This window comes from Tenacibaculum gallaicum (assembly GCF_003387615.1).
GTDB lineage: Bacteria > Bacteroidota > Bacteroidia > Flavobacteriales > Flavobacteriaceae > Polaribacter > Polaribacter gallaicus.
Genome location: NZ_QUNS01000003.1, coordinates 115173 through 172843, shown reverse-complemented (window position 1 = coordinate 172843; position 57671 = coordinate 115173). Strand labels below are relative to the sequence as shown.

The window sequence follows — 57671 nt, the reverse complement described above, 5'->3', positions numbered from 1 at the left end:
ATACTTTTATGGAGTTACATGGTGATCGTAGTGTAAAAGATGACAAAGCAATGATTGGTGGATTAGGTAAAATTGGAGATCAATCATTTATGTTTATAGGTCAACAAAAAGGATATAACACCAAAACACGTCAGTACCGTAATTTTGGTATGGCTAATCCAGAAGGATATCGTAAAGCATTACGTTTAATGCGCATGGCTGAAAAGTTTGGAATTCCAGTAGTAACTTTTGTAGATACTCCAGGAGCTTACCCAGGATTAGAAGCTGAAGAGCGTGGACAAGGAGAAGCGATTGCTCGTAATATTTTTGAAATGACTCGTTTAAAGACTCCAATTATCACAATAATTATTGGTGAAGGAGCATCAGGAGGAGCTTTAGGAATAGGTGTAGGAGATAGAGTATACATGTTAGAAAACTCTTGGTACTCAGTTATCTCACCAGAAAACTGTTCTTCAATTTTATGGCGTAGTTGGTCAGAAAAAGAAAGAGCAGCAGAAGCATTAAAATTAACTGCTGAAGATGGTATGAAACTAAAAATAGTAGACGATATCATTCAAGAACCATTAGGAGGAGCACACTCTGATCGTGATGGGGCTTTTAAAGCTGTACAAGAACAAATTATAAAGGCTTACAAAGAGCTCAAAGATATACAAGATAATGACTTAATAGCTCAACGTATGGATAAGTACGCTAACATGGGAGTATATAAAGAATAAAATTTTTTACAAGAAAAAAACTACTCGCTTCATTAACTAATGAAGCGAGTTTTTTTATAAATATGAAAAAGATATTAATATTTATTGGATGTATAATCTTTACCAGTAATATAATTAGTCAAACTCAAAAGGCAAGTTTAATATTTTTAGATGGAGATGTATTAGAAGGTTATGGAGTTATTACTAAAGATAATAAAATTAAGTTTAGAATATCTTTAGATGAAAAACCAGATGTTTGGGATAACTTAATAGTTAGGGGTATTATATTTTATGGTTTTGAAAAAGAAGAAGAATATGAGTACATATATACCAAAATAAAGAAGGAACCAGAACTATTAAGAGTTGTTTTAAAAGGAAAGATTACTTTATATGAAAGAAAAAGGTTTTTTAAAGTTTATAGATTAAATAATTTGAACGATGAAGACTTTGGAAATAGTTTTCTAGGTGTTAGAGAAAATATAGATTTATTTATAAAAAGAGATAATGAAGAAATAGCAACTCTATACAACAGAACTATGAAAAGAAGTATTCAAAATTACTTTAAAGATTGTGATGTTATTTTTGATTTGATAGAGTCAAATGAATATAGAAAATATTCTAGAGAGAAACTAGTTAAAAACTACAATATATTTTGTGGAGATTAATGATAAAGTTATAGTATTAAAAACTCGCCATTTGGCGAGTTTTTTTGTTTTATAAATATTTTGTAGCACTATTTGTTTGTCAAATGAATATATATATATAATTTTGCCGGTCGAAATGAGTAATACATTTAATAAATATCTTTTTTTATTAATCCTTTTGTTAAAAGGCTGGTCTACATCGTATGCAGACCAAAAGACTTTTGATACAACAATTTCAGTAGCTACTTTTAAATCTGTAAAAGTAAAAACAGAGACACAGTCTATTACTCAACATACCAGTAATTATATTTTTGGCGAACATCATCAAGATTCTGAAAGAGAGAATTATTTTGAAATCAGCGAAGTTGAGGACAAAACTCAAGATGAAAATGAAGTAGATGAAAGTTTGTCAAAATTCGGAAGTTACTTATCAGCCATTTTACATGCGCAGTTTTTTGAGAGTCAGTTTTGTGTAGTAAAAGAAAAAACACAACGCTTTAAAGAGTACACTTTTAGCTCAATTTTAAAACTACATGTAAAATTTCAAATTTTTATAATTTGATACCTTTCCTTTTAAAGTAAGTCTAAATTCATCATTTAGTTTACTTTATATACTTACACATAAGAATTTAATTAAATTTTTAGAATAACCATTGGTTTTCAATGGTTACACACTCACTCTAACTTTACAAATACATACAAAAATGAAAAAAAGCTTCATTTTCATGAGCCTATTTGCGCTATTAATTCATATTAGCTGCGAATCAAAAAGGGAATCTAAACACCCAGAAACCAAATTCCTTGTAACCAATCCCATTAAAAAAGATACATCAATAACCAAAGATTATGTAAGTCAAATACATGCTATTCAGCACATAGAAGTAAGGGCATTAGAAAAAGGATATCTAAAGAAAGTATTTGTTGATGAAGGACAGCATGTGAAAAAAGGGCAACGTATGTTTCAAATTTCACCAAATGTTTACAAAGCAGACTTACAAAAAGCAAAAGCAGAAGCAAAAGCAGCTGAAATAGAATATAAAAATACACAGTTATTAGCAGATGGAAACGTAGTTTCTAAAAACGAATTAGCCTTAGCAAAAGCAAACTACGAAAAAGCAAAAGCTGAAGTAATGCTAGCACAAACACACCTAGGTTTTACAAGTATTAAGGCACCTTTTAACGGTATAATGGATCACTTACATGTTAGAAAAGGAAGTTTGTTAGATGAAGGAGAACTCCTAACAACATTATCAGACAATAGTAAAATGTGGGTATATTTTAATGTACCAGAAACAGAATATCTAGACTACATAATGAGTCAAGATAAAGACAAGAAAAAAGAAGTAACACTTTTAATGGCAAATAACAAACCATTCAATCAAAAAGGAATAGTAGAGACGATTGAAGGAGAGTTTAACAATGAAACAGGAAATATTGCCTTTAGAGCAACTTTCCCAAATCCAGATGGAATTTTAAGACACGGAGAAACAGGAAGTATTTTAATGAAAGTTCCATACGAAGGAGCCTTAATAATTCCACAAAAAGCCACTTTTGAAGTATTAGATAAAAAATATGTTTTTGTAGTAGATAAAATCAATACAGTAAAACAACGAGAAATTACTGTAGAAGCAGAATTACCACACTTATTTATAGTAGAAAAAGGACTTACAGAAAACGATAAAATATTGTTAGAAGGAATCCGTATGGTAAAAGACCAACAAAAGATACATGTTGAGTTTAAAGAGCCAAATGCTGTAATGTCTAGTTTAGACTTATATGCAGAGTAATCAAAAACTAAAATTCAACAAAACATGTTTAGTCAATTTATAAAAAGACCAGTACTAGCAATTGTTATTTCGATAATAGTTGTTTTTACAGGGTTGTTATCAATAAAACAACTCCCAATATCACAGTTTCCACAAATTGCACCAACCACAGTAAACATATTTATAGCGTACCCGGGTTCAAGTGCAGATGTATTGGTAAACTCAACATTAATTCCTCTAGAAACAGCTATCAATGGAGTACAAGGAATGCGTTATATCGCTTCCGATGCTACAAGTGCAGGAGAAGGAACCTTACGTGTAATTTTTGAACCAGGTACAGATCCCAACCAAGCGGTAGTAAGGGTAAAAACAAGGGTAGATCAAGTAATGCCTTTATTACCTGAGTTAGTACAGCGAGAAGGTGTAATTATAACTCCAGTACAACCAAGTATGTTAATGTATGTGAACCTTTTTAGTAAAGAGAAACATAACGATGAAAAGTTTCTATACAATTATGCATACACCAAAATGATACCAGAAATTCAACGTATCAACGGTATTGCTAGTGCTAAAATATTAGGAAGTAGAAAATATGCAATGAGAGTTTGGTTAAAACCAGACCGAATGAGAGCTTATAATATTTCTGCGGAAGAAATTTTAGAAGCAATGGAAGATCAAAGTATTTTGGCAAGACCAGGAAGATTAGGAAGAAGTTCGGGAATCACATCACAATCGTTAGAATATGTACTGACCTATCAAAACAGGTATAACGAACCAGATCAGTATAAAGACATTATTATTCGAGCAAATAAAGAAGGAGAAATTTTAAAATTAAAAGATGTTGCCGAAGTAAAATTAGGGAGTGAATTCTTCGATATTTACTCAAACTTAGATGGACATCCATCAGCATCAATCGTTTTAAAACAAACCTTTGGAAGTAACGGTAGTGATGTAATAGCATTGGTAAAAGAAAAACTAAAAGAATTAAAAGAAGATTTACCACCTGGTATTGATTTTAAAATTAGTTATGATGTTTCTAACTTTTTAGATGCCTCAATAGAACAAGTAATACACACACTTAGAGATGCTTTTATTTTAGTAGCAATAGTAGTATTTCTATTTTTAGGAGACTTACGATCAACGTTAATTCCAATTATAACAGTACCAGTATCCTTAATCGGAGCTTTCTTTATTATGCAGCTTTTTGGGCTTTCAATAAACTTAATCACCTTATTTGCATTAGTATTAGCGATAGGTATTGTAGTAGATGATGCTATTGTGGTTGTAGAAGCTGTCCATTTAAAAATGGAGAAAGAACACCTTACACCTTACCAAGCATCTAAGGCAGCATTAGGAGAAATAGGAGGAGCTATTTTAGCAATTACGCTGGTTATGGTTTCTGTATTTGTACCAATTTCTTTTATGACAGGACCCGTAGGAGTTTTCTACAGACAGTTCTCTATAACAATGGCGGGTTCTATCATTATTTCAGCAGTGGTAGCATTAACATTAACACCAGTATTGTGTGCAATGATGTTAAAGAACAACCACGGAAAAGAAAGAAAAAAATCAATTGTAGATAAATTTATTGATTGGTTTAACAAAGGATTTGAAAAGCTTACTGGAAGATATGTAAAAGTGTTAAACAAAATTGTAGCACGAAGAATGTTAACCTTTGGAGTATTACTAGCTTTTTGTGCAGGAATATTTATTACCAATAAAACATTACCAGCAGGTTTTATTCCTAGTGAAGACCAAGGAATGATTTATGCAATTATTCAAACACCACCTGGTGCTACCTTAGAACGTACAAATGAAGTAGCGAGAAAACTACAACAGATTTGTGAAGAAACTGAGGGAGTAGAGTCGGTTTCATCTTTAGCAGGATATGAAATTATGACTGAAGGTAGAGGTTCTAACGCAGGAACTTGTTTAATTAACTTGAAACCATGGTCAGAACGTCATCATTCAGTTCACGAAATCATGGAAGAACTAGAAGAAGAAACTAAAGACTTAGGAGCGGTTATAGAATATTTTGAACCACCAGCAGTACCAGGTTTTGGATCTTCAGGAGGGTTCTCAATGCGTTTATTAGATAAAACAAATTCAACAGACTACCACGAGTTTGAACGTATTAATAATAAGTTTATGGAATCGTTATCAAAACGAAAAGAGCTTACTGGATTATTTACTTTTTACTCTGCAAACTATCCGCAGTACGAATTAAAAATCGACAATAAAAAAGCGATGCAAAAAGGAGTGACCATTGGTAAAGCCATGGAAAACCTAAACATTTTAATAGGTAGTACCTATGAACAAGGTTTTATCCGTTTTGGTAGATTCTTTAAAGTATATACACAAGCAGCACCAGAATACAGAAGAATTCCTTCAGACTTAGAAAAACTATATGTTAAAAATGAAGAGGGAGAAATGGTGCCTTATTCAGCTTTTATGAGTTTAGAGAAAAAACTAGGACCTAATGAGATAACACGGTACAATTTATATAATTCAGCGGCTATTAGAGGGTTACCAGCACGAGGATATACAAGTGGAGATGCTATTAATGCGATTAAAGAAGTAGCAGCGAAAGAACTCCCTAGAGGGTATGATATTGCTTGGGAAGGACTTACCTATGATGAAGCAAGAAGAGGAAATGAATCAGTGTATATTTTCATCATTGTATTAGCCTTTGTATACTTTGTACTAGCAGCGCAGTACGAAAGTTTTATACTACCATTAGCTGTAATTTTATCGCTTCCAGTAGGAGTGTATGGTTCATTTACCCTTTTAAAATTAATGGGCTTAGCAAATGATGTATATGCACAAATAGGGATTATTATGTTGGTTGGTCTCTTAGGAAAAAATGCGGTATTAATTGTAGAATTTGCCGTATTAAAACGAAGTCAAGGAGCTACAATTTTTGAAGCAGCTATTGAAGGTGCTAAAGAACGGTTCAGACCAATTTTAATGACTTCATTTGCATTTATAGCAGGACTAATACCTCTAGTTATAGCTCACGGAGCAGGAGCTATTGGTAATAGAACTATTGGAGGATCAGCTTTAGGAGGAATGTTAATAGGAACAATCTTCGGAGTTTTAATTATACCAGGACTCTACTATATATTTGCTAAAATGAGTGATGGAAGAAGTTTAATAAAAGACGAGGCTAACGAACCAGTTTCTGAAGAGTTTATAAGAGTAAATGAAGTTGAAGGAAGTAAAACAAAAGCTAAAATAGCAGAGCTTAAAAAACTTCTAAAGAAAATAATTAAAAGAGAAAACAATGAAAACTAAACAAAGAAGTTTATTTGTAATAAAAAAAGCACACTTTTTAAGTGTGCTTGCCCTCTTAGTTTTGTGCTCTTGTGTATCAAATCAAGTAGTAAGAGAAGAAAATAAGGCGGTACCAGAGAATTTTAAGAACCAACCTGCAGATTCATTAAATACAGCTACTATTAAATGGCGTGACTTTTTTTCAGACTCACCTTTAATTTCTTTGATAGATACAGCTTTATCAAACAATCAAGAGTTGAACATAATGTTACAACAGGTAGCTATTTCAAAAAATAACATCAAAGCAAAGAAAGGAGAGTATTTACCGTTTGTAAATATGTATGCTGGTGCTGAAGTAGAGAAAGTTGGAAAGTATACAAGAAATGGAGCAGTAGAAGAGAACTTACATATTAGAGAAGGTGAAAAATTCCCAGAACCATTAACTGATTTTTCCATAGGACTTTCTGCTTCATGGGAGTTAGATGTTTGGAAGAAATTACGTAATGAAAAGAAAGCTGCAGTACTTGAATACTTTGCTTCAGTTGAAGGAAAAAACTTTATGGTAACTAATTTAGTTTCAGAAATTGCAAATTCATATTATGAGTTGTTAGCGTTAGATAATGAGTTGTCAATGGTTTCACAGAACTTAGAAATTCAAAAAAATGCATTACAAATGGTAAAGCTTCAAAAGCAAGCAGCAAGAACTACCGAATTAGCAGTACGTAGGTTTGAAGCAAGTGTGCTTAAAAATCAGAGTCATTTGTATGAACTTCAACAAGAGATAGTAGAGACTGAAAATAAAATTAATTTTTTAGTAGGAAGGTATCCGCAGCCTATAGAAAGAAATTCAGATAATTTTATTGATAAGTCCATAGAAGGAATTAAAGCAGGAATCCCTTCACAACTGTTACAAAACAGACCCGACTTAAGGAGAGCTGAATATGAATTAGCAGCAGCCAAACTAAATACTAAAATAGCACGAGCTAATTTTTATCCATCAATCGGTATAAAAGCAGGAGTAGGGTTACAAGCATTTAAACCTAAGTTTTTAACATCAACACCAGAATCGTTAGTCTATTCTTTAGCAGGAGATATCGTAGGACCTTTAATCAATAGAAATGCTATAAAAGCAACCTATAAAACAGCCAATAATAAACAATTACAAGCTGTTTATGAATACGAAAGAGCTATTTTAAATGCGTATTTAGAAGTAGCGAATGAGCTTTCGAAAATAGATAACTTAAAAAGTAGTTACGATTTAAAAAAGCAACAAGTTGAAGCATTAAACGAATCTATAGATCTTTCTATTCGTTTGTTTAAATCGGCAAGGGCAGAATATACAGAAGTGTTGTTAACGCAAAGAGAAGCATTAGAATCTAAAATTGAAATTATAGAAACTAAAAGAGATCAATTATTAGCAAACGTAAAAGTATATAAAGCCTTAGGAGGAGGCTGGAATTAATTTTTTCATTCGTTATTAAATATTAATTGTTGTTAAAGAGGTAGTTTTTATTAACTATCCAAAAGACTCGCTAACTGGCGAGTCTTTTTTATTCCAGATTATACCATAGAACTTCGTTATGAGAGAAGAAAACGTAATAAAAGCAATTATTTTCTCAATTTCAGTATAGTTTTGCTATGGTTAAATTGAAAAATAAAATGAAGTGTTTGGTTTTGCAGTATTTTCTTTTGGTAATAGATTTTCTATTGTATAACCTGGGATTTTTCAATACTTTTCAAGTACCTTCGTATTACCTCATAAAAAGAAATTGTAATATTATAATTCAATGAGTAAAGAAGAGTTAGCTATAAAAACAACCTATTTTAGTATTCTTAGTAATACAGGTTTAGCAGTTATTAAAGGGGTAGCAGGTGTTTTTGGGAACTCATACGCATTAATAGCAGATGCAATTGAATCTACTACCGATATTTTTTCTTCTCTTTTAGTGTTATTAGGGTTAAAGTATGCGAAAAGACCTGCTGATAAGAACCACCCATACGGACATGGAAAAATAGAACCTTTAATCACCTTTGTAGTAGTAGCCTTTTTGGTAACTTCAGCTACAGTTATAGCCTATGAAAGTATACAGAATATTCAAACACCACACAAAACTCCTAAACCATGGACGTTACTCGTTTTAGGAGCAATTATTATTTGGAAAGAAATATCTTTTCAAGTGGTTATAAGAAAGAGTAAAGAAACTAATAGTTCTTCCTTAAAAGCAGATGCGTGGCACCATAGAAGTGATGCGATTACTTCTGTAATGGCATTTATAGGAATTTCGATAGCACTTATTTTTAAAGAAGGCTATGAAACAGCTGATGATTGGGCAGCTTTATTAGCTTCGTTCTTTATTCTATATAATAGTTATCTGATTTTTAGACCAGCGCTGGGAGAGATAATGGATGAACATGTATATGATGATTTGATAGAAGAAATAAGAGGAAAATCGATGGAAGTAGCAGGTGTTTTAGGAACAGAAAAATGTTTTGTGCGTAAAGCAGGAATGAAATATCATGTAGATTTACATGCCATTGTTGATAGTACCATTACAGTAAAAGAAGGACACGATATTGCTCATAAATTAAAAGACCATTTAAGAGAAAAACTCCCAGATTTAGGGCATGTTTTAATTCATATAGAGCCTAATGAATATTAAAAAAGCAACCTTTAGGTTACTGAGCGTAGTCGAAGTAAGGTTACTTTTTGTTTATGGTATATTTAAATACTTGTGTGTTTGTAAGGATATTTTCCATTGTGGATGTTCCATCACATAATCAACAATTTGTGGAGTCATTTTTTCCTTTTTACTCCATTCTGGTTGTAAAAATAACGTACATTTTTTACCAACTTTAGCAGCTTGTTCTTCTGCAAACTGAAAATCATTTTTATTATGAATAATCATTTTCAATTCGTCTGCTTCTTGGTAAGCACGTTCTAAAGGTAATTTGTTTTTTTTAGGAGACAAACAAAACCAGTCCCAAACCCCTGAAAAATCATACGCTCCAGAAGTTTCAATATGTGTTTTAATACCTTTTTCTTGAAGTTGTTGTGTAATATAATCCAAACTCCACATTAAAGGTTCTCCACCTGTAATTACCACAGTTTCGGCATATTTCTTCGCATTTTCAACAATAATATCCGTTTTTGTAGGTGGATGCAGATTAGCATCCCAGCTTTCTTTTACATCACACCAATGGCAACCTACATCGCAACCACCAATACGAATAAAATAAGCAGCAGTACCAGTGTGTGCTCCTTCTCCCTGAATCGTGTAAAATTCTTCCATTAACGGAAGCATTTCTCCTGTATTAATTAATTCTTGTACTTCTTTTTTCAACATAAGGGTGCAAAGATAGGCAACATTAAAAATTAATGAATGATTTTTGTTACTTTTACGTGTTTTTATCACAAAAAAGGTCAAGAATAATGAGTAAAACCGAAGCGTTTTTCAATTACATCAAAGAAGGCTATACACCAAAAGGAGAGTTTATTACACTAGGAGCAGGAATGTTAGGAGAAGAAACAGTAACTAATGCCCATGTAAATATTCCTTTAAAAACATTAAACCGTCACGGATTAATAGCTGGAGCAACAGGAACAGGTAAAACAAAAACCTTACAAGTACTGGCGGAAAACATGTCAGAAAAAGGAATTCCTGTGTTGTTGATGGATGTAAAAGGAGACTTAAGTGGGTTGGCGAAACCAAGTCCTGGACATGCAAAGATTGATGAGCGTCACGAAAAAATAGGAATACCATTTACGCCTACAAAATTTCCAATAGAAATCTTATCAATTTCAGAACAAAATGGAGTGCGTTTGCGTGCTACCGTTTCTGAATTTGGACCAGTATTATTATCGCGTATATTAGATTTAACTGAAACACAATCAGGAATTGTAGCGATTATTTTTAAATATTGTGATGATAACCAATTACCTTTATTAGACTTAAAAGACTTCAAGAAAATCCTTCAATATATAACCAATGAAGGGAAAGAAGAGATTAAAAAAGAATACGGACGAATTTCTACCGCAAGTACTGGAGCAATCCTTAGAAAAATTATTGAAATTGAGCAACAAGGAGGTGATTTATTCTTCGGAGAAAAATCGTTTGATGTTGACGATTTAACTCGAATAGATGAAAACGGACGTGGAGTTATTTCTGTACTACGTTTAACAGATATTCAAGATAGGCCAAAGTTGTTTTCAACCTTTATGTTACAGTTACTAGCTGAGGTATATGAAACTTTTCCAGAGCAAGGAGATAGCGGTAGACCAGAATTAATCATTTTTATAGATGAAGCTCATTTAGTATTTGATGAAGCTTCAAAAGCCTTGTTAAGTCAAATAGAGAGCATTGTAAAGTTAATCCGTTCAAAAGGAATAGGATTGTATTTCGTTACACAAAATCCAAAAGATGTTCCAGAAGATGTATTGGCTCAGTTAGGAATGAAAGTTCAACATGCTTTACGTGCATTTACGGCAAAAGATAGAAAAGCAATTAAATTAGCAGCCGAAAATTATCCAGATTCTGAATATTATGATACTAAAGAAGTATTAACACAGTTAGGGATAGGAGAGGCGTTGATTTCTGTTTTAAATGAAAAAGGAATTCCAACTCCGTTAGCGCGAACAATGTTACGTGCACCAATGAGTAGAATGGACGTATTAACAGAGAAGGAAATTAAGCAAGTTTTAGACAATTCGAGATTAATTCCGAAATACAACGATGCCTTAGACAGAGAGAGTGCATACGAAATGCTAAACGAGAAGATTGAAAAAATCAACGAAGAGAAAACCGAAGAAGCTCGTAAAGAGGAAGAAGAAAAGAGGAGAAGAAAATCTTCAACAGGTAGTAGAAGTACTCGTATGAACCCAGTAGTAAAAGTATTAACGAGTGCTACTTTTATTAGAGCAGCTTTTGGGATTTTGAAAAAAGTACTAAAATAACAAATAGAAGAAATAGACGTTTTAAATATAAAAGAAGACCAATGAGAACATTAATGAAACCTTTAGTTATCGCAGTAATATCAGTATTATTTATCCAATGTGGTAATAGTAAATTTGAAATTGCTAAAGGAAAAGTAGGAAAGTTAACTACTAAAACAACTGTTAACGAAATTGAAAACGTATTTAAGCAAGACTCAGTAGTTAAAGTATTAAGTGAAGGAGCTAAAGGAAATAATCTTTTTCAAGAAGATGATAAGTACTTGGTATATGAAAAAGGAGGTAAACATTTGTTAACCATTACTCCAAAAGAACAATTAGATTCTATATCAACTATTAAAAGTATTGAGGTTTTTGACGATCGTTTTAAAACAAAGTCAGGAATCAATATAAAATCTACTTTTCAAGAAATTAACGCAAATACTAAAGTAAATAAAGTTGAATCATCGTTTTCATCAGCAACGTTATTTATTGACGACTTAAACGCAACAATAACGATTGATAATGAAGATTTGGGTTTAAAAGAATTTAGTACTCAAAAAGTAACCGTTGAACAAATTCCTGATTTAGCAAAGATTAAATCATTTACCATTTGGTTTAACTAAAAATATTCAAAGCCGAAACAAATGTTTCGGCTTTTTAATTAATAATAGCGATGTAATTTTAAAAGATGGAAGTAATAAAAATAGTGTTTTTTGTATTGGGAGTTTTTTTTGGAGAAAACAGCAGAATAGGAGCGGAGAAAACAACCGTTACAGTAAACCCAAAAGAGCAAAAAATAGCCATTGTTCAAGAAAATATATTTGCACTAATAGTAAAAGAAGGAGATAGTTTACAGATTAGCTCAGAATTAAAAAAAATAATAGCAAGAAACTGGAGGAAAGAAATAGAAACCTATCCATCAAAATCATGTACTTTTTATGTTACAGATAACGGTAATTTGAACGCAAAAATTATATTGAATTATCCTTCGGAAAAAGAACTAAAAGATTTTGCACTAGATTTTAACCAAGAAACAAAAGAGTTCTCTTTAATAAACATTCCTGATTGGAATGTTGAAACAGAAGATGGAGCATTGAAAGGAAATTATTGGAGATTTAGTGCAGATGATAGCTTTACTTTTGTTGTTACTCCTTTTAAAAACATGCCAGATAAGTTTAAAAGTGCTAAAAGGAGCCTTACACCAATTTGGAAAGCTGAAACGGATAATTAAAAGAGATATCATAAAAAAAAGGTTTTTATTAGCCTAATGCCTTGATGTTAAAGTTTCGTGCCGTAGTATCAGCGACCCTTGCTGTATAGGTGTAAAAAATAGTTAAGTTCGTAAAAAGGAATTATGTCTTAAAAAGCAAAAAGACATTTAAGATGAATTTGAGAAGCAGGAAACACTAGTAAATAAAACAATATGAGTAAAAAATATACCATTCAAAAAAGTCCGTTTGTAGTGCCAACTACCGATGGAAAATTAATTGAAGAACATTTTGGAAATGCTACCGATAGAAATTCAAAAGTAAGTATAGCACACATGATGGCTCCTGCAGGTTGGAGTGAACCTTTTCAAAAACCAGAATTTGAAGAATATACCTACATAATCAAAGGAAAAAAGCAATTCAATATTGATGGAGAAATTATAGTGCTAGAAGCAGGACAATCTATCAAAATTGAAAAAAATGTACGTATTCAATATTCAAATCCATTTACCGAACCTTGTGAATATGTAGCGGTGTGTTTACCTGCTTTCTCAGTGGGGTTGGTGCATAGAGAAGATAGTTAATAAGACTCCTAAAATAATAGCTGCAAACTTTTTGTAGTTAAATTTATGGTTTTCGGTGCTTTCAAAAAGAATAATGGTTGAAATGTGTAAAAACACACCAACTATTAAGGCTGTAATTTCTGTATGATATTGTTCTATTAAAGGAATTTTGTTAGATACTAAAATTCCTAAAGGACTCATTAATGAAAATACTGTTAAAAAGAAAAATACTGCTTTTTTCGAATACTTTGCATGTAATAAAAAGGTAGTTAAAACAATAGCAATCGGAATTTTATGTACAATAATTGCCCATAACAAATTATTATCTGCGTGATGAATTGGTAATCCTTCTGAAAAAGCATGGATACATAAACTAATAAATAGTAACCAAGGGAACTCTGAAGAGTCAGAATGTAAATGGATATGTCCGTGTTCAGCACCTTTAGAAAAAGATTCTAATACTGATTGAATGATGATTCCCACCAAAATTAAGATACCAACTAATTTTGTGTTATCGCTATGGTGATATACTTCAGGTAATAAATGTAAGATGGTTACCGAAAGTAAATAAGCGCCACTAAAGGCTAATAATAAGCGAACGAAGGTGTTACTAGGTTTTAGTGTAAACACAAATAAAACACCTACTAAAACAGAAACAATTAGCAATAAGTAACTCATTTTGCAACAATAATTAAACGGTCAGAAGATTGTGAATTAAAATCATTAAGGTTGTAATCACCAAAAACATGTGTTACCTGTAAGCCAACACTATCAAAATATGGTTGTAGCTTTTCTAACGTTAAAAACTTAACGCGCTCTGTGTATGAGTGTGCTTTCCCATCAGCAGTAAAAGAAATATGCTTTAAGATAAACCCATCTTTAATTTCTTTTTTAATATTGAATTCAATGCCGTCAATCGTTTTTACTTCTTCTTTTACTAGCGTATTTTTCACTTTCTCAACATTTAAAAAGTCTAATACAAATACTCCGTTTTCTTTTAATCCATTTTTAATACTTCTTAAAACAGCAATGTCCTCGTTATCATCTTCAAAATAACCAAAACTAGTAAAGAGATTAAACACCGCATCGTATTTACTTTCAATAGGTTTTCGCATGTCCCAAACCTCAAAATGAAGTGTGTCATTTTCAAATTGTTTGGCATGTTCAATGCTGTTTTCGCTTAAATCACCTCCAACAACATCATAACCTAACGAGTTTAAGTACACTGCATGACGTCCTTTACCGCAGGGCAAATCAGCAATACGACTCAATTTAGGTAGTTGTAAAAAAGCAGTAATATTTCGCATAAAAAATTGCGCATCGGCATCGTTTCTATGCTTGTATAAAATATGATAGTATGGTGTGTTAAACCAAGAAGTAAACCAATCTGTTGTTGTATTCATAACTATAAAGGTCTGCAAAAATACGCAAAACTTACGTTTTTTATATTCAAAGTAGAAAAGATTCACAACAACCCAAAATTAGCTGTACTTTTGCAGTGAAATTTTACAGTTACATGGAAAAAGATTTTAAAATGACTGCCGTAACGATGGCAGGTTTAGAAGGAGTTTTAGCTGACGAGTTACGTCAACTAGGAGCAATGGAAGTGAAAGAAGGAATACGAAGTGTTACTTTTAAGGGGGATAATGGATTTATGTACAAAGCAAACATTGCATTGCGTACTGCTATTCGTATTTTAAAACCCATAAAACGTAGTAAAATTTTTGATGAAGAAGATTTATACGAAGCGATTCAGCGTGTAAAATGGGAACGTTTTTTAGAGGTTGATGGAACGTTTGCGATTGGTTCTGTAGTAAACTCAAATAATTTCACTACCAACTCGCATTACATCAGTTTAAAATCAAAGGATGCCATTGCTGATTATTTTATGCACAAATATAAAAAGCGTCCGAATGTAGATTTAAAATATCCAGATGTAAAAGTTCATATTCATATTCATAAAGAATGGTTAACCATTTCATTAGATTCATCTGGTGATTCGTTACACAAACGTGGATATCGTAGTGCAACAAATATTGCGCCTATTAATGAGGTATTAGCAGCAGGATTAGTATTGCTTTCTGGATATAAAGGTGAGGAGAACTTTATTGATCCGATGTGTGGTTCAGGAACTATTTTAATTGAAGCAGCAATGATTGCAAATCAAATTCCTGCAAATATTAACCGCAAGCATTTTGCTTTTGAAAACTGGAAAGATTATGACGAAGATTTGTACTTTGTTATTCAAGATTCGTTGCTAAAGAAAATACGAAGTTCACATTTTAAAATTATGGGCTTTGATAAGGCCCCATCAGCAGTTAGAAAAGCACAACAGAATATTATAAATGCGAATTTAGAAGAGTTTATAGGTGTGCACCATGTAAACTTTTTTAACTCTAAAAAAGAAGTATTTGGTAAAACAACAATTTTATTCAATCCGCCTTACGGAGAGCGTTTAAATATTGATGTAGAAGAATTTTATAGAAAAATAGGGGATACCTTAAAGAATAACTATCCAAACTCAACTGCGTGGTTAATTACGTCAGATATTCAAGCATTAAAATATGTAGGATTACGAACTTCAAAAAGAGTTCCGCTTAAAAACGCCGATTTAGATTGTCGTTTTGTTAAGTACGAGTTGTATGAAGGTAGTAAGAAAGCTAAGAAGAATACTTCTTTTACTGATGAAGAAGAATAAAAAACTCCGCTGTAAAGCGGAGTTTTTGTTTGTGCTAATTATTTAATAAAAATAATTCGCGTAACTTCTCCTTTTCATTTAAGTTCTCAGGGTTTACTTCTAAACTTTTCTGATAACTTTTTATATAGTATCAAAATTTAGAAAGCATTTAGTTACTTAATTAGTTTTCTTTTTTACCTCTGCTACACCTACTTTCCTAACTATAATTTGGAAGACCTTCCCCTGTTTATTTTTCACAAATTCAATTGTTCTGTTATTGTTATTAGAATGAAAAAACTTCATATCAGATTCTGGCAATAACTCAGTATCATAGTTAGCGTAGTATAGTTTTTTATTCTTTTTAAGAATTGTGATATCCTTATATTTTCCAATATAATCATCATATATTATGGGGTCTATTTTGACTTGTAGATGTTTATATGGAAGTTCTACAGACTTGTTGAAAAGAATTGCAGCTAGTCCGTAAGCGATTAAATATGAAGGGGATTGATTGTTAGATAATACGGTAATAAAAATGTTATCATTGGTAAATTTATTAAACGAAGTCATGGCTCCATAAAATCCTCCATCGTGGGCTATTAATTTATGGTTTTGATTATAAAAAGGATTTACCATTAAGCCAAAACCAAATTTTTGATCATTATATGAGGTAAGTACCTTTTTTTTAGAGACTTCGTTTAGTATAGTTGTACTGTTAAAAAGAGCTTTATTCCAGAGGTATAAATCTTCTACAGTAGAGTAGATACCATCATGACCAATATTAAAATTCCAGTTTATGTAAGGGGTTTTTATGAGCGTATCATCTTTTTTATAATAGGTTTTAGCAGATTTAAAAACGATTGAATCATTGGTACTTACACCTGTATTGTACATTTTAGCTTTATCAAATAAATTTACTTTAAGATATGCTGAATATGATTGATTAGAAACTTTTTCAATAATACGTGCAAGTAAATAATACCCAATATTACTGTATGCTGTATTTGAACCTGGTTTAAACAACAAAGGTTTTTGCATAATATAATTTGCTACAGAATCTTTATCTAATGATGTTTTTGTAAGATATAACTCATCATAATCCATTTGGAGTCCAGCATTATGTGTTAACATCATTTTAATTGTTATTTGGTTTCCTTTAGGAAAATCTGGATAATATTTAATAAGTTTATCATCGAGCGACATTTTACCTTTTTCGATCAACTGCATAATGGCAACAGCTGTAAATTGTTTTGATACGGAAGCTAAACTAAATTTAGTGTCAATTGTATTTGGAATTTCCCACTCATAATCAGCAGTTCCATATGCTTTTTTTAATAAGATGGAGTCATTTTTAGTAACTAATACTGCTCCTGAAAAATTATTAATACTTGCTTGGGCATCCATGTAACTTTCTAATGTTGTCTCTTGTTGAGCAAAAGCTAATGGTGTAATTAGTATGAGTAGAATAGTGTAGTATTTCATTTAATTACAATTAAATAGATTTTAATTCTTTTAGCTTCTCTACAGCATTTGTATTATCAGGATTAAGCTTGAGGCTTTTTTGATAATTTTTGATAGCTTTTTTTATTTGACCATTTTCCATATAAGCTTCTCCTAAAGAGTCGTAAGCATCATATGATTCAGGAAAAAATAGTACTTCAAGAGTAAAAAGGTCAATTGCTTTTTTATAAAAACCTCTTTTAATCATTTCATAGCCTTCAGTATTTAACTCTATTTCAGAAAGTTTAAATTTTGAGTTTTTAATCGTAGCTTTGGCTTGTTCCAAGCCACTATTTAAATAGGCTTTAATCACCTTTTTGGTGAAAAAATAATTATCGAGTTTAGGTGTAGAGCCTGCAATAGTTTTTTCTATAAAATAGCGAGCATCTAAAAAGCCTTTGTTGGCATCTTTATTTGTAAGAATTATTACGGTATATCCTTCTTGTTTATAAACTCGCCATTCATTACCAACACCATAGTGCCCTCCAGTATGCCCGTATATAGTACCTTTATCAGGATTTGAAAATTGCATTCCATAACCATAATGACTGTCTTTGTTTAAAGGTGTGGTATATAGGCTTGTGTATTTTCCATTAAGAAGTTTATAGTTTTGCAAAGCTTGAGAAAATTTATACAAATCGTCTAAGGTGGTATATCCTCCTCCATGAGCACCACCTCTTACAGGATATGTATGGATATTTATTTTAAGTTTGTCTGGGTGAACTTCAGAGGTTGTATAACCCTCTGCGGCATTGTTAATAGGATGGTCTAAATCATAATTACCGGTGTTTTCCATCGAAGCGGCTGAGTATATATTACTTTCTAAATATTTATTGTATTCCTTACCAGTTACAGTTTCAATTATTCTACCAAGTATCAAGTAATTGGTATTTCGATATGAAAATATTTCACCAGGTTTAGATTCCATTGGTTCATTTTCATAAAGAGAACTAAAGTTATTGGCGAACCTATATAAATCTTTAGACCCATTAATAAAGGATTTCCTCGCAAAAAAATGAGGTAGTCCACTTGTATGTGTTAAAAGATGAGCTATTGTCACAGAATCTCTAGCAATTTTATTCGGGTAATTAGGAAGATAGTCACCTATTTTGTCAGTTAATTTTATTTTTTTTTGTTGTATTAACTGTAATATAGCTACAGCTGTAAATGTTTTTCCAATTGACCCTTGATTAAATTTTGTGTCTGTTCTATTTTTAACTTTATGTCCTAAATGAGCAAATCCATATGCTTTTTTGAATAAAACACTACCATTTTTAGCAATTAAAACTGCTCCACTGAATCCATCTAAAGAGTCTAAGTAATTGGCAATTTCATTTATATTGGAGTCTTCTAATGGACTAGATTTATTATTTGTGTAAGAAAGGATGATGATTAGTACTAGTAAATAAGTTAGTTTTCTCATTTTTAAGAATTACAATTTTTAGTTATTTTTTGTAAAGTTCTGTATAGTTGTTCTAATTCTTCATCTGAAATAGCATTTAGGGCGGTTTCTCTATTTTTTTGTATTATAGGCTTTAGTTTTTTTATAATCTCTTTTCCATGATCTGTAATTTCTAACTTAGCCTTTCGCTTGTCTTTACTGTCTGTTGTTTTTGTTAAGTAGTTTTTTGTTATCATTAATTTTACTATACGTGTCATAGAAGCATAGTCTTTAAAAACTAAATCGGCAATTTCTGTTTGAGTTTTGTTATTGTTTTCAAGTATCAACAAGATTAGAGCTTGGTCTACAGTAATATCAGGAACAATTTGGGTAATATTATGTTGACTGAGCTTACGATATGCTTTTATAGTTTCTTCTATGGAATATAAAGCAGTAGTTGTAGGTGTATTAAAATTCATTTTATTTGATATATCAAGCAAAAATAAAAATATATTTGATATATCAAGTATTAATTAAGTGTAAAAGCACAATAGATATTAAAAAAGCTGTTTTTAGAGATAGTTATATATAGGTGTTAAACTTAGAAGCTCTTTAGAAAAAAGTTAAGCTAAGTAAAAATATAAAGACCTCGTAAATCACGAGGTCTTTAGTTAATGGTTTAGTGAAATAAAAACCCTATAAATTGTTTTAATTACTCCGTAGTAACAGGATTAATAATGGTTGAAACTTTACTAATTTTATTTAAAGGAAATCCACCTTTTTCGGCATGTTCACGAATCTTTGATTCATTCGGAGCATTATAAATACAATATATTTTATTCTTGCTTACATAGTCAAGAAGTTAGTGAAACTTCTTGTAGTTATTAACGTTATGAAGTGTAAGTATGCTAGTTTCTACTTGTTTGTGTTTAGAGTATTCTTAAAACTTACATAAGCTTAAGAGGAACTTTATCTTTAAGTATTGAGTAAGTTAGTTACTTTTTTAATAAATATTTATTAAAACTTTTTCCGTTTATTTTGGTGTATTTTGAATCAATATCAAAGGCTACTTCCATACCAGTAATATCAAACTCACCTGATACTTTGGTGTATTTAATATTTAAATCTTCTTCAAATTTCACATTTCTAAATGACACACCATCTTTAAATTCTGTATATTTGAAAATAGCACTTTCATTAAAAACAGCGTTTTTAAAACTAACAAAACGGTTAAAGTCTGCATATTTAAAGGTAGCAGGTTCTCCAAAAGAAGTGTTTTCAAAAGTAATATCTCTATTAAACTTCGCATATTTGAAGGTAGAATCTCCTTTGAATTTAGTGTTAGAAAAATTAGAATCTTTTTCAAAATCAGAATACTTGAACATAGCTTTTTGTTCAAAAGTACAGTCTTTAAATACAACTACATCTTCAAAGTTAGCAACAAAAGTATATCCACTTTTTTCATGAGGAATGTAGGCAAGTACATCATCATCAAAAACACAGTTTACAAAAGAAACTTTATTGGTAATTTGTTTTTCAATAGTATTAGACCCTCCATTATTCCACCAACGTTTTCTTTTAGGTAATTTAGGTAAGGCTTCGTTCATAAAAGTAAAGTCTAATACACCTTTAATAGTTGCGTTTGAAATCTCTATTGCTTTTCCGTTTTTAAGATCTTTCATAATATCTGATACACTTATAGTTTTTTGCGAAAAAGCAGTTGAAAAGCAAAACAAAAGTCCAATAATAGTAACTATATTTTTCATTTTAAATGGTTTTAAGTTCTATATAATAGACAACCTATATTTGTTTTTTGTGACACTTATATAAAAAAAGGTAGCATTTAATTACCTAAATGCTACCTTTAATATGTTTCGTGGAAAATATTAGTTTACTGAATCGCTTAAACCAGCACCAGCTTTAAACTTAACTACATTTTTAGCAGCAATTTGAATTTCTTTTCCTGTTTGAGGGTTTCTACCAGTTCTAGCAGCTCTCTTAGAAACAGACCAAGTTCCCCATCCAACTAAAGCAACTTTATCACCTTTCTTTAAAGTGTTAGTTACGTTAGCAGTTAAAGAGTCTAATGCAGCTTTTGCAGCAGCTTTTGAAATTCCTGCATCAGCAGCCATCGCATCGATTAAATCTGATTTGTTCATAATTTAAATAGATTTTAAAATTAATTAATGTTTTTTTTGCTTCAATAGCTCAACAAATATAGACGGAATGCGGGATTGTGCAAGATTTGACTCAAAAAAAATACTCTTTTGTTAATAAGTTGCTATGAATTGTTAATAACCACTAGCTGGTTTTTGTTAAAAAGGTTAAAACCTTGTAAACAAAGGGCTACAGCACTTTTGCTTCTTTTTTAAACTGATAACCATTCAATAAACTTTGAGTGTCCATTAATTTTTTGCCAGAAATTTTAATTTGATGGATATTTAAGTAACCATTTGTAACAGCAATTTTTAACTCTTTTTTAGAGGTAATAACAGTACCAATATCAAAGCTATGTGAAGAAAACTCTTTACTAACTCTATATATTTTGGCTGATATTTCTTCACCTCCATTTAAAATGGTTGTCCAAGCCGCAGGATATGGGTTTAACCCGCGAATATGATTATAAATATCATCTAAAGGTTTAGACCAATCTATTTTACAGTTATGAGGAAATAATTTTGGAGCAGATTTTTCTTCTAACTCAGGTTGTTTAGTAGTTGTAACATCTCCTTTAGCAATTAAATCTAAAGTCTCAGCAACTAGTTTAGCTCCTAGGTACATTAACCTATCGTGTAATTCTCCAACAACTTCATTTTCTTCAATTGTTACCTCACTTTGTAGGATAATTTCACCAGTATCAATTTTATCATCAATAAAGAAAGTAGTAACACCTGTTTTGGTTTCGCCATTTATAATTGCCCAGTTAATAGGAGCGGCTCCACGATATTCAGGTAATAATGAAGCATGTAAATTAAATGTACCATATTTTGGCATTGCCCAAACTGATTTTGGTAACATTCTAAAAGCTACCACAACCTGTAAGTTGGCATTCCATTTTTTTAAATCTTTTTGAAATTCCTCGCTTTTTAAATTTTTAGGTTGAAGGATAGGCAAGTTTTGAGATAAAGCATATTTTTTTACTGCAGATTGATTAAGCTTACGACCTCTACCAGCAGGTTTGTCTGCAGCGGTGATAACTCCTACTACATTATAATCATTCTCCACTAAGTGCTGTAAAATAGTAGCAGCAAAATCAGGAGTTCCCATAAAAACGATGCGTAAATCTCTCATTTATTTTAAAAAGTATTTATTGTTTTTTGTGTGTATTTTATCTTCAGCAAGAAGTTCTCGCAAAAGTATTAAAATGTTCGCTTCTTTTTCATTTAATAGTGAGCAGATTTCAGTAACTGTAAAGCTTTTTTCGTTTCTGAATAATGAAAAAACTTCTTTCAGAGTTACAGTAGGTACTTTTTTTTTATGTAAACATACATCACAAATATCACAATTATTAGTGTGATGTTCACCAAAATAAGAGAGGAGCTGTACACTTCTACAAACTGAATTGTTTTCTATAAACCGAAGTAAATCTCTATTCTTTTGTTTTTTCTGTTTGATATATTGTTGAATGTTTACAGCAATTCGGTTGATAGTTTTATTATCTTCTCTGGGATGTAGAAAGAAAAGCTCTGCATTGTTTGTTGCTTTGGTATAAGTAATCAATTCTTTTTGAGCTAATTTTTCCAAAGTGTCAATTACAAACCAAGAAGTCGTTCCTAGTTTTTTAGCAATATAGAACTCATCAATTTTCACAGGGTTTTCAAATACCCCACCATACATACGCAAAACTTGCTGAATAAAGTTTTTTACTTGAGAGTTTTGATTAGCATGTAATATGACTTGTTTACTTGAAACTAAAAATTGAATAGTAGAGTTTTGTTGAAAATTATGATTTAGCTCTATTATTCCATTATTGTTAAGTATTTGAAGTGTATTAAATGTTTTGTTAGGAATAAAATTGTACTTACTACAAAAGTCTAAAAAATTAAAATCGAAAGCAGTTTCTATCAATTCTCCTTTAACGATTTGAAAGTGCTGATATAGTTTTTGATGAACAATTTTTATTTCTTCAATGGTTGGTAATGATTTTTCGAGCAATTCACTACTTAAAGAAATATCACTATTATTTGTTAATACTACAGAAAAAGACTTTATTCCATCACGTCCGCCACGACCCGCTTCTTGGATATAATTCTCTATAGAAGATGGTAAGTTAAGATGAACAACTACCCGAACATTGGGTTTGTCAATTCCCATACCAAAAGCGTTGGTAGCAACAATAATTGGAGTTTTCTCTGACATCCAATTTTCAAAAGCAAGTTTTTTTTCTATAGAAGAAAGACCACCATGATACAAAGAATTTTTAAAACCTTGTGCATTTAAGTAGCTACTAATTTCCTTTGTTTTACTACGAGTGTTTACATATACAATAGCAGGAGCTTTTGTTTTAGTAAAAATCTTACTGAGTTTACCAAGTTTGTCTTCAGTTTTAAAAATTTGATAGGCTAAGTTTTCTCTAAAAAAAGATTTTTTAAAAACAGTAGTATTTTCTAACTCAAGAGAAGAAATAATATCTGAAATTACTTTTTGAGTAGCTGTAGCGGTTAAAGCAATTATTGGAATAGTTGGTTGTAGTTCTTTTAAAACAGTAATGTTTTGATAAGATGGACGAAAATCGTGTCCCCATTCAGAAATACAGTGTGCTTCATCAATGGCAATTAGGTTAACATTGAGCTGCTTTATTTTTTTTTGAATAAAACGCGATTGTAATCGTTCAGGAGAAATGTATAAAAACTTAGTATTTCCAAATCGGATATTATCAAAAAGTGTAATAATTTCATCATGTGTACTTCCTGAAGGTATTAAAGTTGCTTTTATACCTTTATTGGTAAGATTAGAAACTTGGTCTTGCATCAAAGCAATTAATGGAGAAACTACAATACAAACACCTTCTTTAACTAATGCAGGAACTTGAAAACAGATAGATTTCCCACCGCCAGTTGGAAGTAAAGCAACAATATTATTTCCTGCTAAAACTTCAGTAATTATTTCTTGTTGAGGCTTTCTAAATGAATTATAGCCCCAATAATGTTTTAATATTTCTAATGGTTTATCATGCATCGTATTTTAACGAATGTAAAATAAAATCACAGCGTTCTCGTACCGAACCAAAAGGAACGTTAATAATATTATAGCCTACTTCTTCATAAGCTTCCTTTAAAAAGGTATCTATTTTTACTGATTGTTCGAAAGTTTCATAACGTTCGTTATCAGATTTATAAATGGCTTCCCAAGGTGAACACATAAATACTTTACTGTATAAATATTTATTACTTTTTTCAATAAAAACCTGTGGATAGTCAGATCCTAAATAATTCATATACGCATGTACATCAGGAATTCCTCTATCAAAAAAGATGACTTCTGCATCGCTTTGATGAGCTTCTAAGTACTGTTGCTCTCTTCCTTCTAATAATAGTTGGCTAAATAATAAAGGTTGCTCTAAGAAAAGTTGGTCAACCCCATCTTTTTGAGCTTTTAGTGTAACTTCTCTTGAAATCTCTGGCATACATTCATATCCTCGTTTAATAAATTCTCTTAAAATAGAGGATTTACCCGTACCGGGACCACCTATTAAAACTATTTTTTGTTGCATGGGGCAAAAATAAAAGTTTCAAGTTATAAATATAATAAATAGTGTAATTTTGTGCTTCATCACTATATGCTCTATATTTTTTGATGAATTTTAATAAAAACAGTAATTTTTGAGTTATGCAAGATAGAGAAGCTTTTTACGCAAAATTAAAATCACAGTTAGAAGATACTACAACCTTTCCAGCTAAGTATTTATATAAATTTATTGTTCCCACTGATGGTAACCAGGTGAAAGAAGTCCAAGATTTATTTAATAATGGAGGAGCAGTTATTAATACCAAAAAATCTAAAACAGGAAAGTATGTAAGTGTATCAATACATATTACCGTAAAAAGTTCAGACGAAGTTATTTCGTACTATAAAAGAGCAGAGGCAATAAAAGGAATTATTTCTTTGTAAATTTACAGTATAAAGAAAGTGCTCTTATACTTTCCATTTTTTACGTTGTAACATTTTTGTGTTAAAAAAGAATCAGAATTATTTTGTATAAATGATTCTTAGAAAGTTTACTCAAAAAGACTTTGTATAACTTGTTGAAAAAAATATATAGAAATCAAAGACTATGGTTATAACTTTTTTTAACTAAACTAAAAATATGGCAAAGAACTTGATGAAATAAGAGAATAAGTAATTATCAAGATTAATTAGAAAAAAAATGGGTTAAAAAGCTACGAAATAAAAGTATGGTTAGAGTAAGAAAAGGGGCATTAAGAAAATTTAAGAATACATATAACCAATAGTATAAAGTGAGAAAAAATATTTTTTTGATAACATCATTATTAGTAATAGTTTCATGCGATCTTGTAAGCCTAAAAACTAAAAAGGTTACAAATGAAAGACCAATAGCTACAGTATACAATAAACACTTGTATAAAAAAGATATTGCTGGGTTGTTACCTAAGAACCTTTCACCTAAAGACAGTTTAGTTATAGTAAAAGGGCTAATTAACTCGTGGGCAAAACAAGAATTATTGTATGTAAAGGCTGAAGAGAATATATCAGAAGTAAATAGTGAAGAGATACAAAGCCTAGTTAATGATTATAAAAAAAGTTTATACATTAACGGTTATAAAGAGCGTTTGATTAAACAACAACTAGATACTGTTGTTACTGAGGAAGAGATAGCCATGTATTATAACGAAAACAAAGATAATTTTAAGGTAAGTGAAGAACTTGTACAGTTTGAGTATGTACATTTTGGTAAAAATTATTTGGATAAAAAAGAGACAATAAAGCAGTTTAAATCAGAAAAAGAAGAAGACAAAGAAGATTTAGAAAGGCACTTGTTAAATTTTAAATCATATCGATTACAAGATTCAACTTGGGTAACTTTTGATTATTTAAAGAAAAAAATTCCGCCTTTTCGTAATGAAACAAAAGAAAACTTGTTAAAAATATCAAAATTCATACAAAAAGAAGATAGTTTAGGAGTATATTTGGTCGCTGTAAAAAATATGTTACCACAAAATGCTACGGCTCCATTAAGCTATGTAAGTCCTAGAATAAAACAAATTATTTTACATAAAAGAAAATTAGAATTAATACGAGATATTGAAAAAACGCTGATAAATGATGCAATTGAAAACAAGAACTTTAAAGAATATTAGTATAGTATTTACGTTGTTTTTAGTAAGCTTAACAACAATTTATGCACAAGGTACAAAAGTAGATGGTGTTGCTGTTGTGGTAGGTAAAAACATTGTTTTAGATTCTGATATAGATAAGTTTAAGCAAGAGGTAGAATTAAGAAGTGAGGGTAAGGTAAAGATTTCTGACTGTGAAATGTTAGAAGAATTAATGCAACAAAAATTATTAGCTCATCATGCAGTGATTGATAGTGCTACAGTATCACAATCAGAAATAGATAGTAGGGTAGATAGGAGTATTGCTTTCTTTTCACAAGAATATGGAAGTGAGGAAAAAGTAGTTGAAGCTTATGGTTTTAATGATATTGAAGATTTAAAGAAGGAGCTAGGAAGGGTTCAAAAAGAAAATCTATTAATAGAAAAAGAGCAGCAAAAAATTACAGAAAATATAGATGTTACTCCAGAAGAGATTCGTATCTATTTTAAAGGTTTAGAAGATAAAAAAGAATTACCTGAAATACCTGCCGAAGTTCAATTACAACAACTAGTAATTAAAGCAGAACCAACTAAAGAAGAGGAAGAGCGCGTTATTAACAAATTAAAAGAAATTAAAAAAGAGGTTGAAAACGGTGCTAGTTTTAAGTTAAAAGCAATCATTAACTCAGAAGATCCAGGAGTAGCTCAGAATGAAGGGAAATATGTGATAACAAAAGATAGCCCATTTATTAAAGAATTTAAAGAAACGGCATTTTCATTAGATGTTGATCAAATTTCAGAGCCAATTAAATCTGCTTTTGGTTATCATATACTTCAATTACATAAAATAAAAGGGAATCAACGTGAAGTATCTCATATTTTAATGCAACCTGAGGTTTCTGATAAAAAATTAAATGAAACTAAAGAGCAAATAGAAAAAATAGTAGCTGATATAAAAGAAGGAAAGATAACTTTTGAAGAAGCTGTAAAAAAGTATTCTGAAGATGAAGAAACAAAAAATAGTGCAGGTATAATTATGAATCCTTATACCCAAGAGCCTACTTTTGAGTTAACAAGAATGCCACCAGATTTATTCGCAAGAATTAGCGAATTAAAAAAAGGTGATTTATCTGATATTTACTATGATGAAACTCGTGAAGGCGAAAAGATGTATAAAGTAATCTTATTAAAAGAGAAAACAGATACACACAAAGCAGATTTAGTTCAAGACTATGTAAGAATGCAACAATTTGCTTTAGCTAAGAAAAAAGAAGAAGAAATTACAAAATGGACGAAAGAAAAAATCCAAGAAACTTACTTAAAATTAAGCAACGATTATAAGAAGTGTACTTTTAAGAAAGATTGGAAAAAAGAAAACAAATAAGAAATAATAAATTTAGTATATTGTCATTCCCGCGAGAGCGGGAATTTTATTTTATAAAAGTTTGTAATTAAATTTATTGAACAAAGAAAAACTTTAATTTATGTCTGACGTAACAGCAGTAAACACATTGGTAGAAAAGTACAGCCAACTACAACAAGAAATAGGAAAAGTAATTATAGGACAACAAGAAGCTGTAAACTATACACTACTTTCAGTTTTTTGTGGAGGACATTCGTTGTTAATTGGAGTGCCTGGGTTAGCAAAGACCTTATTAGTAAACACAATTTCTAGTGCATTAGGACTTAACTTTAATAGAATTCAGTTTACTCCAGATTTAATGCCTTCCGATATTTTAGGTAGTGAAATATTAGATGAAACACGTCATTTTAAATTTATAAAAGGACCTATTTTTTCGAATATTATTTTAGCGGATGAAATTAACCGTACACCACCTAAAACACAAGCAGCGTTGTTAGAAGCAATGCAAGAAAAGTCAGTAACTATTGCTGGACACCATTATAAATTAGAGTTGCCTTTTTTTGTGCTAGCTACGCAAAATCCTATTGAACAAGAAGGAACGTATCCGTTACCAGAAGCTCAGTTAGACCGTTTTATGTTTTCAATTAATTTGGAGTATCCAAGTTTTGAAGAAGAAGTGCAAGTAGTAAAAAATACTACTTCAATAATTAATCAAAAAGTAAATGCTATTTTTTCTTCAGACGAAATTATAGCCATTCAAAAGCTAATTCGTAAAATTCCTGTAGCAGATAACGTAGTTGAATATGCTGTTGGTTTGGTAGGAAAAACACGTCCTAATTCAGATAAAGCAACCGAGTTAATAAAAAAATATATCGACTGGGGAGCAGGCCCTAGAGCTTCACAAAACCTAATCTTAGCAGCTAAAGCACATGCAGCTGTACACGGAAAATATTCTCCAGACATTGAAGATGTTCAAGCGGTAGCAATTCCTATTTTATCACATAGAATTGTGAAAAATTACAAAGCAGAAGCAGAAGGAGTTACCGTAAAAGAAATTATAAACTCTCTATTTTAAAATGAAAAAGTTTTTAAGTATTGTTTTTTTAGTGATACTATTTGCTTCATGTAAGCAAGAAGTTACCAAAACCGTTTCAGAAGAAACAGAAAAACAAGAGATTTTATCAGTGATGAAGGCACAAGAAAAAGCTTGGTCTAATCATGATTTAGAAGGTTTTATGCATGGGTATTGGAAAAGTGATTCACTAAAGTTTTATGGACGTAACGGGATTACTTTTGGTTGGCAAAAAACCTTAGATAACTATAAAAAAGGCTATCCAACAAAAGAACACTCAGGAACGTTAACTTTTAAGATTAATGATATTTCTAAAATTATTGATGGAGCTTATTCAGTTATGGGAGAATATCACTTAAAAAGAAACGTAGGAGACGCTAACGGAGTCTTTATGATTATTTTCAAGAAGATACAGGGCGAATGGAAAATCATCGCTGATACTTCGTGTTAAGCCAAAAACGAGCTTTTATATAAACTTATAATTAAAGAATACAATCCTTAGTTTATTTTGGTGATACTTTAAATCACCTTTTTAGTTATGTTCAGGAAAAGGAATTTTCTTATGTTCTATGTATTTAATACCCCAAGCATGTAATGGAGCTAAAGCATTGATTAAATCATTGCCAAAGGGAGTAAGAGAATATTCAACTCTTGGAGGTACTTCAGCATATATTTTTCTAGTAATAATTCCATCAGCTTCTAACTCTTTTAATTGGTTAGTTAACATTTTTTCTGAAATTGTTTCACACGCAGTCTTAATTTGCCCATATCTGAGTGGTTTTTCAACAAGTCTAGAAATGATAAATAACTTCCATTTTCCGCTTATAACTTTTGTAGCGTAAGTTAATGGACAATAATAAGGTGAAAATTTTTTCATTTTTTTCAATTCTATCTTTTTGGTACTAAAAAAACTAACCAAAAGGTGCGTAAGGTACAAAAATGTAACGTATTGTTTCCTGTAAAAAAGTGCTTTAGTTTCGTAGTTGTATAAGAAAAAACATATAAAAAATGAGGAAATTTAATCAACTGTTAATACTAGTTTTAACTATAATTAGCGCATGTAAAACAACGAATAATGCTATAAAAGAGACAGTAACAAAAATGCAATATATACGACAAGCTACTGTGCTTTTAGAAGTGAATTCAAAAAAAATATTGATAGATCCTGTTTTGTCAGATAAAGGAACACAAGACCCAATTCCTTTTTCTAATGATAAACGGATTCCTATGAATGATTTACCCATTCTTAAAGAAAAAATTATAGAACAATCCGATGCTGTTTTGATAACACATTATCATCCGGATCATTTTGATGCTGATGCTGAAAAATTACTTCCTAAAGATATACTTATTTTTTGCCAGCCTTTCGATGTAGAAAAGTTAAAATCAAAAGGTTTTACAAATTTACAAAGCATAGAGCAGGTTGTAAATTGGTCTGGAATATCGATAAAACGCTACGAAGCACATCATCATGAAGGAGCAACAGGAGCAATGCCTTTTGGCGAATCATCTTCTTTTTCTTTGACATTTAAAGAAAAGACAATATTTATAACAGGAGATGCTGTTTTAGATGGTCTTTTAAAGAATGCTTTGAAAATTGAAAAACCTACTCATGTTGTTGCAAATACAGGGGAGTGTACTTTTAGCAAGCCAAATCCTGTTTTAGAACCAGGTAAACATATGACGTTAACTAAAGAAGAATTATTAAGTATAGCTGTTGAGAATACGAAGGCTATTTTAATAGCAATTCATATGGACGCAATAAACCATTGTGGATTAACAAAAGAGGAGCTTCGCTTATTTTTAAAAGAACAAGAAAAATCTATTCAAGATAAAATGTTAATCCCTAATGAAGGTGAAGTATTACAGTTATAAAACAAAAAGAAGCCTTTTGGGCTTCTTTTTTATTTTATATTTCTCTTAGTTTTTAAGAAAACATCTTTGCAACTTTCTCAGCTTTTCTACTTTCTGAATAATTGTAAAAACCTTCACCAGATTTAACACCTAATTTACCTGCTGCAACCATATTTACTAATAATGGACATGGAGCATACTTAGGGTTTTTAAATCCATCATACATTACGTTTAAAATAGATAAACAAACATCTAACCCAATAAAATCTGCTAATTGTAATGGTCCCATTGGATGTGCCATTCCTAACTTCATTACAGTGTCAATTTCAGCAACACCAGCAACACCGTTGTATAAAGCTTCAATACTTTCGTTAATCATTGGCATTAAAATACGGTTGGCAACAAAACCGGGGTAATCATTTACTTCAACAGGAACTTTGTTAATTTTCTTAGTTAAATCAACTGTAAAGTCCATTACTTCATCAGAAGTGTTGTAGCCTCTAATAATTTCAACCAATTTCATAATTGGTACAGGGTTCATAAAGTGCATTCCAATTACTTTCCCAGGACGATTCGTAGCTGCAGCAATCTGAGTAATTGAAATAGAAGAAGTATTAGTCGCTAAAATAGTATCCTCAGCACAAGCTTCATCTAAGTCCTTAAAAATCTTTAGTTTTAAATCTATATTTTCAGTAGCTGCCTCAACAACCAAGCTAGTGTTTTGCACACCGTCTTTAATAGAGGTGTGTGTAGTGATGTTGTTTAAGGTATTGTTTTTATCGTCTTCAGTAATTTTTTCTTTTGCTACCATTCTATCTAAGTTTTTAGTAATGGTTGCTAACCCCTTATCTAAAGCAGTTTGCGAAATGTCGATAAGTTGAACATTGTATCCAAATTGAGCAAAAGTATGCGCAATTCCATTTCCCATTGTTCCTGCTCCAATTACGGCGATATTTTTCATGTTGTTGTGTGTTTTAATAGGAGAAATAAACTCCAATTACTTTATTATTTTGTGGGTTATTATTTGAAATTTTTAGTTGTAAACTATCACTTTTTTGAATTGGCTCCCACATCGTAGCCTTATTTCTAAAGTTTGAACTATATGTTTTGTTTCTAAATTTATATTGATAATAAATCTTTTGATGATACCCTCTTCCAGCTGTTCCGTAAACAACTTTTATAGAGTCAATTTTAGCGTTTACTTTTGTGGTTTTACCTAAAAAGAAAGCTATATTCCCGCTATTCCATAAAAAATATAAGCCTCCAAAGAATATTATAAAGTATAATAAAAAACCAAACGCTCGAAGAGAATTCATTTCTAAAAACAGTCTATAATTTGATGTGCTACACGTAAAGCCTCAGTACCTTGACGTAATGAGACAATAGGAGTAGTGTTATTCTTAATAGCATCTGCAAACGAATCTAATTCATCTAAAATAGCGTTGTTGGCAACTACTTCAGGATTATCATAATAAATTTGCTTTTTAACTCCCTCAGCATTCTGCAAAATCATTGCAAATTCATCAGGTTTTTCTGGTACATCTTTCATTCTAACAATTTCCGATTGTTTTTCTAAAAAGTTTACTGAGATATACGCATCTTTTTGAAAAAAACGACTTTTACGCATGTTTTTCATAGAAATTCTACTTGCTGTTAGGTTGGCAACACATCCGTTTTCAAATTCAATACGAGCATTGGCAATATCAGGAGTTTCTGAAATTACGGATACTCCACTTGCATGAACACTCTTTACTTTTGAATCTACTACCGATAAAATAATATCAATATCATGAATCATTAAATCTAAAACAACAGGAACATCTGTTCCTCTAGGGTTAAACTCAGCTAAACGGTGTGTTTCAATAAACATAGGAGAGTCAATCAAGTCTTTTACAGCCATAAAAGCAGGATTAAAACGCTCTACATGCCCAACTTGTCCACGAACATGGTATTGACTAGCTAAGGTTCTTATAGCTTCAGCCTCTAATACTGTATTAGTAATAGGCTTTTCAATAAAAATATGCTTCCCTTTTTCAATGGCTTGCTTAGCACAATCAAAGTGAGAAAGAGTAGGAGTAACAATATCAACTACTTCAACAGCATCAATTAATGCTTCTACTGAATCGAATAATTTATAGCCAAGTTCATCAGCTATTTTTTGTGCATTTTCTGTAAAAGGATCGTAAAATCCTACTAATTCGTATTTTTCTGATTGTTGTAACAAACGCAAATGGATTTTTCCTAAGTGACCTGCGCCTAAAACTCCAGCTTTTAACATAAGTGAAAGATTATTAGTTATTTGATTGGTTTGTTGAAAAAGAATTCATTTCTACAAAAAATCAACGCAAACAAAGATACACTTTTATACAGATTTATTACTACTTTTATCCTGCCGAAATTTTATAATTAGTGAGCCCCATAATGGGTATTTTAAATAAGAAATTATAGGTTTTATAGTAATTTAGCTAGTAATACCTATTGGTAGAGTAATGTAAGAATGAAGGACACAACCAAACATCAAGGACTTAGAAATCAATTAGCAAACGTTTTAGAAGCAAAAGGAATTAATGACGAAAAAGTATTAGAGGCTGTTAGAAAAATTCCAAGACATTTGTTTATGGATAGCAGTTTTGAAGCGCATGCGTATCAAGACAAAGCATTTCCTATTGCTGCAGAACAAACAATTTCTCAGCCATATACAGTGGCTTTTCAATCACAAGTATTAGAAATAAAACCAGGCGAAAAAGTATTAGAGATTGGAACAGGATCTGGTTATCAAACAGCAGTGTTGTTAGAATTGGATGCAGAGGTGTATTCAATAGAAAGACAGCATGAATTGTTTAAAAAAACTTCAATGTTTTTGCCAAAGCTAGGATATAAGCCAAAAAGATTTATTTTTGGAGACGGCTATAAAGGATTACCAGAAGAAGCTCCTTTTGATAAAATTATTGTAACAGCTGGAGCTCCATATGTACCTAAAGCATTATTAGGACAAATTAAAGTAGGAGGTAGGTTGTTAATTCCTGTCGGAGATCAAGAACAAGTGATGACACTTTTTATTAGAAATTCACTTAAAGAATTTGAAAAGCATGAATTAGGTGATTTTAGATTTGTACCCATGTTAAAAAAGAAAAATTAATTATTAAAACTAAATTTTTTTATGAAAAAAGAAAATAAAACAATGTATTATGTTATTACAGGTGCAGCAATCATGTTATCATTGGTAATGGTGTTTGCTTTTGAAAAAGGAGAGTTACTGGGAGAAATTATAGCAAAGTAAAAAGCTAACACATATATAACAAACTCAAATCCTTTTCTGTTTTAGAAAAGGATTTTTTTGTAAGAATTTTAAAATAAAAAATCCGCCTAAAAAAGCGGATTTATTGAATTTGAATAAAGAAACATCAACTTATTCAGCAATAGCTACTTCAGTTGCATCTGCAACCACTATTTCTTGTTGTTGATGTTGTTTTTGTTTGTTTTGATTAGTTTTTGCTAAACCGCATGGGCTAGTACTTCCGCAAGAAGAAAAACCTAATAAACTAACAGTACAAATTGCAATAAATACTACTTTTTTCATCATTTTCAGTTTTATTAAAAATCAAATATACATATTTCTGATTAAGTCACCAGAATTTTCCTTCTTTTCAATAACGTTAAACTCCACCATTTTATTTTGTATGTCTGTAATTAAATTTTCGGAAATAGCTTCACCATCGTTCCATTCGGTAATAGATAGCCATTCTTGAATATCCTCTATTTGTTGTTCATATCTGTTGGCAAGAATTTCATCAATATTACCAAAGTCTTTAAAATCTTGTGTACAATTATTAATAATGTTGTGCACTTTTTTTACTTCTTCAAAATGATTTTCTAATATTTCATCACGAACAGCAATAACAAAACAAGGCCATGGGGTAGGGCAGTTACCAACTCTTCTAAAAGTACCATTATCAACAAATGGTTTAGTGGTAAAGTGTTCCCACATAAAATAATCAGCTTCTCCGTTAGTTAAAGCATCAATTCCTCCTTGTAAGTCACCAACCACTTTAAATTGTAATTTGTTAATGTCCCAACCATTGTTATGAGCATTTACAATTGCCATAAGTTGAGAGCCAGAACCAAAACGGCTAATGGCTACTGTAGCGTTCTCTAAATCATCAATTGTTTTAAATTTAGAATTGGCAGCTACATGGATTCCCCAAACAAGCGGGCTTTTTACAAAGGTCTGTGTAATTTTTGATGGATTTCCGTTAATAATATCCTTTATAATTCCTTCGGTAAGTACTAAGGCAATATCAACTTCACCCGAACGTAAAGCTTTAGACATGGCTCCTGTACCTCCAGGGTAATCTTTCCAACGTAGGTTTATTCCTTCTTTGGTGTATTCTTTATTTTTTAAAGTGATGTACCATGGATAATTAAAGTGTTCTGGAACACCACCTATTTTTAATTTCAGCATTTATTCAACTAATTTCTCAAGAGTGTATACAATCAAATCATTTACTACTTTATATGGATCTACACTAAACGTTCCGTTTGCTCTATTAGCAATAATAGCGTTCATTGAAGCAGCATTGTGTCCTAGTAATTTAGCTAATCCGTAAATAGCAGAAGTTTCCATTTCTAGGTTGGTAATTCGATTGTTGTTGTAGTTAAAACTATCTATTTTTTTATTTAAATCGGGGTCTTGTAAAGGCAAGCGCAAAACACGTCCTTGAGGTCCGTAAAATCCACCAGCAGTAGCAGTAATTCCTTTGTATATCTTATCAGATAATAATTTGTCTTCTAAAGATTTTCCGTTAGCTATAATTAATGGATATGATTTTTTTGTACTCCAATTAGTGTGTTTTATAAAAGCTTCCTCAATATCAGGATGTGAAATTTCATCTACTTGATAAGATTGTAACATCCCATTTAAATCCAATGCGTGAGAGCTTAATAAAAAGCTGTCAACAGGAATGTCTGCATGCAAAGAACCCGAAGTTCCAATTCTGGTAATGTTTAATTGTGTATACTTTTCTTTAGCTTGACGTGTGTTTAAGTCGATATTAACTAATGCGTCTAACTCGTTTAAAACAATATCAATATTATCAGGACCTATTCCCGTAGAAATTACAGAAATCCTTTTTCCTTTATAGGTACCAGTAGTGGTTTTAAACTCTCTTTTTTGGGTACTAAACTCTATAGTATCAAAGTACTTGGTAACTTTATCAACACGATATTGGTCTCCAACAAAAATGATATTGGTAGCAATGTGTTCAGGTCTTAAGTTCAAGTGGTAAATACTACCATCTGGATTTAAGATGAGTTCAGAATGTTGTATACTCATTTACGATGTAATTTTTAACAGCTTATCAGTAGAGTTTACATAGAGATAGCTGTATTTTTTTGCGCCACCAAGATACGAAAAATCAGAACGAATTTTTGCATAATAGTTAGTTTGGTTTTGCAACACTTTTTTACCTGTTTTACTAAGTTTTACAGGATCAAATGAGGTAAATAACTTTTTAAGACTTTCAAGTTTGTTAATGTATTGAATATCACCAAATCCGTAGTTTTCTTGATAAGTTAAAAGGTTAGTTAAAAGTTCATCTTGGTTAGCAAATGTATGTTCGTTAGCTACTTTTAAAATATTATTTTCAATATGATTTAATCCATTTTCAATAGAAGGAAAACGAAGTAAATGTGCTTTTATAGCACTTTCGAGATATACAAATGGTGATTCTGGATTAAATTTATGTGCATTTTCAAGAGGTAATGGACTATCAGAACAATATAGTTGCCAAATGTAGTCAGCATACTCAATATCGTTTTGAGATAGTTCTATTTTATTATTAAAATGTTCTATTAATTGGGGGGCAGATAATTCACCTAAACCATATAGTTTTTTAGAGTTATCTATTTTACCACTTGTAACTAAAGATATTTTGTGGTTTTTACGGTATCTTTTTAGCCAGCTTATTACTGCTAACATATTTACTTGACAAAATAAATCGTATTCAAACCATAAAACAATTTCGTCTTGTTGTTTTTGGTTACAAAGGTTGCGGTATTCTTTAAGGGTATAATCTATAAATTTCTTCTTGGTAACTTTATAGGTAGTTTTTAAAAAGTCAAAGCGGGTTTTCCAAAAGTCTTCACTACCTACGTCTACTGATGTTTTTCCTTCACATAACATTTCGCGCCACGTAATAATATCACCTTCAATGTTTAATTTTTGAAGTCTTTGAGTTGTGACGTCTCCATTAGTTATGTGTAATAAAGAATGTTTCATGATTTGAGGGAATTGGTTGATTTCTTTATATAAAATAAACGGTTTATTTTATACGTTATTATTTATTGGTTGATATTTAATACTTTACAAAAGATGTAAATATAAAAAAATGTCGAAGAATAAAATTCTCGACATTTTTACTTATCCACCAACGCGTTTTACGTTAAATCCTTTATCTTTTAAAAGTTGCATTATAGTATCTCTATAATCTCCTTGAATAATAATAGTATCATCTTTAAAACTACCACCAACACTCAGTTTAGTTTTAATTTCTTTAGCTAGTTTTTTAAAATCTTGAGTAGCTCCGTTATATCCATCTATAATGGTAACTGGCTTCCCTTTTCGTTTTTCATACTTGCAAAGAATAGGTTCTTCTTGTAGCCAAATATCAGGTTTCTTTTCTGTAGGTTTTTCTTCAAACTGATGCTCTGGAAATAAATTTTTTAATTGATCTTGTAAATCCATTAGATTTATTTTTTCAATCCTAACTCGCGTAAACGTTCATCTAAAAACTCACCAGCAGTTATATCTTCAAACTGTTTAGGGTTGTTTTCATTAATACAGTTATCTAAAACATCTAGTTTCATATCAGAAACAGGATGCATAAAAAACGGAATTGAATAACGTGATGTTCCCCATAATTCTTTGGGAGGGTTGGTTACACGGTGAATTGTTGATTTTAATTTATTATTACTATGGCGTGATAACATATCACCAACATTAATCATTAATTCATCTTCTTCAGCTATGGCATCAATCCATTCTCCTTTATGGTTTTGTACTTGTAGCCCTTTTCCTTGAGCTCCCATTAACAAAGTAATTAAGTTAATGTCACCATGTGCAGCAGCTCTTACGGCTCCTTTAGGTTCGGTAGTGATAGGAGGGTAGTGAATTGGACGTAAAATACTATTTCCGTTTTTAATGTAATTATCAAAATAAGTTTCTTCTAACCCTAAGTGTAATGCTAACGAGCGTAAAACGTATTTTGCAGTTTTTTCTAACATTTGGTAAGCTTCTTTACCAACTTTGTTAAAGCTAGGAAGTTCTTCAACTTCTACATTTTCAGGATATTCTTTTGCGTATTTTGAGTCAGCATCAACATACTGACCAAAATGCCAAAACTCTTTTAAGTCTCCTTCTTTTTTCCCTTTAGCACTTTCTTTACCAAATGAAACATATCCTCTTTGACCTCCAATACCTGGAATTTCATATTTTTCTTTTACATCTGTAGGTAAATCAAAAAAATTTTTGATTTCAGCATATAAGTTGCCTACTAGTTCATCGTCTAAAAAGTGCCCTTTTAATGCTACAAATCCTATATTCTCATAAGCGTCACCAATTTCATTGATGAATTTTTGCTTTCTTTCAGTATCGTCCGATAAAAAATCTGCTAAGTTTACGCTTGGAATTTTATTCATTGTTAATAAGTTTTATTATTCAGGCAGTAAAGTTAGTGAAATCAAGCGTATGCTGATAGTTTATTTATTAACAAAAGGGATTAAGTACGATATTGTATAATTAAATCCGAAGCCTGTACTACTTTCAAAAACACGATTAAAACCAGGTGTATAAAGAGTTTTAAAGCCTTTTTGGTCGTCAACACTTAACATGATTTTATACGAAAAACTAAAACCTATAAACAGGTTTTTAAAAGTTTCGGATTTTATACCTAGTTGAAATTCAGTCCAATGAGCGGTAAGTCCACTATCAGATATAGGTGTTGTTACAGGGGTTGAAGGAAAGTAAGGAGGGATGTTTTCAGTACCTGAAGATACATTAGGTTGATAGCTGTTTAACGTGTGATCAAAGATGGCAAAACCATAACGCATACCCACAAAAATTTCGTTATTCATGTCTAACCAATTTTCGTAAGCATTATAATTTGCTCCAAGTCTAATATAACTTCCTTTAGAGGTTGAAGAAGAAAAATCTTCATAGGTAGTTTCATCTTCAAATCCTAATTCTGTAGCGATATACCATTTATTAGAAATACGATAGTCACCAACGAGTTCTAAACCACTATAGCTTTTATCAATTAAAGAAAGACCAGGTTTGCTAATATCTAACCCAAGGCGTAAACCATATCCTGTTTTATAAGTAATGGTATCTTTTTTTTCTTTGGTTTTTTCTTTTTTAGTTGTATTTACTTGTGAGTATCCGTTCACAAATACACATACGAAACATAAACTAATGAAATACTTGTACATGAGCGCTTATTTGATTATCGATTAAAGGAATTTCTGTAGTTGATAAGCTATCTATCCAGCCTGTATGGTTTAGAGTTGTATTTTCAAAAATAATTCTGAAACCACATGAACGAGATATATACTCCTCTTCAGGGTTGTATTCAATAGTAAGTGTAGCAACTTGATTATTTACGATATTACCATCTACATCATTCATTTTTAAGGTGTACACTGTTTTTTGAGATAAACTGTTTAAAGGAATAGCAATACTATCATTAGTCATATTTGTAAAAAGACTATCGGTTTTACCTTCGGCAATGATCGAAAGACGTTCAAAATTTTTTAATTCATTGTTTTCATCTTTATCATAAAAACGAAGCACTAAGTTAGGTGTTACAGGGTTTTGTGTACAGAAATCATCTTTTTCACAAGCTATTAAACCTGCTATAAGTATGAATAGAGCAATGTATTTTTTCATATAATTGTTTATCTGTTTAGTTGTTTATGCGTTAAGTTGAGATTTTCTTAATGCGTTTAACATATTGGTTATCTTTTCTAGCTTTTTCTGACTAAAATATAATCTTTTTCAGAAATATAGTTTAGTTCTCTTGAGATTATGAGTTGATTTAACACTTCCATTGCTGAACTATAAGAAATAGTAATAAAACGTGCTTTTATCTTTATTACTTTTTCGTACTGTACCTTCTGCTAAGTTAGAGGCTATTGAAACTGTAGCTCTTCTAAGTTGTGAGGTTAATCCGAAATTTTCATTTATGGGAAAGCTATCAGTTAAACTATATATATATTTAGTTAGTGAGATACTTTCTCTCCAAACTTCTAATTTTTCAAAAGAATAAATTTTCATAGTAAATAAACCTTTAAACAATTAAACGAATCAACTCAACCATATTACTTCTCAAACAAAACCACCGTTTCTATATGTGATGTATGTGGAAATTGATCTACTAAACTAATCTTTTTTAATTGATATCCGCTGTTCATCAATTCCTCCGTGTCACGAGCTTGTGTTGCTGGGTTACAAGATACATAAACCATTCTGTCAGCATTTAAGTTTATAATCTTTTTAAGCGTCTTTGGTGCAATCCCCGCACGAGCTGGATCTAAAATAATAGTCCTAATTTTATTTTTATACTGCGGGTGTTCGTTTAAAAACTTTCCTACATCAGCAGCGTAAAATTGTAATCCTTCAATATTGTTTCGTTCTGCATTTTTCTTAGCATCTTCAACAGCAGAAGCTACAATATCTACACCAACAATTTTAGTGTTATTTGACTTTGAAGCGATAATTTGACCAATAGTTCCCGTTCCACAGAATAGATCCATTACTACAGTATTATCTATAGCTTCTTTGTTTTCTAACGCATAATCAACTACTTTGGTATATAGTTTTTCGGCAGATTTAGGATTGGTTTGAAAAAAGCTTTTCATACTAATTTCAAAATTTAAGCCTAATAATTCTTCAACAATTTTATCTTTTCCATATACTAATTTAATGCTTCCTGAAGTTGCGATAGTTCTATCACCAGTTTCATCATTAATAGTATGTAGTATACCAGCCACTCTATCACCAAATAATTCTACTAAATAATTAGCGAATTTTTCTAAATCGAATTTAGGTAAATCGTGAGAAGTGGTTACTAAGTTGAATAATAACTCATCGGTTTTGTATGATTTACGTACTACAAAATATCTAAAAAAACCTTCTTTTTTAGGACCATGCCAAGGCGCTAATCCTGTCTTAACACAATACTCTCTAATATTTGTGATGTTATCTTCAACATGCTTGTCAAATAAACCAGAGTCTTTTTCAAGATTATCACCCATCCACCAAACACCACGACGTTTAAAACCTAAGGTAAATTCATCTACATCGGTTTTGTTTTCACGATCGTAACCAATAGCAGAAAATCCATATTCCATTTTATTTCGGTAATGGAATACGTTTGGAGAAGCGATAAACTCATCAAATAAATCTTCAATGTTTTCAACTTTACCAATGCGTTTAAATAAAGATAAAGTACTTTCTTGTTTGTATTTGTGTTGTAATTCAATAGGTAATTGAATGTAAGGCGCTCCAGGGATGTCTTGATAAGGAACAGTTATTTCGTCATCAGAATGTTTTAAAACATCAATTAACTTACACTCGGCATATTTCTTTTTTGATTTATCTACACGTGCTTTTACCAATTGCCCCGGTAATGTGTTAGGAACAAAAACAACAAAAACACCTTCTTCTGAACGTATTCTTCCAATTCCTTTTCCACCGAAGGCATAATCTTCAATTAAAATTTCAATGATTTGTCCTCTCTTTACAAACTTATTTCGCTCTCTTCTTGGCATTCTATACTATGATTTATGGTGTGCAAAATTAGGAAAAGATATGGTTTGAAGATAAAAAAAAGACTACTCATTTAGAGTAGTCTTTAATCTTTGTTGTGAAGGCTTTTTTATTTACCTGCTTCTTTTTTAGCTTCTTTTATCATTTGTTGGTTTGCAACAATAGCAAACTCAACACGTCTGTTTTTACTTCTTCCTTCAGCAGTGTCGTTTGTAGCTATAGGGTCTTTAACACCAAGTCCTTTAGTTTCAAAACGACTGTTGTTTACTCCTTTACTAGCTAAGTAGCTTCTTACAGAGTTAGCTCTTTTTTCTGAAAGAGTTTGGTTGTATTCAACTCTACCAGTACTATCTGTATAACCATAAATTACAATATTAGTATCTCCATAATCTTTAAAAACAGGCACTAATTTATTTAAGTTAGCTTTAGCAGTAGGTGTTAAAGTAGCTTTGTTAGTAGCAAATCGAACAGCATTTTCGCCTAAAGTAAGTTTAATACCTTCACCAACTCTTTCAACTTCTGCTCCAGGTAACGCTTCTTCAATCTCACGAGCTTGTTTGTCCATTTTGTTACCAATTACACCACCAGCAACACCACCAACAACACCACCTAAAATAGCTCCAAGTTCTGAGTTTTTTCCGCTTCCTACATTGTTACCAATAACGGCTCCAATAACAGCTCCAGCAGCGGTACCAATAGCAGCACCTTTTTGAGTATTATTAGCATTTTGTATAGATTTACAAGAAGTAAAAATAGTTCCTGCTAAAAATAAAATTGATAAACTATAAATGATTGATTTTTTCATAATGTTTTTATTAGTTATTGTCTTTGAAATGAATAGGTAATGTTTTTTACTTGACCAGCAACGTTTACTTTGTCAATTAAATCGAAGCTAGTTTCTGTAACATTATTTATATTTAAGATATATCCGTGGTTTACTTCTTTTGCTTTATGGTTATTAATAATCTTTAAAACAAAATTACCATCTTTATTAACATACCAAGTAATTGGCGAGCTAAAGTTTTTACAATCTGTACTTGGATTGTTTAAGCTCATTTGCCCTTTGTTATTGTTTGAAATAAAGCTCCAATCACTACCAATAAAGCAGCTAGAATCTTCTAAATTAAAAGAATTTACTTTTAGATAGTTAGAACCTGGGAAATTTACAGCAGTAATGGTCCAGTTACCTTTTAGCATTCGTTCAGTTTTGTTGTCAAGTTTAGTGTTAGTTACAGATGTAGATTTACACCCGATTACGACTATTGAAAGCAGTAATAAAAATAAGATTTTTTTCATAAAATGATATTTAGTTAATTTCTTTAAAGATAGAAAAAACTGATTAACTATGGTTTTATTGTAAACCATATAAAAAGTTAAGTAGTTTATATTTTAGACCCTCTAAAACCTAAGAAAGTCACCTAAATTTAATATTTTTGTAGTTAGGGATGATTTCTTTCCCACGCTGAATTTTCGAAACTTCTTTTTCGAAAGGATAAAGGTAGATAAGGAATGGTTATTTTATAAATTTTTAAAAATTAAGAAAAATGGCTGTTTTAGACCAATTAACTTCGCAACAAGCGATTGACTTAGAAAACAAATACGGAGCACATAACTACCATCCATTACCAGTAGTATTGAGTAAAGGAGAAGGAGTATATGTATGGGATGTTGAAGGAAAAAAATATTATGATTTTTTATCGGCTTATTCTGCAGTAAATCAAGGGCATTGTCACCCAAAAATTGTTGGTGCAATGGTAAATCAAGCGCAAACATTAACACTAACATCGCGTGCTTTTTATAACGATATGTTAGGAAAGTATGAAAAGTTTGCAACTGAATACTTTGGTTTTGATAAATTATTACCAATGAATACGGGTGCTGAAGCTGTAGAAACTGCTTTAAAAATTTGTAGAAAATGGGCGTATGAAGTAAAAGGAATTGATGAAAACGAAGCACAAATTATTGTTTGTAAGAATAACTTCCATGGAAGAACAACTACAATTATTTCTTTTTCAAACGATCCTGTAGCTCGTAAGAATTTTGGACCGTTTACTGATGGTTTTATCAAAATTGAGTATGATAATTTACAGGTTTTAGAAGAGGCGTTAGAAAACAACGATAATATTGCTGGTTTCATGGCTGAACCTATTCAAGGAGAAGCTGGAGTATATGTACCTTCTGAGGGATATTTAGCAGCGGCTAAAGCGTTATGTAAAAAGCATAATGTATTATTTATAGCTGATGAAGTACAAACAGGTATTGCACGTACAGGTAAGTTATTAGCGGTAAACCATGAAGATGTTCAACCAGATATTTTAATTTTAGGTAAGGCTTTAAGTGGAGGAGCATATCCAGTATCTGCAGTATTAGCAAATGATAGCATTATGAATGTTATTAGACCTGGTAATCACGGTTCTACTTTTGGAGGAAACCCTGTTGCGGCAGCGGTAGCTATGGCAGCTTTAGAGGTAGTTAGAGATGAAAAGTTAGCTGAAAATGCTGAGCGTTTAGGTAAAATTTTTAGAGAAGAATTGGCTGAGTTTGCTAAAGAAAATGAGTTAGTAAGATTAGTACGTGGTAAGGGGTTATTAAACGCTGTTGTAATTAATGATACTGAAGATAGTTCAACCGCTTGGGATATTTGTATGAAATTACGTGACAACGGATTGTTAGCAAAACCAACTCATGGAAACATTATCCGCTTTGCACCACCGTTAGTAATGAACGAAGAGCAATTAAAAGACTGTATTACTATTATTAAGAAAACAATTACTGAGTTTAAAAAATAAGTTTACAGATACTTTATACATAGAAATACCCCAAATTGTGTCTAACTTTTGGGGTACTTTAAATCCTTCGCTTTTGTTTTTTATATAGAGTGTTTACTTAATTCTATTTAAATCATTGTTGTTTGAAATGATAAAATAGTAATACATTTGTTGTTAAAATAAAGTTCATGTATTCTAAACTACCTCAAAAAAGATATAAACACACACTTGAGTTTTTACAAAAACATCTTCCAGCTCCAGCTACGATACTAGATTTAGGAGTTCGTAATCCTTTTTCTGAAATAATGGAAGAAAATGGGTACACAGTTTATAATACTAATGGAGAAGACTTAGATTTATTACCACAAATAGTAAAAGATTACAAAGTAGATGCAGTAACAGCTTTTGAAATTTTTGAACATTTATTAGCACCATTTAATGTGTTAAAAGAAATTGAGGCAACAAAAATAATAACAACTATACCATTAAAATTATGGTTTACGAGTGCTTATAGAAGTAAAACAGATATGTGGGATAGACATTATCATGAGTTTGAAGATTGGCAGTATGATTGGTTATTAGAAAAATCAGGCTGGACTATTATTGATACGAAAAAATGGACTAGCCCAATTAATAAGTTTGGAATTAGACCTATTTTGAGAAAATACACTCCTAGGTATTATGCTGTATACGCTGAAAAAGACTGTGTGAAATGAAAATAGGAATGATTTTAGATAAAACATTTCCTCCTGACCCAAGAGTACAAAATGAAGCTATAGAGTTAATAAAAGCAGGTCATGAGGTTTTTTTGTTTTGTTTAGCCTATACTAATGAGCCTTCAGAAGAGTTTATAGATGAGATAAAGGTAAGGAGATATAAATCTAATAAGTTAGAGTATAAATTATCGGCTTTAACTTATACTATACCGTTATATTCTATTCTAATGAAAATGAAGATAGCTCATTTTCTTAATAAATATGCTATAGAAGCTATTCATATACATGATATAGTTGTTGCAGAAGCAGTTCTGTTAGCTAATAAAAAAAAACAATTACCTTTTATATTAGATTTGCATGAGAATAGACCTGAGATAATGAAATTTTATCCTCACTTAAAAAAGTTTCCACAAAATATTTTAATATCAACTACCAAATGGAAGGAGAAAGAAGAGGTGCTTATAAAAAAAGCTAGTAAAGTAATAGTTGTTACTGAGGAAGCAAAAAAAGAAATATTAGGAAGAGTTAAAATAGAAGCAAAAAAAATTTTTATAGTTCCTAATACTGTTAGAAAATCTTTTTTTGAATCATTAAATGAATTTAAAGAATACACAGTAAAAAATAATTTTAATTTATTATACATAGGAGATACAGGTGAAAGGAGAGGGTTAGCAACAGTAATAAAAAGTTTACCTATTTTAAAAAAGGATATAAAAAATATCAAATTAATAATAGTAGGAAGCGTTAATGAAGACTTAAAAATATTAACAGAAGATTTAAACGTAGAGCATTATGTAAGTTTTGAAGGATGGCAAAATGAAACAACATTTCCCAATTATATAAAAAGCAGTGATGTTTGTTTATCTCCACTACATAGAAACATACATCATGATACTACACATGCAAATAAGTTATTTCAATACATGAGCTTTGGTAAACCTTTATTAGTTAGTAATGCTACAGCTCAAAAAAATATAATTGAAAAAGTAGGAGGAGGGTTAGTACATGAAGAAAGAAATGTAACTGATTTTACAAGTAAAGTTTTAACTCTATACAGAGAAGAAAAATTAAGAGAAAGACTGGGAAAGAATGGTGAAACTTTTGTTAGAAATGAGTTTACTTGGGATAAGACCTCAAAAGAGTTGATAAACTTATACAATAGTTTATAATTTGAAAGTATTAATAATTACATATTATTGGGTGCCTGCTGGAGGTTCTGGTATACAACGATGGTTAAAGTTTGTAAAGTACTTGAGAGATTTTAATATTGAACCAGTAGTTTTCACTGTTGACGAGGCTACATACCCAATTATAGATGAATCACTAAGAAAAGATGTTCCAAACGGAATAGAGGTAATTAAAAATTCAATATGGGAGCCTAATAATCTATTATCTGCTTTTAAGAAAAATGAAACTAAAACAAGTGCAGGATTTTTAGATCCTAATCCAAGTTTTATAGGAAGGATAATGCAGTATATTCGTGCTAATTATTTCATTCCTGATGCACGTAAGTTTTGGATAAAATCTTCGGTTAAAAAACTAAAGAACTATTTAAAAGAAAATGCTATTGATGTAGTTGTAACCACAGGGCCTCCTCATAGCTTACATTTAATAGGACTAGAATTAAAAAAAGAATTAGGAGTAAAATGGATTGCTGATTTTAGAGATCCTTGGACTGATATTGACTATTTTCATCAACTACCTTTAACTGAAAAGTCTAAAGCTAAACATCATCAGCTAGAGCAAGAAGTACTAAGGTATGCTGATGTAAGTTTGGTGGTAGGGGAAACAATGAAAAAGAAGTATCAAAAGTTTTCAAACGATATTCACGTTATAACTAACGGATTTGATTCTGAAGAGAAGAATAAAGCGAATGTTATTCTTGATGAAAAATTTTCAATAACGCATATAGGTTTGATGAATGCTGATAGAAACCCAAAAGTTTTATGGAGAGCGTTGTCAGAATTATGTATAGAAGATAAAGAGTTTACAGAAGACTTAGAAATTAAACTGATAGGAAAAATAGCAGAAGAAGTTGAAAAAGCTTTGGAAGTATACGAGTTTAAAAATATAACAAAAATTACTTATGTTCCACACAGAGAAGTACAACAGTACCAAAAAGCTTCACAAGTTTTGTTATTAGCTGTAAATAAAGTGCCAAGTGCTAAAGGAATTATTACAGGTAAAATATTTGAATATTTACAAGCAAAACGTCCTATCTTAGCTGTAGGTCCAGAAGATGGTGATTTAGCAGAAATACTTGCTAAAACTAACTCAGGAGCTATTGTTGATTTTGATGATGTAGTAAAAATGAAAAAAGAAATTAAACTTCTTTATAATCAATATAAGAAAGGAGCTTTAGAAGTTAATTCTGAAAACATAGAGCAGTACCATCGAAAAAAACTAACAGAAAAATTATCTATCATATTAAAACAAGTCGTTAATTCTTGAAAAAAGTAGTAACTATATTAGGTGCACGCCCACAATTTGTAAAAGGAGCTGTGTTAAGTAGAGTGATTCAAAAACACAATAAAGTAGAAGAAATAATAGTGCATACAGGGCAACATTTTGATGCTAATATGAGCGCTGTTTTTTTTAAAGAAATGCAAATACCCAAACCTAAGTATAATTTAAATATTAACGGGTTAAGCCATGGGGCAATGACGGGACAAATGCTAGAGAAAATTGAAGAAATTTTACTAGTAGAAAAGCCAGATGTGGTTGTTGTTTACGGAGACACAAATTCGACGATGGCAGGTGCTTTGGCGGCCAAAAAACTTCATATAAAAGTAGTACATGTTGAAGCTGGGTTACGTTCGTTCAATATGCAAATGCCGGAAGAAATAAACCGTATCTTAACGGATAGAATAGCAGACCTATTAAGTTGCCCAACAGAAATAGCAGTCTCAAATTTAAAAAATGAAGGATTTGATAGTTTTGACATATTAATAGAAAAGCACGGTGATATAATGAAAGATGCTGTGGAGTTTTATAGTAAGGTGTCAGAAAAACAGTCAACTATTATAAAAGATTTAGGTTTGGCAAAAAATGATTTTATATTAGTAACAATTCATCGTCAAGAAAACACTGATAATAAAGAGCAATTAACTAATATTTTTGATGCTCTTGAAAAAATTAATGCTTCAAAAAAAGTAGTACTACCATTACATCCAAGAACAAAGAAAATGCTAGAAAAGTACAAGTTAAAGCCCAATATAACTTTTATAGAACCTGTAGGTTACTTTTCTATGTTAGAACTGTTAAAAAACTGCGCTCTTGTTGTAACTGATAGTGGAGGATTGCAAAAAGAAGCTTTCTTTAATAAGAAATTTTGTGTAATAGCAAGAGAAGAAACGGAATGGAAAGAATTAGTAGATAACGGATATGCTGCTATAACAGGAGCTAATTCAGAAAAAATAGTTAATTATTTTCAACAGTTTTTAGCTACATCAAAAGACTTTAAAGAGCCACTGTATGGAGATAATGTGGGAGAAAAAATATATCAATCAATATTAAAATTAATAAAAGAATAAATTGGGAATTGTATTTAAACAATCGTTCAGAAACACTCTAATAATCTATTTAGGGTTTTTAATTGGAGGTATTAACACCTTGGTGTTATACACACGATTCTTAGGAGATGAGTATTATGGACTAGCAACCTATGTTTTTTCGGCTTCAAACTTAATTATGCCTATAACAGCCTTTGGAGTTCACTTTACAATTATCAAGTTTTTTTCTGGATATACTTCAAAAGTAGAGAAAGATAAATTTTTAAGCTCTATAATCTTTTTACCATTATTTATAGCGATTCCAATAGGGTATTTTTGGAGTTTCTTTCATAATTGGATTATGAGTTATGTGGTAGAAAATGGAAGTGGAGACAACCTAATAATTGAAGATTATACTATTTATATTTATATAATAGCTGTAGCTTGTGCTTATTTTGAAGTGTTTTATTCATGGGCAAGAGTACAAATGCAATCGGTTTTTGGGAATGTTTTAAAAGAGCTATATAATAGAGTAGCTGTAATGGTTTTACTTTTGGCTGTGTATTTTCATTTGATAACTAAGGAAGAGTTTCTAATATATATGTCGGTAGCATATATATTTAGAGTGTTGTTAATGATGATATATGCGTTTCGTTTATATACACCAAAATTTGCATTCAGTTTACCAGGTAATTTTAAAGAAGTTTTACGATACACTTTTTATATCATTTTAGCAGGTAGCGCAGGAGCAATAATTTTAGATATTGATAAAGTAATGATACCAGGCAAAGAAGGCTTTGCTACTGCGGCGTATTATACTGTAGCAGTATTTATCGGGTCATTTATAGAAGCACCAAGTAGAGCTATGGGACAAATTTTGCAACCGCTTACCTCTAAAGCGATCAATGAAAATAACCCAAAAGAAACAGAAAGTTTATATAAAAAGAGCTCTATTAACTTATTATTGATTGGAGGATTGTTTTTTGTATTAGTGAATTGTAATGTAGAAGAGTTATTCAGGTTGATGCCTAATGAAAATTATGGAGCAGGAGGAGTATTAGTAGTATTACTGATTTCCTCTGCAAAATTATTTTTAATGCTATTAGGAAGCAATGGAGCTATTATTAGTAATTCTAAGTTTTATCGCATTACCTTACCAGTAGGTCTAGGAATGGCTTTTTCGGTATATTTTTTAAATATTTATTTTTTTAATGATTTAGAAATGGGAACAAAAGGGTTAGCACTGGCAACACTTATCACAGTTTTAGTATTTAATACATTTAAACTATGGTTTGTAAAAGAAAAATTTAATATGACACCCTTTACTAATAAAACACTTTTAATGATTGTCGTCATTTTAATTATGTTTTTAGGGTTTTATTTTTGGAATTTTTCAATACCTAAGTTTTATCTTTTTGACTTTCCAATTCACCCAATAGTAAACATTATTTTAAAAAGTATATTAATTATAGCGATTTATGTTTTTGCCGTAGTAAAATTATCTATTTCTGAACAGATAAATAATTTAGCCAAAAGATATATAAAATAAAAAGACCTGCACACAAAGGGAACAAGTCTTTTCTTAATAATAAGGGAAATGAAACATTAAAAAGGGGAAATGTTTCGGCAGCAAATATATGTATAAAATAAGTAAACAGTCTCCTAATATGTTAAAAAATTATAGGTTATTTAATTTCTTCTTGATTCTACTAAGCTGTACAGGAGAGATATTTAGATAAGAAGCAATATGTCGCTGTGTAATTAAATTATCTACATTAGGTATTTTTTCTTTTAAGGCTAGGTACCTTTCTGTTGAAGTAAGTGTAGAAATATTTAAGAGTAAGTTTTCGGCTTTTAAATAGGCTCTTTCTAATGTCTTTATATAGAACAAACTAAACTCTTTATGTTTTAACGTAAGTTCTATAAGTTTATTAAAGTCTCCTTTATAACCTGTTACTTTTGTCAAAGCTTGATAATTAACATCAGATGGTATTTTCTGCATCATAGCAGAACTAGAACCAGATATGTCTCCAGAAATAAAAAAAGCTCTAGTTGTTTCACCCCCTTTTTCATTTAATAAATAAGATCGCATAATTCCTGTTTTGATTATAAAAAAATCATTAGGATATTCATCTTTTTTTGTGAAAACTTCATTGGGTTCTAGCTCTATAAAAGTAACTATACCTTCAAAAATAGAAATTAAGTGATCAGGTAAATCAATAAAGAGGTGAACAAAGTTTTTTATATCATCATTCATAATTAACAAGTTATATGATAATAGTGAGGGTAATTTACTAAGTTAATAAAAAAACTTAAACTATATGAAGTAAAAAACAGACCTAACTTTAAGGGGAAATTAGGTCTGAAATATTTTAGGGGTTTGTAACTTGTTAATTACATAGACAAATGTAGAATAGTTTTATAGAATGACCATTAACATATGTTAATAAATAGAATTCTTTCTAATTCTACTAAGCTGAACTGGAGTAATATTAAGGTATGAGGCTATATGGTATTGATTAATAAGGTTGTCAATATTTGGGTAATTTTCTTGTAGTTTTTTATACCTCTGAGTAGCATCTAACATCTGTAATTCTAAAATTTTAGACACTTCTCTAATGTATATACTTTCTAGTATTTTGTAATGAAAAATTGAAATTTCATGGTACTCTAAGGAGAGGTTGTAAAAGTTTTGATAGTTGCACTCTAAAACTTCACAATCAGTTAAACATTCATAAACTAACTCTGAAGGTTCGTTTTTTATTAAAGCACTTAGGTTACCTGATGTAATTACTGGAGTGTAAAGAGTTTTTGTGTGTTCTTTACCTTTAACTCCAATGTTATAAGATCTTATAGTGCCTTTTTTTAAGATATATATGTTTGTGGATTTTTGACCTAAAGAAACGACTTCATAGCCTTTAGAGAACTTTTTAATAGTTAAAATATTAAAAAGTTTATTTAAAGCACCTTCAGATAAAGGGTGGAAATTCTGGGAAAAATCTCTAAAAAACTCCATAGATAAAATAATGAAAGAATGAAATAATTAGAGGGGACTATCTCAAATTTACATTAATTTTTTCTAAAAAGCTAATAGTGTTAGGGCCTTCCATAAAAAGGAGGTCTAAAATAGATAAATTAGGTATAAACCCGTATTTATCATCAAACATTTGAATATAAGAATCCATTTCTATTTCAATTCCTTTTTTAGCAATAGCTAAAGATCTAAAATCGGTACTTTCAGAGTTTATTTCGTAACTGGTTGTTTTAGTGAATTGTTGCTTAATTTGTAGAGTATCAGTTACAAATAAATGAGTATCAATATTTAAATCGTGTAAGAATTTATACTTTTTGTTGAAAATAGTAAGTAAATCATTTTCAAAAAATTCAAAAAAAGGAGAAGAGCGATAAGCTGACTGTAATGACTTTAAATGTTGCTGTTGCCAAGGGAAGTCATTTTCAACTAAAGTATCTTTTGTCTTTTTTCTACCTTCTTTTGTTTTGTTTTTTACAGGAATATTTAGGGCAAGTTTACCATTGGCACCATAAATATAACAACGGTTACGGTAGGTTTGCTTTTGGTAATTGTCTTCAATCTCAAAAGTAATAGTATCCGATTGATAGATTGCTGCATATTGCGAAATAGGAGCAAAGTATGTTGGGATAAAAAGTGACATTAGGCTTTCTTCTTTTTACTTTTTCTAAAACTATACACAATATAGCCCCCAATTGATAATAAAACTAACCAAAGATAAGAAACTGGTTTACCACTACCCCCAACAGTTGTAAACATTCTGTCCCAACGAATAGAGTTTAGTTTAGCTATAAAACTAGGTGCATTGGCATCCCAACTTAACCAAATCATAACAGGTTTACCAACTACATGATCAAAAGGTACGTACCCCCAGTTTCTAGCATCTAATGAGCGTTGACGATTGTCACCCATCATCCAGTAATAGTCTTGCTTAAAAGTGTACTCTTTTGCCTTCTTACCATTGATGTAAATATCGTCTCCAAAAATAGTTAAATTGTTGTTTTCATATCTTCGAATAATTTGCTCGTAAAACGGAATAGTTGCAGCATTTAATTTAACAGTTGCTCCTTTTTTTGGGATATATATAGGTCCAAAATTATCGGTAGACCAAGCATATCTTGGATTATGAGGAAAAACAGATTTATCATAAGTCCCTTTTGGAGTTAAGTGTTTTTCAATATTTTTTACAATGGGATTCTTAGCTATTAAAGCAGCCTCTTCATCAGTTAAATTCAATACATATTTATCACCTTGCATTCCCCATTCTCTGATGTTGTATCTCTTTACAGCACCTTCACTAAACTTTTCACCGTTAGTGTCTACAATATGTAGCCATTGTGGTTTTGCTCTATCAGGTAATACAGTTTTCTTTCCGTTAATAAATACATAACCATCACGAACTTCTAAAGTGTCACCAGGAGTACCTACTGCACGTTTCACATAGTTTGTACGTTTGTCAATAGGTTTATAAGTAAAATTCCCAGAATTATCTCCCCACATCGTAGCTAGGGAATCTGAAGGCCAGCTAAAAACAACAATATCATTACGCTTAATTTTTTGAAAGCCAGGAACACGCATGTAAGGTAAAGATAACTTGTTTAGCAAACCATTTTTATTTTTATCGTCAGATAAGAATGATTTTGTACCTAACACAGGAATAGTATCATGTGCCATAGGTGCAGCAACAGTGGTCATAGGTACACGAGCACCATAATGAAACTTACTTACAAATAAATAATCACCAACCAATAATGTTTTTTCTAATGATGATGTAGGAATGGTGTAGGGTTGCATAAAGTAAGTATGCACTAAAGTAGCAGCAATAATAGCAAAAGCAATAGAACTTACCCATTCACCCAAAGGAGACCTTGGTTTTAAGCTCCTATTTTCTATATGGTTTGTATTCGTGAAATAGTTAATATAATAGATGTATAACCCTAAAGTTAGAATAGCAAGGATAGTATCAGGTCTTTTATTAAAACCAAAACTTCTACAAGTTTCAACCCAAATTATAGGGAACATTAATAAGTTTACAATAGGAATAAATAATAAAATCACCCACCATTTTGGACGGTTTATGATTTGCATTAATACGATAGCATTGTATACAGGTATTGCTGCTTCCCAAGCTTTTTTACCAGCTTTAGTATATAATTTCCAAGTACCTAAAAAATGAATAACTTGTATGAATAAAAAGAATAAAAACCATTCAGTAAATGTCATAATCTATATATTTTGTAATTCCTTATAAGGAATAAAATTCAATATTATTTGTGTGCTTTTAGAGTTTTTTGTTACGCTATTAACCTAAGTTTAACACATCTCTCATAGTAAAAACACCTGTCTTATTTTTCAGCCACTCTGCAGCAATAACAGCTCCTAAAGCAAATCCTTGACGATTGTGAGCTGTATGTTTAATGTCAATGGTATCTACTTCAGAATTATAAGTTACCGTATGAGTCCCTGGAACATCTGGAGTTCTGATAGCTGTAATAGAAACATTTTCTTCTGATGTTTTCTCATCTAATTCCCAAGCTTTTTTATTTGTGTTTTCAATAACCCCATCTGCTAAGGTAATTGCAGTACCGCTTGGAGCATCTAGCTTTTTAGTATGATGAATCTCTTCAATAGAGACATTGTATTGCTCTAAAGTACTCATCATTTTAGCAAGTTGTTTGTTTAATTCAAAGAAAACATTAACACCTAAGCTAAAGTTAGAAGCGTAGATAAAAGCACCTTTCTTTTCATTACATAAATTAACGACATCTTCGTATTTATCCAACCAACCTGTGGTTCCAGAAATTACTGGAACATTATTGTTAATACAAGTACTAATATTATTGTATGCTGAAGAAGGAATACTAAAGTCAATAGCAACATCTGCTTTGGTGATGTCGTATGCTTCTTTTCCTGAGGTTTTTATACTAATTTCATGTCCTCTTTGTAAAGCAATTTTTTCAATTTCTTTACCCATTCTACCATAACCAAGTAAGGCTATTTTCATCTTAAAAAGAATATTTAAACGTTAAACCAACTTTCGGTGCTTCAATAAATAAAGGATCGGGAGTTATTACTGGTTTTATAGATAAACTGTCATCTGTGTCAAATTGTAGTAAGTGTGCGTTAACACTAGCTTCAACAATTTGTAAAACGTATAAAAGCACACCCGTTAATAACGATAAATCTCTATTTTTACGTAAAGTTTTTTGAGCAGATTCTAATCCAGGTGTTGAAATAAATGGGTTCCCGTCCTTACCATTGAATTCATCAGACAACCCTTGATTTCTAAGCTTAAAAGCCGTTCTATATCGATCGTATTGATTACTGTTGTCAAAATAAAAATAAGCACTAGCACCCATTGCTCCCCATACTATAGGAGCTTTCCAATACTTACCATTATAAATTTGTCCACCTCCAGGGAAAATAGCTGAATAAAAAGCTGCTTTTGAAGGCGATAAAGGGTTGTATTTGTCGCTAGTTAATTGAAGCTGTTTTGCTCTAACGGCAATAGAATCTTTTTGAGCAAAGGCATTTTGAAACAAAAAAAGACTAAAAAAAGCGAATATGATTATACGTACGTTCAATTACTTTAATAAGTTTTTAATACGATTAAAATCTTCTTCTGAATGAAAAGGAATAGAAATTTTACCTTTTCCACGATTATTTACAGAAACATCAATCTTATGACCAAAATAATCACTGATATCTTTAACGCTTTCAGAAATATAATTAGGTAAAGGTTTCTTTTTTACTGCTTTAGCAACTTTGCCAGCTTTTAAGTTTTTGACTAGTTCTTCAGTTTGACGTACTGATAATTTATCACGAACAATTTTCTCATAAATATTTAATTGATCAGAATTACTATCAACATTAATCAAAGCACGACCGTGTCCCATTGAAATAAATCCGTCACGCATTCCTGTTTGAATAATTGGGTCTAATTTCAATAAACGTAAGTAGTTGGTAACTGTAGAACGTTTTTTACCTACACGAGTACTCAATTCTTCTTGTGTAAGTTGAATTTCATCAATTAAACGTTGATAAGAAAGTGCAACTTCAATCGGGTCTAAATTTTTACGTTGAATGTTTTCAACCAACGCCATTTCTAACATTTCCTGATCGTTAGCCAAACGAATATATGCAGGAACAGTTTTATTACCAATAAGCTTAGAAGCTCTAAAACGACGTTCTCCAGAAACTAATTGGAATTTATCACTTGATAATTTACGAACAGTAATAGGCTGAATAACACCTAATTCTTTAATAGAACTAGCTAATTCGCGCAACGCTTCTTCATCAAAATAAGTTCTAGGTTGATACGGGTTTACATCTATTGAATTTATATCGATTTCAAGAATGTTTCCTACTAACTTATCTGCATTTTTGTCTTCTGCTGAATTTACTTCTGCAGTTTCTTTTAACAATGCTGATAAACCCCTACCTAAAGCTTGTTTTTTTGTTGCTTTTGCCATGTACAGTAATTATGCGTTTTTAGTTAAAATTTCGTTCGCCAAATTTAAGTAATTTACGGCACCTTTACTCGTTGCATCGTATGAAATTATACTTTCTCCATAACTTGGTGCTTCACTTAAACGGATATTTCTGTGTACTATTGTTTCAAAAACCATAGAACTAAAGTGCTTACGTACTTCGTCTACAACTTGATTTGATAAACGTAAACGAGAATCGAACATGGTTAATAATAAACCTTCAATCTCTAATTCTTGATTGTGTATTTTCTGAACACTTTTAATGGTGTTTAATAACTTTCCTAAACCTTCTAAAGCAAAGTATTCACATTGAATAGGTATAACAACAGAGTCTGCCGCTACAAGTGAGTTTAAGGTTATTAAACCTAAAGATGGAGCACAATCAATTAAAATAAAATCGTAATCATCTTTAATATCTTCTAACGCTTTTTTTAACATGTATTCGCGTTGTTGCTTGTCTACCAATTCAATTTCAATGGCTACTAAATCAATATGAGCAGGGATTAAGTCAACGTTTGGAGAGTCAGTTTTTAAAACAGTATCCTTTGCAGGGATTGTATGTTCTAAAACCTGATATGTTCCAATTTCTATACTTTCAACGTCTAAACCTAAACCAGAAGTAGCATTTGCTTGGGGATCAGCATCAATTAACAATACTTTTTTTTCTAAAACACCTAAAGCCGCAGCTAAGTTTACAGATGTAGTAGTTTTACCTACGCCACCTTTTTGATTTGCAATTGCAATAATTCTACCCATTATAATTTATAAAGTTTGAAAGAGGTAAATTTACAATTATTTATCATTTTTAAAAGAGAAAGACGTTAATAAAATTACAAAAGCCACAGACTTTTGATTCTGTGGCTTTTGTAATTTTATATATTGTGAATTTATTATCCGTTTAACATCACAGGCATAACAAGCATAGTTACTAGTTCACCTTCTTCAGTTCCGTCAATTGGAGTTAAAATTCCGGCTCTATTTGGTAAACTCATTTCAATTAAAACATCGTTAGAGTTTAGGTTGTTTAACATTTCGCTTAAAAAACGAGAGTTAAATCCAATTTGCATATCATCTCCTTGATAATCACAGTTTAATCGTTCATCAGCTTTATTAGAGTAATCTAAATCTTCTGCAGAAATATTCAACTCAGTTCCCGCCATTTTTAAACGAATTTGGTGTGTCGTTTTACTAGAGAAAATAGATACACGACGAACAGAGTTTAAGAAAGAAGCTCTATCTACTGTTAATTTATTAGGATTCTCTTTCGGTATAACTGCTTCGTAGTTAGGGTATTTTCCGTCAATTAATCGACAAATTAATACTACGTTATCAAAAGTAAACTTAGCATTGGTGTCGTTATATTCAATAGTAACATTGTTTTCTGAACCTCCTAAAATACCTTTTAATAAGTTTAAAGGCTTCTTAGGCATGATAAATTCAGCAGATTTATCAGCAGTAATATCTGTACGTGTATATTTTACTAATTTATGAGCATCCGTAGCAACAAAAGTTAATTCTTTTGAGTTGAACTGAAAAAATACACCACTCATCACAGGACGTAAGTCATCGTTACCTGCAGCAAAAATAGTTTTAGAGATTGCTGTAGCTAAAATATTTGATGGGATTTCTGTACTACTTGGGGAAGGCAATTCTACAGCTTTAGGGAATTCGTCACCACTAAAATACGCCATATCGTACTTTCCTTGCTCTGAAATAATTTCAATAGTATTATCTCCTTCAACCTTAAATGTAAGAGGTTGTTCAGGAAATGTTTTTAAAGTATCTAATAATAAACGAGCATTTATAGCAATCGCTCCAGTATCAGTACTTTCAACTTCAATAACAGAAGACATGGTAGTCTCAAGATCAGAAGCAGATATTTTTAATTCGTTTTCAGATAGTTCAAATAAAAAGTTATCTAAAATTGGTAACGTGTTATTGCTATTTATAACTCCTCCTAAAACTTGTAGTTGTTTTAATAACTGTGAGCTAGATACGATAAATTTCATTTAGTAATTTTTCTATTTATTAGACTTACAAATATATCTTAATTTGATGATTTTAAAAATTATTTTTTTTAAAGAGCACAATAAGTTTAATTAAATTGATAATTTAATTGTATTGTACCATAAAAATTCCCTTTAGGAACACGT

The 57671-nt window shown here is 30.9% G+C and carries 63 protein-coding genes and 1 pseudogene (2 of these 64 cut by a window edge); 25 read left to right on the top strand and 39 right to left on the bottom strand.

The genetic code is table 11. The features are described from left to right. The 7 genes from C7448_RS07740 to C7448_RS07710 form a co-directional block, all read left to right on the top strand. A protein-coding gene (locus tag C7448_RS07740; protein ID WP_115900795.1) for an acetyl-CoA carboxylase carboxyltransferase subunit alpha crosses the window boundary here: on the top strand, positions 1–716 show its 3' portion. The gene continues 238 nt to the left of window position 1, outside the view; the window shows 716 of its 954 coding nt (coding positions 239–954); its start codon lies beyond the left edge, outside the window; it ends in the stop codon at positions 714–716. A 62-nt stretch (positions 717–778) separates the two neighbouring features. After that, positions 779–1360 carry a hypothetical protein gene (locus tag C7448_RS07735; protein ID WP_115900794.1) on the top strand — a complete coding sequence of 194 codons (582 nt, stop codon included), beginning with the start codon at positions 779–781 and terminating at the stop codon, positions 1358–1360. Between the two features lie 115 nt (positions 1361–1475). After that, on the top strand, positions 1476–1901 hold the full coding sequence (locus tag C7448_RS07730) for a hypothetical protein (protein ID WP_115900793.1): 426 nt from the start codon (positions 1476–1478) through the stop codon (positions 1899–1901). 142 nt (positions 1902–2043) lie between these two features. Then, complete coding sequence (locus tag C7448_RS07725; protein WP_115900792.1) at positions 2044–3126, top strand: efflux RND transporter periplasmic adaptor subunit; 1083 nt, start codon at positions 2044–2046, stop codon at positions 3124–3126. Between the two features lie 24 nt (positions 3127–3150). Further along, complete coding sequence (locus tag C7448_RS07720) at positions 3151–6399, top strand: efflux RND transporter permease subunit (protein ID WP_115900791.1); 3249 nt, start codon at positions 3151–3153, stop codon at positions 6397–6399. Then, positions 6389–7840, top strand: a complete 1452-nt coding sequence (locus C7448_RS07715; protein WP_115900790.1) for a TolC family protein — start codon at positions 6389–6391, stop codon at positions 7838–7840. Before C7448_RS07720 ends, C7448_RS07715 begins: the two co-directional genes overlap by 11 nt. Positions 7841–8165: 325 nt before the next feature. Next, the gene (locus C7448_RS07710; protein WP_115900789.1) at positions 8166–9038 is read left to right on the top strand and encodes a cation diffusion facilitator family transporter; all 873 of its coding nucleotides are present in this window, start codon (positions 8166–8168) and stop codon (positions 9036–9038) included. A 51-nt stretch (positions 9039–9089) separates the two neighbouring features. Here the strand turns inward: C7448_RS07710 and C7448_RS07705 are convergent, their stop codons facing one another. Next, positions 9090–9722, bottom strand: coding sequence for a 7-carboxy-7-deazaguanine synthase QueE (locus C7448_RS07705; RefSeq protein ID WP_170137015.1), 633 nt, complete (start codon positions 9720–9722; stop codon positions 9090–9092). 86 nt (positions 9723–9808) lie between these two features. On the opposite strand from C7448_RS07705, the gene C7448_RS07700 reads away from it, so the two are divergent. The 4 genes from C7448_RS07700 to C7448_RS07685 all read left to right on the top strand — a co-directional run bounded on the left by C7448_RS07700 (position 9809) and on the right by C7448_RS07685 (position 13100). Continuing rightward, a complete protein-coding gene (locus C7448_RS07700) occupies positions 9809–11329 on the top strand; it encodes a helicase HerA-like domain-containing protein (protein ID WP_115900788.1) in 1521 nt (506 codons plus the stop codon). A gap of 41 nt (positions 11330–11370) precedes the next feature. Then, entirely contained in the window at positions 11371–11931 is a 561-nt protein-coding gene (locus tag C7448_RS07695; RefSeq protein ID WP_115900787.1) for a hypothetical protein, read from the top strand. Between the two features lie 65 nt (positions 11932–11996). Next, positions 11997–12539, top strand: coding sequence for a hypothetical protein (locus C7448_RS07690; RefSeq protein ID WP_115900786.1), 543 nt, complete (start codon positions 11997–11999; stop codon positions 12537–12539). A gap of 192 nt (positions 12540–12731) precedes the next feature. After that, positions 12732–13100, top strand: a complete 369-nt coding sequence (locus C7448_RS07685; RefSeq protein ID WP_115900785.1) for a cupin domain-containing protein — start codon at positions 12732–12734, stop codon at positions 13098–13100. Here C7448_RS07685 and C7448_RS07680 read toward each other — a convergent pair. Both C7448_RS07680 and C7448_RS07675 read right to left on the bottom strand, forming a co-directional pair. Beyond that, complete coding sequence (locus tag C7448_RS07680; RefSeq protein ID WP_115900784.1) at positions 13068–13757, bottom strand: ZIP family metal transporter; 690 nt, start codon at positions 13755–13757, stop codon at positions 13068–13070. The genes C7448_RS07685 and C7448_RS07680 overlap by 33 nt on opposite strands. Next, the gene (locus C7448_RS07675; protein WP_115900783.1) at positions 13754–14482 is read right to left on the bottom strand and encodes a class I SAM-dependent methyltransferase; all 729 of its coding nucleotides are present in this window, start codon (positions 14480–14482) and stop codon (positions 13754–13756) included. Before C7448_RS07675 ends, C7448_RS07680 begins: the two co-directional genes overlap by 4 nt. Positions 14483–14595: 113 nt before the next feature. Between C7448_RS07675 and C7448_RS07670 the strand changes: the two genes are divergently transcribed. Further along, complete coding sequence (locus C7448_RS07670; RefSeq protein WP_115900782.1) at positions 14596–15777, top strand: THUMP domain-containing class I SAM-dependent RNA methyltransferase; 1182 nt, start codon at positions 14596–14598, stop codon at positions 15775–15777. 156 nt (positions 15778–15933) lie between these two features. On the opposite strand, the gene C7448_RS07665 is transcribed toward C7448_RS07670, so the two are convergent. The 9 genes and pseudogenes from C7448_RS07665 to C7448_RS07625 form a co-directional block, all read right to left on the bottom strand. Then, positions 15934–17238: a serine hydrolase domain-containing protein gene (locus tag C7448_RS07665; protein WP_115900781.1), complete on the bottom strand. Its 1305-nt coding sequence runs from the start codon at positions 17236–17238 to the stop codon at positions 15934–15936. 10 nt (positions 17239–17248) lie between these two features. Beyond that, complete coding sequence (locus C7448_RS07660; protein WP_115900780.1) at positions 17249–18679, bottom strand: serine hydrolase; 1431 nt, start codon at positions 18677–18679, stop codon at positions 17249–17251. Positions 18680–18681: 2 nt separating this feature from the next. Beyond that, positions 18682–19116, bottom strand: coding sequence for a MarR family winged helix-turn-helix transcriptional regulator (locus C7448_RS07655; RefSeq protein WP_115900779.1), 435 nt, complete (start codon positions 19114–19116; stop codon positions 18682–18684). 233 nt (positions 19117–19349) lie between these two features. Continuing rightward, positions 19350–19478: pseudogene (locus tag C7448_RS16155) on the bottom strand (nickel-binding protein); the annotation flags it as partial. 154 nt (positions 19479–19632) lie between these two features. Then, positions 19633–20403 carry a pentapeptide repeat-containing protein gene (locus C7448_RS07645; protein ID WP_115900778.1) on the bottom strand — a complete coding sequence of 257 codons (771 nt, stop codon included), beginning with the start codon at positions 20401–20403 and terminating at the stop codon, positions 19633–19635. Between the two features lie 120 nt (positions 20404–20523). Beyond that, entirely contained in the window at positions 20524–20796 is a 273-nt protein-coding gene (locus C7448_RS07640; RefSeq protein WP_115900777.1) for an HU family DNA-binding protein, read from the bottom strand. 187 nt (positions 20797–20983) lie between these two features. Further along, on the bottom strand, positions 20984–21928 hold the full coding sequence (fmt, locus tag C7448_RS07635) for a methionyl-tRNA formyltransferase (RefSeq protein ID WP_211321897.1): 945 nt from the start codon (positions 21926–21928) through the stop codon (positions 20984–20986). Continuing rightward, positions 21929–23815, bottom strand: a complete 1887-nt coding sequence (locus C7448_RS07630; RefSeq protein ID WP_115900775.1) for a RecQ family ATP-dependent DNA helicase — start codon at positions 23813–23815, stop codon at positions 21929–21931. Continuing rightward, positions 23808–24350 carry an AAA family ATPase gene (locus C7448_RS07625; RefSeq protein ID WP_115900774.1) on the bottom strand — a complete coding sequence of 181 codons (543 nt, stop codon included), beginning with the start codon at positions 24348–24350 and terminating at the stop codon, positions 23808–23810. Before C7448_RS07625 ends, C7448_RS07630 begins: the two co-directional genes overlap by 8 nt. A gap of 116 nt (positions 24351–24466) precedes the next feature. On the opposite strand from C7448_RS07625, the gene C7448_RS07620 reads away from it, so the two are divergent. The 5 genes from C7448_RS07620 to C7448_RS07600 all read left to right on the top strand — a co-directional run bounded on the left by C7448_RS07620 (position 24467) and on the right by C7448_RS07600 (position 28797). After that, the gene (locus tag C7448_RS07620) at positions 24467–24748 is read left to right on the top strand and encodes a DUF493 family protein (protein WP_115900773.1); all 282 of its coding nucleotides are present in this window, start codon (positions 24467–24469) and stop codon (positions 24746–24748) included. A gap of 365 nt (positions 24749–25113) precedes the next feature. Next, positions 25114–25956 carry a hypothetical protein gene (locus C7448_RS07615; protein WP_245939451.1) on the top strand — a complete coding sequence of 281 codons (843 nt, stop codon included), beginning with the start codon at positions 25114–25116 and terminating at the stop codon, positions 25954–25956. Continuing rightward, positions 25919–27295 (top strand): peptidylprolyl isomerase, encoded by a 1377-nt coding sequence (locus C7448_RS07610; RefSeq protein ID WP_245939450.1) that lies wholly within the window; start codon positions 25919–25921, stop codon positions 27293–27295. Before C7448_RS07615 ends, C7448_RS07610 begins: the two co-directional genes overlap by 38 nt. A 100-nt stretch (positions 27296–27395) precedes the next feature. Further along, positions 27396–28349, top strand: a complete 954-nt coding sequence (locus C7448_RS07605; protein ID WP_115900772.1) for an AAA family ATPase — start codon at positions 27396–27398, stop codon at positions 28347–28349. A 1-nt stretch (position 28350) separates the two neighbouring features. Next, a complete protein-coding gene (locus C7448_RS07600; RefSeq protein ID WP_115900771.1) occupies positions 28351–28797 on the top strand; it encodes a YybH family protein in 447 nt (148 codons plus the stop codon). A gap of 81 nt (positions 28798–28878) precedes the next feature. On the opposite strand, the gene C7448_RS07595 is transcribed toward C7448_RS07600, so the two are convergent. Continuing rightward, positions 28879–29223 (bottom strand): winged helix-turn-helix transcriptional regulator, encoded by a 345-nt coding sequence (locus C7448_RS07595; RefSeq protein ID WP_115900770.1) that lies wholly within the window; start codon positions 29221–29223, stop codon positions 28879–28881. 131 nt (positions 29224–29354) lie between these two features. Here C7448_RS07595 and C7448_RS07590 point away from each other — a divergent pair, with 131 nt between their 5' ends. Next, positions 29355–30221: an MBL fold metallo-hydrolase gene (locus C7448_RS07590; RefSeq protein WP_115900769.1), complete on the top strand. Its 867-nt coding sequence runs from the start codon at positions 29355–29357 to the stop codon at positions 30219–30221. Positions 30222–30273: 52 nt separating this feature from the next. Here the strand turns inward: C7448_RS07590 and C7448_RS07585 are convergent, their stop codons facing one another. From C7448_RS07585 to C7448_RS07575, 3 genes are read right to left on the bottom strand one after another with little or no spacing between them, the layout of a single operon-like run. Beyond that, positions 30274–31161 carry a 3-hydroxybutyryl-CoA dehydrogenase gene (locus C7448_RS07585; protein WP_115900768.1) on the bottom strand — a complete coding sequence of 296 codons (888 nt, stop codon included), beginning with the start codon at positions 31159–31161 and terminating at the stop codon, positions 30274–30276. 13 nt (positions 31162–31174) lie between these two features. Then, positions 31175–31516 (bottom strand): hypothetical protein, encoded by a 342-nt coding sequence (locus tag C7448_RS07580; protein ID WP_115900767.1) that lies wholly within the window; start codon positions 31514–31516, stop codon positions 31175–31177. Positions 31517–31518: 2 nt separating this feature from the next. After that, positions 31519–32478, bottom strand: a complete 960-nt coding sequence (locus C7448_RS07575) for a Gfo/Idh/MocA family protein (RefSeq protein ID WP_115900766.1) — start codon at positions 32476–32478, stop codon at positions 31519–31521. Between the two features lie 219 nt (positions 32479–32697). Here C7448_RS07575 and C7448_RS07570 point away from each other — a divergent pair, with 219 nt between their 5' ends. Then, the gene (locus tag C7448_RS07570) at positions 32698–33339 is read left to right on the top strand and encodes a protein-L-isoaspartate(D-aspartate) O-methyltransferase (RefSeq protein WP_115900765.1); all 642 of its coding nucleotides are present in this window, start codon (positions 32698–32700) and stop codon (positions 33337–33339) included. 270 nt (positions 33340–33609) lie between these two features. On the opposite strand, the gene C7448_RS15805 is transcribed toward C7448_RS07570, so the two are convergent. The 13 genes from C7448_RS15805 to C7448_RS07515 form a co-directional block, all read right to left on the bottom strand. Further along, complete coding sequence (locus C7448_RS15805) at positions 33610–33780, bottom strand: hypothetical protein (RefSeq protein WP_170141643.1); 171 nt, start codon at positions 33778–33780, stop codon at positions 33610–33612. Positions 33781–33801: 21 nt separating this feature from the next. Then, the gene (locus C7448_RS07565; protein ID WP_115900764.1) at positions 33802–34662 is read right to left on the bottom strand and encodes a substrate-binding domain-containing protein; all 861 of its coding nucleotides are present in this window, start codon (positions 34660–34662) and stop codon (positions 33802–33804) included. Continuing rightward, a complete protein-coding gene (locus C7448_RS07560; protein ID WP_115900763.1) occupies positions 34663–35532 on the bottom strand; it encodes a nucleoside phosphorylase in 870 nt (289 codons plus the stop codon). It abuts the gene before it with no gap. Continuing rightward, positions 35533–36477: a DUF1835 domain-containing protein gene (locus tag C7448_RS07555; RefSeq protein ID WP_115900762.1), complete on the bottom strand. Its 945-nt coding sequence runs from the start codon at positions 36475–36477 to the stop codon at positions 35533–35535. It lies immediately after the preceding gene. Between the two features lie 141 nt (positions 36478–36618). Continuing rightward, a complete protein-coding gene (locus C7448_RS07550) occupies positions 36619–36942 on the bottom strand; it encodes a translation initiation factor (protein WP_115900761.1) in 324 nt (107 codons plus the stop codon). A 5-nt stretch (positions 36943–36947) separates the two neighbouring features. Further along, positions 36948–37895 (bottom strand): isopenicillin N synthase family dioxygenase, encoded by a 948-nt coding sequence (locus tag C7448_RS07545; RefSeq protein WP_115900760.1) that lies wholly within the window; start codon positions 37893–37895, stop codon positions 36948–36950. A gap of 60 nt (positions 37896–37955) precedes the next feature. After that, on the bottom strand, positions 37956–38684 hold the full coding sequence (locus tag C7448_RS07540; RefSeq protein ID WP_115900759.1) for a DUF6048 family protein: 729 nt from the start codon (positions 38682–38684) through the stop codon (positions 37956–37958). Beyond that, positions 38665–39141, bottom strand: coding sequence for a DUF6452 family protein (locus C7448_RS07535; RefSeq protein WP_115900758.1), 477 nt, complete (start codon positions 39139–39141; stop codon positions 38665–38667). The genes C7448_RS07540 and C7448_RS07535 overlap by 20 nt, the downstream gene beginning before the upstream one ends. 77 nt (positions 39142–39218) lie before the next feature. Beyond that, positions 39219–39302, bottom strand: coding sequence for a hypothetical protein (locus tag C7448_RS16125; protein WP_317124709.1), 84 nt, complete (start codon positions 39300–39302; stop codon positions 39219–39221). 7 nt (positions 39303–39309) lie between these two features. Continuing rightward, the gene (locus C7448_RS16120; protein ID WP_317124707.1) at positions 39310–39528 is read right to left on the bottom strand and encodes a four helix bundle protein; all 219 of its coding nucleotides are present in this window, start codon (positions 39526–39528) and stop codon (positions 39310–39312) included. Positions 39529–39572: 44 nt separating this feature from the next. Beyond that, complete coding sequence (gene rlmD, locus C7448_RS07525; protein ID WP_115900757.1) at positions 39573–41024, bottom strand: 23S rRNA (uracil(1939)-C(5))-methyltransferase RlmD; 1452 nt, start codon at positions 41022–41024, stop codon at positions 39573–39575. A 107-nt stretch (positions 41025–41131) separates the two neighbouring features. Next, positions 41132–41827 (bottom strand): OmpA family protein, encoded by a 696-nt coding sequence (locus C7448_RS07520; protein WP_115900756.1) that lies wholly within the window; start codon positions 41825–41827, stop codon positions 41132–41134. Between the two features lie 14 nt (positions 41828–41841). Next, positions 41842–42318 carry a lipocalin family protein gene (locus tag C7448_RS07515; RefSeq protein ID WP_115900979.1) on the bottom strand — a complete coding sequence of 159 codons (477 nt, stop codon included), beginning with the start codon at positions 42316–42318 and terminating at the stop codon, positions 41842–41844. Between the two features lie 248 nt (positions 42319–42566). Between C7448_RS07515 and rocD the strand changes: the two genes are divergently transcribed. The 6 genes from rocD (at position 42567) to C7448_RS07485 (ending at position 49546) form a co-directional block, all read left to right on the top strand. After that, the gene (rocD, locus tag C7448_RS07510; protein WP_115900755.1) at positions 42567–43811 is read left to right on the top strand and encodes an ornithine--oxo-acid transaminase; all 1245 of its coding nucleotides are present in this window, start codon (positions 42567–42569) and stop codon (positions 43809–43811) included. Positions 43812–43978: 167 nt separating this feature from the next. Continuing rightward, positions 43979–44506: a methyltransferase domain-containing protein gene (locus C7448_RS07505; RefSeq protein WP_115900754.1), complete on the top strand. Its 528-nt coding sequence runs from the start codon at positions 43979–43981 to the stop codon at positions 44504–44506. Further along, positions 44503–45675 carry a glycosyltransferase family 4 protein gene (locus C7448_RS07500; protein ID WP_115900753.1) on the top strand — a complete coding sequence of 391 codons (1173 nt, stop codon included), beginning with the start codon at positions 44503–44505 and terminating at the stop codon, positions 45673–45675. Before C7448_RS07505 ends, C7448_RS07500 begins: the two co-directional genes overlap by 4 nt. Position 45676: 1 nt before the next feature. Next, the gene (locus tag C7448_RS07495; protein WP_245939449.1) at positions 45677–46957 is read left to right on the top strand and encodes a glycosyltransferase family 4 protein; all 1281 of its coding nucleotides are present in this window, start codon (positions 45677–45679) and stop codon (positions 46955–46957) included. Next, positions 46954–48039, top strand: coding sequence for a non-hydrolyzing UDP-N-acetylglucosamine 2-epimerase (wecB, locus tag C7448_RS07490; protein ID WP_115900751.1), 1086 nt, complete (start codon positions 46954–46956; stop codon positions 48037–48039). Before C7448_RS07495 ends, wecB begins: the two co-directional genes overlap by 4 nt. A gap of 1 nt (position 48040) precedes the next feature. Then, a complete protein-coding gene (locus C7448_RS07485; protein WP_115900750.1) occupies positions 48041–49546 on the top strand; it encodes a lipopolysaccharide biosynthesis protein in 1506 nt (501 codons plus the stop codon). A 129-nt stretch (positions 49547–49675) separates the two neighbouring features. On the opposite strand, the gene C7448_RS07480 is transcribed toward C7448_RS07485, so the two are convergent. The 10 genes from C7448_RS07480 to C7448_RS07435 all read right to left on the bottom strand — a co-directional run. Beyond that, positions 49676–50254 (bottom strand): Crp/Fnr family transcriptional regulator, encoded by a 579-nt coding sequence (locus C7448_RS07480; protein WP_115900749.1) that lies wholly within the window; start codon positions 50252–50254, stop codon positions 49676–49678. A gap of 186 nt (positions 50255–50440) precedes the next feature. Further along, positions 50441–51013 (bottom strand): Crp/Fnr family transcriptional regulator, encoded by a 573-nt coding sequence (locus tag C7448_RS07475; protein ID WP_115900748.1) that lies wholly within the window; start codon positions 51011–51013, stop codon positions 50441–50443. A 37-nt stretch (positions 51014–51050) separates the two neighbouring features. Next, the gene (locus tag C7448_RS07470) at positions 51051–51671 is read right to left on the bottom strand and encodes a WbqC family protein (RefSeq protein WP_115900747.1); all 621 of its coding nucleotides are present in this window, start codon (positions 51669–51671) and stop codon (positions 51051–51053) included. After that, on the bottom strand, positions 51671–53251 hold the full coding sequence (gene lepB / locus C7448_RS07465; RefSeq protein ID WP_115900746.1) for a signal peptidase I: 1581 nt from the start codon (positions 53249–53251) through the stop codon (positions 51671–51673). The genes C7448_RS07470 and lepB overlap by 1 nt, the downstream gene beginning before the upstream one ends. 79 nt (positions 53252–53330) lie before the next feature. Continuing rightward, positions 53331–54032 carry a 4-hydroxy-tetrahydrodipicolinate reductase gene (gene dapB, locus C7448_RS07460; RefSeq protein WP_115900745.1) on the bottom strand — a complete coding sequence of 234 codons (702 nt, stop codon included), beginning with the start codon at positions 54030–54032 and terminating at the stop codon, positions 53331–53333. Position 54033: 1 nt separating this feature from the next. Further along, positions 54034–54612 carry a DUF5683 domain-containing protein gene (locus C7448_RS07455; RefSeq protein ID WP_115900744.1) on the bottom strand — a complete coding sequence of 193 codons (579 nt, stop codon included), beginning with the start codon at positions 54610–54612 and terminating at the stop codon, positions 54034–54036. Beyond that, positions 54613–55500, bottom strand: a complete 888-nt coding sequence (locus C7448_RS07450; protein ID WP_115900743.1) for a ParB/RepB/Spo0J family partition protein — start codon at positions 55498–55500, stop codon at positions 54613–54615. Positions 55501–55509: 9 nt separating this feature from the next. After that, the gene (locus C7448_RS07445; RefSeq protein WP_099216461.1) at positions 55510–56274 is read right to left on the bottom strand and encodes a ParA family protein; all 765 of its coding nucleotides are present in this window, start codon (positions 56272–56274) and stop codon (positions 55510–55512) included. Positions 56275–56408: 134 nt separating this feature from the next. Then, positions 56409–57527, bottom strand: a complete 1119-nt coding sequence (dnaN, locus tag C7448_RS07440) for a DNA polymerase III subunit beta (RefSeq protein ID WP_115900742.1) — start codon at positions 57525–57527, stop codon at positions 56409–56411. 86 nt (positions 57528–57613) lie between these two features. Beyond that, positions 57614–57671 carry the 3' portion of a lipid A deacylase LpxR family protein gene (locus C7448_RS07435; protein ID WP_115900741.1) on the bottom strand. It continues 887 nt past the right edge of the window, so only the last 58 of its 945 coding nucleotides appear in the window; the start codon falls outside the window, past its right edge; its stop codon occupies positions 57614–57616.

Bases quoted from the DNA above. Each gene is read 5' to 3' on its own strand.
- C7448_RS07735 (WP_115900794.1), top strand. From the start codon at position 779: ATGAAAAAGATATTAATATTTATTGGATGTATAATCTTTACCAGTAAT.
- C7448_RS07730 (WP_115900793.1), top strand. From the start codon at position 1,476: ATGAGTAATACATTTAATAAATATCTTTTTTTATTAATCCTTTTGTTA.
- C7448_RS07725 (WP_115900792.1), top strand. From the start codon at position 2,044: ATGAAAAAAAGCTTCATTTTCATGAGCCTATTTGCGCTATTAATTCAT.
- C7448_RS07720 (WP_115900791.1), top strand. From the start codon at position 3,151: ATGTTTAGTCAATTTATAAAAAGACCAGTACTAGCAATTGTTATTTCG.
- C7448_RS07715 (WP_115900790.1), top strand. From the start codon at position 6,389: ATGAAAACTAAACAAAGAAGTTTATTTGTAATAAAAAAAGCACACTTT.
- C7448_RS07710 (WP_115900789.1), top strand. From the start codon at position 8,166: ATGAGTAAAGAAGAGTTAGCTATAAAAACAACCTATTTTAGTATTCTT.
- C7448_RS07705 (WP_170137015.1), bottom strand. From the start codon at position 9,722: ATGTTGAAAAAAGAAGTACAAGAATTAATTAATACAGGAGAAATGCTT.
- C7448_RS07700 (WP_115900788.1), top strand. From the start codon at position 9,809: ATGAGTAAAACCGAAGCGTTTTTCAATTACATCAAAGAAGGCTATACA.
- C7448_RS07695 (WP_115900787.1), top strand. From the start codon at position 11,371: ATGAGAACATTAATGAAACCTTTAGTTATCGCAGTAATATCAGTATTA.
- C7448_RS07690 (WP_115900786.1), top strand. From the start codon at position 11,997: ATGGAAGTAATAAAAATAGTGTTTTTTGTATTGGGAGTTTTTTTTGGA.
- C7448_RS07685 (WP_115900785.1), top strand. From the start codon at position 12,732: ATGAGTAAAAAATATACCATTCAAAAAAGTCCGTTTGTAGTGCCAACT.
- C7448_RS07680 (WP_115900784.1), bottom strand. From the start codon at position 13,757: ATGAGTTACTTATTGCTAATTGTTTCTGTTTTAGTAGGTGTTTTATTT.
- C7448_RS07675 (WP_115900783.1), bottom strand. From the start codon at position 14,482: ATGAATACAACAACAGATTGGTTTACTTCTTGGTTTAACACACCATAC.
- C7448_RS07670 (WP_115900782.1), top strand. From the start codon at position 14,596: ATGGAAAAAGATTTTAAAATGACTGCCGTAACGATGGCAGGTTTAGAA.
- C7448_RS07665 (WP_115900781.1), bottom strand. From the start codon at position 17,238: ATGAAATACTACACTATTCTACTCATACTAATTACACCATTAGCTTTT.
- C7448_RS07660 (WP_115900780.1), bottom strand. From the start codon at position 18,679: ATGAGAAAACTAACTTATTTACTAGTACTAATCATCATCCTTTCTTAC.
- C7448_RS07655 (WP_115900779.1), bottom strand. From the start codon at position 19,116: ATGAATTTTAATACACCTACAACTACTGCTTTATATTCCATAGAAGAA.
- C7448_RS07645 (WP_115900778.1), bottom strand. From the start codon at position 20,403: ATGAAAAATATAGTTACTATTATTGGACTTTTGTTTTGCTTTTCAACT.
- C7448_RS07640 (WP_115900777.1), bottom strand. From the start codon at position 20,796: ATGAACAAATCAGATTTAATCGATGCGATGGCTGCTGATGCAGGAATT.
- fmt (WP_211321897.1), bottom strand. From the start codon at position 21,928: ATGAGAGATTTACGCATCGTTTTTATGGGAACTCCTGATTTTGCTGCT.
- C7448_RS07630 (WP_115900775.1), bottom strand. From the start codon at position 23,815: ATGCATGATAAACCATTAGAAATATTAAAACATTATTGGGGCTATAAT.
- C7448_RS07625 (WP_115900774.1), bottom strand. From the start codon at position 24,350: ATGCAACAAAAAATAGTTTTAATAGGTGGTCCCGGTACGGGTAAATCC.
- C7448_RS07620 (WP_115900773.1), top strand. From the start codon at position 24,467: ATGCAAGATAGAGAAGCTTTTTACGCAAAATTAAAATCACAGTTAGAA.
- C7448_RS07610 (WP_245939450.1), top strand. From the start codon at position 25,919: ATGATGCAATTGAAAACAAGAACTTTAAAGAATATTAGTATAGTATTT.
- C7448_RS07605 (WP_115900772.1), top strand. From the start codon at position 27,396: ATGTCTGACGTAACAGCAGTAAACACATTGGTAGAAAAGTACAGCCAA.
- C7448_RS07600 (WP_115900771.1), top strand. From the start codon at position 28,351: ATGAAAAAGTTTTTAAGTATTGTTTTTTTAGTGATACTATTTGCTTCA.
- C7448_RS07595 (WP_115900770.1), bottom strand. From the start codon at position 29,223: ATGAAAAAATTTTCACCTTATTATTGTCCATTAACTTACGCTACAAAA.
- C7448_RS07590 (WP_115900769.1), top strand. From the start codon at position 29,355: ATGAGGAAATTTAATCAACTGTTAATACTAGTTTTAACTATAATTAGC.
- C7448_RS07585 (WP_115900768.1), bottom strand. From the start codon at position 31,161: ATGAAAAATATCGCCGTAATTGGAGCAGGAACAATGGGAAATGGAATT.
- C7448_RS07580 (WP_115900767.1), bottom strand. From the start codon at position 31,516: ATGAATTCTCTTCGAGCGTTTGGTTTTTTATTATACTTTATAATATTC.
- C7448_RS07575 (WP_115900766.1), bottom strand. From the start codon at position 32,478: ATGTTAAAAGCTGGAGTTTTAGGCGCAGGTCACTTAGGAAAAATCCAT.
- C7448_RS07570 (WP_115900765.1), top strand. From the start codon at position 32,698: ATGAAGGACACAACCAAACATCAAGGACTTAGAAATCAATTAGCAAAC.
- C7448_RS15805 (WP_170141643.1), bottom strand. From the start codon at position 33,780: ATGAAAAAAGTAGTATTTATTGCAATTTGTACTGTTAGTTTATTAGGT.
- C7448_RS07565 (WP_115900764.1), bottom strand. From the start codon at position 34,662: ATGCTGAAATTAAAAATAGGTGGTGTTCCAGAACACTTTAATTATCCA.
- C7448_RS07560 (WP_115900763.1), bottom strand. From the start codon at position 35,532: ATGAGTATACAACATTCTGAACTCATCTTAAATCCAGATGGTAGTATT.
- C7448_RS07555 (WP_115900762.1), bottom strand. From the start codon at position 36,477: ATGAAACATTCTTTATTACACATAACTAATGGAGACGTCACAACTCAA.
- C7448_RS07550 (WP_115900761.1), bottom strand. From the start codon at position 36,942: ATGGATTTACAAGATCAATTAAAAAATTTATTTCCAGAGCATCAGTTT.
- C7448_RS07545 (WP_115900760.1), bottom strand. From the start codon at position 37,895: ATGAATAAAATTCCAAGCGTAAACTTAGCAGATTTTTTATCGGACGAT.
- C7448_RS07540 (WP_115900759.1), bottom strand. From the start codon at position 38,684: ATGTACAAGTATTTCATTAGTTTATGTTTCGTATGTGTATTTGTGAAC.
- C7448_RS07535 (WP_115900758.1), bottom strand. From the start codon at position 39,141: ATGAAAAAATACATTGCTCTATTCATACTTATAGCAGGTTTAATAGCT.
- C7448_RS16125 (WP_317124709.1), bottom strand. From the start codon at position 39,302: ATGGAAGTGTTAAATCAACTCATAATCTCAAGAGAACTAAACTATATT.
- C7448_RS16120 (WP_317124707.1), bottom strand. From the start codon at position 39,528: ATGAAAATTTATTCTTTTGAAAAATTAGAAGTTTGGAGAGAAAGTATC.
- rlmD (WP_115900757.1), bottom strand. From the start codon at position 41,024: ATGCCAAGAAGAGAGCGAAATAAGTTTGTAAAGAGAGGACAAATCATT.
- C7448_RS07520 (WP_115900756.1), bottom strand. From the start codon at position 41,827: ATGAAAAAATCAATCATTTATAGTTTATCAATTTTATTTTTAGCAGGA.
- C7448_RS07515 (WP_115900979.1), bottom strand. From the start codon at position 42,318: ATGAAAAAAATCTTATTTTTATTACTGCTTTCAATAGTCGTAATCGGG.
- rocD (WP_115900755.1), top strand. From the start codon at position 42,567: ATGGCTGTTTTAGACCAATTAACTTCGCAACAAGCGATTGACTTAGAA.
- C7448_RS07505 (WP_115900754.1), top strand. From the start codon at position 43,979: ATGTATTCTAAACTACCTCAAAAAAGATATAAACACACACTTGAGTTT.
- C7448_RS07500 (WP_115900753.1), top strand. From the start codon at position 44,503: ATGAAAATAGGAATGATTTTAGATAAAACATTTCCTCCTGACCCAAGA.
- C7448_RS07480 (WP_115900749.1), bottom strand. From the start codon at position 50,254: ATGAATGATGATATAAAAAACTTTGTTCACCTCTTTATTGATTTACCT.
- C7448_RS07475 (WP_115900748.1), bottom strand. From the start codon at position 51,013: ATGGAGTTTTTTAGAGATTTTTCCCAGAATTTCCACCCTTTATCTGAA.
- C7448_RS07470 (WP_115900747.1), bottom strand. From the start codon at position 51,671: ATGTCACTTTTTATCCCAACATACTTTGCTCCTATTTCGCAATATGCA.
- lepB (WP_115900746.1), bottom strand. From the start codon at position 53,251: ATGACATTTACTGAATGGTTTTTATTCTTTTTATTCATACAAGTTATT.
- dapB (WP_115900745.1), bottom strand. From the start codon at position 54,032: ATGAAAATAGCCTTACTTGGTTATGGTAGAATGGGTAAAGAAATTGAA.
- C7448_RS07450 (WP_115900743.1), bottom strand. From the start codon at position 55,500: ATGGCAAAAGCAACAAAAAAACAAGCTTTAGGTAGGGGTTTATCAGCA.
- C7448_RS07445 (WP_099216461.1), bottom strand. From the start codon at position 56,274: ATGGGTAGAATTATTGCAATTGCAAATCAAAAAGGTGGCGTAGGTAAA.
- dnaN (WP_115900742.1), bottom strand. From the start codon at position 57,527: ATGAAATTTATCGTATCTAGCTCACAGTTATTAAAACAACTACAAGTT.